The sequence below is a fragment of the Corallococcus sp. AB018 genome, assembly GCF_003986945.1.
In the GTDB taxonomy this organism is placed as follows: Bacteria; Myxococcota; Myxococcia; order Myxococcales; family Myxococcaceae; genus Corallococcus; species Corallococcus exiguus.
Window position 1 is genome coordinate 1 of the sequence record NZ_RAWR01000040.1, and the last position, 51,346, is coordinate 51,346.

Here is a 51,346-nt window from a genome sequence, read left to right on the forward strand (position 1 = left end):
GCCTCGCGCGGGGTGGGGGTGGCCTGCCCGCTGATGGGAGACATCATGGGTGGAGTCGCTCGGAAGTTGGGATGGGTGGCCCTGGCGTTGGTCGGGGCCTTCTGTCTGGGCGTGGTGGCGCTGCACCGGGGAGAGTCCATCAGTGCCATCTGGCTGGTGGTCGCCTCGGTCGCGGTCTTCATGCTGGGATATCGTTTCTACGGCCGTTTCATTGCCGAAAGAGCGCTCCAGGTGGACCCCTCGCGCGCCACCCCCGCCGAGCGCCGCAACGACGGCCTGGACTATGTGCCCACGGACCGGTGGGTCGTGTTCGGCCACCACTTCGCGGCCATCGCGGGCGCGGGTCCGCTGGTGGGCCCGGTGCTCGCGGCGCAGATGGGCTACCTGCCCGGCACGCTCTGGATCCTGGCGGGCGTGGTGGTGGCCGGCGCGGTGCAGGACTTCGTGACGCTGTTCCTGTCCGTGCGCCGCGACGGCAAGTCGCTGGGCGACATGGTGCGCATGGAGCTGGGGCCCGCGGCCGGCGTGACGGCCATGGTGGGCGTGCTGATGATCATGATGATCATCCTCGCGGTGCTGGCGCTGGTCGTGGTGAAGGCGCTGACGCACAGCCCGTGGGGCACCTTCACCGTGGCGATGACCATCCCCATCGCGGTGGCCATGGGCCTGTACCTGCGCTACGTGCGGCCCGGCAAGGTGCTGGAGGTGTCCATCGTCGGCTTCGTGCTGCTGATGCTCAGCATCTGGCTGGGCGGCCAGGTCTCCGAGTCCGCCACCTGGGGCCCCTGGTTCACCTTCGACAGCCGCACGCTGGCGTGGCTGCTCATCGGCTACGGGTTCTGCGCGGCGGTGCTGCCGGTGTGGCTGTTGCTCGCGCCGCGCGACTACCTGTCCACCTTCCTCAAGATTGGCACCGTGCTGCTGCTGGCGGTGGGCATCGTGCTGGCGGCGCCGCACTTGAAGATGCCGGCGGTGACGCGGTTCGTGGACGGCTCCGGACCGGTGTTCTCCGGCAGCCTTTTCCCGTTCCTCTTCATCACCATCGCGTGTGGCGCGGTGTCCGGGTGGCACTCGCTCATCGCGTCCGGAACCACGCCAAAGATGCTCGCCACGGAGGGCGACGCGAAGCTCGTGGGTTACGGCGCCATGTTGATGGAGGCCTTCGTGGCCATCATGGCGCTCATCGCCGCGTCGGTGCTGGAGCCGGGCGTCTACTTCGCCATGAACTCGCCCGCGGCGCTGATTGGCACCGAAGCGGCGCAGGCGGCGGCGACGCTCAGCCAGTGGGGCTTCGTCGTCACCCCTGAGGTGCTGGAGCAGACGGCGCGCGACATCGGTGAGACGACCATCCTCTCCCGCGCGGGTGGCGCGCCTACGCTGGCGGTGGGCATGGCGCAGATCCTCCACGGGCTGGTGTCCGGGAAGGGGATGATGGCCTTCTGGTACCACTACGCCATCCTCTTCGAGGCCCTCTTCATCCTCACCACCGTGGACGCCGGCACGCGCGTGGGGCGCTTCATGATTCAAGAGCTGGCGGGCCTGGTGTACGCGCCGCTCAAGCGCACGGAGTCCTGGGGCGCGAACCTGCTGGCCACCGCGCTGTGCGTGGCCGCCTGGGGCTACTTCCTCTACCAGGGCGTGGTGGATCCGCTGGGCGGCATCAACACGCTGTGGCCGCTGTTCGGCATCGCCAACCAGATGCTCGCCGCGGTGGCGCTCACGCTGGGCTGCGTGGCGCTGGTGAAGATGAAGCGCGAGCGCTACGTCTGGGTGCCCGGCATCCCCGCCGCGTGGCTGGTGCTGTGCACGCTCACCGCCGGCTTCCAGAAGGTGTTCGGCGGTGACGTGCGCGTGAGCTTCGTGGCCCACGCGCGGGCCTTCTCCCAGGCGGTGGCCGAAGGGCGCCTCATCGCCCCGGCGAAGTCCGTGGAGGAGATGGAGGCCATCATCCACAATGACTACCTGGATGCAGGCCTCACCGTGTTCTTCATGGGCGTGGTGGTGGCGACCATCCTCTTCGGCGTGCGCGCGGCGCTCCGGGCCCGGGCCTCGCCGGTGCCCACGTCGCACGAGACGCCCTACGTGGCCGCCGCTGTCCCGGTGAAGCCGTGAGGCGCGCACTCACGCAGGCGCTCCAGCGCGGCTGGCGGCAGGCCGTGCGCACCGCGCGGTCGATGATTGGCGTGCCGGATTACGACACCTACGTCGCCCACATGCGCCGTCACCATCCGGACAAAGCGGTGATGACCTACGCGGAGTTTTTCAACGACCGCCTCCAGGCCCGCTACCGCGGAGGTGGCGGCCGGTGCTGCTGAGCGGATGAGTCGTTGAGTCTTCCGGATGAAACTGCTTAGTGGGTTTTACGGGTCAAGCCCGTTCAACCCCTTCGCAGGAGTCTGCTGTGTCTCGTACCTCGACGCCGTTCCGGACGTGGGCGCTGGGCGCCGTGTTTCTCGCATCGTTGGGAGGCTGCTCGGGCCCGGAGGACGCTCCTGTCGTTGGGGAGCCGGTAGGCAAGGTGGAGGCGGCCGCGCTGTCCACGCGCGTGGTGGGCTACCTGCCGACGTGGGCGGGGGATGTGAATGCGCTGCAGTACTCGAAGCTGTCTCACATCAACTACGCGTTCGCGTTGCCCACGGCGTCCGGTGGGCTCACGGGGGTGAGCAGCTCTGACGCTCGGCTGCGCTCACTGGTGACGCAGGCGCATGCGCAGGGTGTGAAGGTGCTCATCGCCGTAGGCGGCTGGAACGACGGCAACGACAGCGGCTTCGAGCAGATGGCGGCCAACGCGAGCACTCGCACTGCGTTCGTGAACACGGTGGTGAACTTCGTCAACGCGGCCGGGCTGGACGGCGTGGACATCGACTGGGAGTACCCGGACCCCGGCACGTCGGGGAACAACTACGCGGCGCTGATGCGCGAGCTGGGCACGGCCATGCACAGCCGGGGCAAGCTGCTCACGGCGGCGGTGGTGGCCAACGGCTACACGGGCGGCGGCGTGCAGGCGTCCGTGTTCAGCGACGTCGATTTCCTCAACATCATGGCGTACGACGGCGGGCAGCCGCATTCGACGTATGACCTGGCGGTCCAGTCGCTGAACTACTGGAAGGGGCGCGGGCTGCCGGCGTCGAAGGCGGTGCTGGGCGTGCCGTTCTACGGGCGCTCGCCGTCGAGCTACGTGGGCTATTCGGAGCTCGTCGCCCGCGACTCGCAGGCGCCCTACAAGGACAACGTGGGGGACGTCTATTACAACGGCATCTCGACCATCCAGGCGAAGACGCAGCTGGGGAAGCAGAACGGCGGCGTGATGATCTGGGAGCTGTCCCAGGACACGTCCGGGAGCACGTCGCTGCTCAACGCCATCTACTCCGTGGCGCAGGGCACGGGCGGCACGGGGGCGTACCGGCTGGTGAACAAGGCCTCTGGCCGGTGCGTGGACATCAACGGTCCCAGCACCGCGGACGGCGCCATCATCCACCAGTGGGCCTGCCACACGGGCGCGAGCCAGCAGTGGTCCATGGAGGCGACGGACAGCGGCTACTACCGCTTCGTGTCGCGCCACAGCGGCAAGGCGCTGGACGTGAAGGAGGTGAGCACGGCGGACGGCGCGGGGCTCCAGCAGTGGTCCTACGGCGGCGGGAGCAACCAGCAGTTCAAGCCGGTGGCGCTGGGCAACGGCTACCACCGGCTGGAGGCTCGCCACAGCGGCAAGGTGCTGGACGTGACGGGCTGCCAGCAGGGCAGCGGTGACGGCACGCTCATCCAGCAGTGGACCTGGTCCAACAACGACTGCCAGCAGTTCCGGCTGGAAGCGCTGTAGCCCCTTGGAGGGAGGCGGGACCGGCGCCGCGCCGGCCCCGCCGTGCACGGGGATCGGAGCGGATGGTATAGGGGTGCCCTCGATGATTGACTCATTCGCCCGGTGGGGACGCCTGCTCCGTCGTCCCATCCACCTGGGGTGGGAGCGCCTGCGCTCCCCGTATGCGACGGCGCTCGGGATGTGCTTCGCGTTGCTGCTGTTGCGCTCGCACGCCCGGCTCGCGCAGGCGCACGTCTGGGCGGAAGACGGATGGAGGTTCCTGGCGGATGCGCTCGAGCACGGCCTGGGCGCCACGTTCATGCCCTATGCGGGCTATCTGCATGTCGTCCCGCGACTGCTCGCGTGGGGTGTGGCGCTCCTGCCCCTCGAAGCGTTCGCGCTGGGGGTGGCGTTCGTCACCCTGGCCCTCAACGCGGCACTGTTCGCGCTCATCGCGCGGGACGGCTGCCGCTGGCTGGTGCCCCATGATGGCGTGCGGATCTTCACCGCCGTGGCGTTCTGCTTCCTGTCGGGCACCTGGGAGGTGACGGGCAACCTCGCCAACCTCCACTCCGTCCTCTTCTACGGAGCCATGCTGGTGGCGCTCCAGGACCTGGACCGCCCGCTGGGATTCGCCGACGGGCTGGTGCTGCTCGCGGCGGCCACGAGCGCGGGCGAAGGCGTGTTGCTGGCGCCGGTCTTCCTGCTGCGCGGGGTGATGCGGTGGCGCGATGGCCGGCCCCTGCGCGAAGTGGTGGGGGAGGCACTGGCGGCGGTGGTGCTGACCGTGCCGGCCGGGGTGAACGCGGTGCTCCTCCGCCAGGCCGACTTGCCCGCCGCGGACTTCCCCACCTGGCCGCTGTCCCGCATGGCGGAGCACCTCTGGATCACGCTCAACGACCGCTATGTGCTGCACCCGGTGCTGGGCGACAGAGGGGCGATAGCCTATTTCTTCTGGCCGTTCGCGGTGCGGATGGCGGTGGTGTCCGGGTTCGCAGCCGTGCTCGTCCTGGGGCTTCGCCGGTTGCCCGCGCGTCCGCGCGTGTTGCTGCTGGCCGCCTGCGCCTGCGTCTCCGTGTTGATCCCGCTCACCTGGTATGTGCGCGCCGACGCGGCTGAATTTCCCACGTTCGGCGTGCTCCGCGATCCGGACGTGATGGATGCCCGCTACATGCTGTTCGCGCTCCCGGCGGGGCTCACCCTCTGGGTGGCGGCGCTGGGGCGGATCCGGACCGTCTTCGCCGGGGGCCTGTGCGTCTGCGTGGTGGTGCTGGCCCATCCACGCTGGACCTTCGAGCCGTGGGGGCCCGAGCGCGACTGGGCCCAGACCGCCCGACGCATCCGAGAGGTCCGCGAGACGCCAGGGGCGGAGGTGAGCGTGCGCATCAATCCCAAGGGATGGGCGATGCGGATCCGAGGCGCCTCGGCGCCGTGACCGCGGTCAGGACTCCTGGGCCTTCGCGAGCGCGTCGCGCAGCCTGGCGGCCAGCACCTGGAGATGCGGAGGCTTGAGGAAGGAGTAGTGGTCTCCGGGCACCGTGTGCATGTCCAGTCCGCCGGGCGCGTAGGCGGCCCAGCCGTGGTCCCAGCGGGAGGCCTCCGCACCTACGTCGCCCACATGCGCCGTCACCATCCGGACAAAGCGGTGATGACCTACGCGGAGTTTTTCAACGACCGCCTCCAGGCCCGCTACCGCGGAGGTGGCGGCCGGTGCTGCTGAGAGGATGAGTCGTTGAGTCTTCCGGATAAAACTGCTTAGTGGGTTTTACTGGTCAAGCCCGTTCAACCCCTTCGCAGGAGTCTGCTGTGTCTCGTACCTCGACGCCGTTCCGGACGTGGGCGCTGGGCGCCGTGTTTCTCGCATCGTTGGGAGGCTGCTCGGGCCCGGAGGACGCTCCTGTCGTTGGGGAGCCGGTAGGCAAGGTGGAGGCGGCCGCGCTGTCCACGCGCGTGGTGGGCTACCTGCCGACGTGGGCGGGGGATGTGAATGCGCTGCAGTACTCGAAGCTGTCCCAGGACACGTCCGGGAGCACGTCGCTGCTCAACGCCGTCTACTCCGTGGCGCAGGGCACGGGCGGCGGCACGGGGGCGTACCGGCTGGTGAACAAGGCCTCCGGCCGGTGCGTGGACATCAACGGCCCCAGCACGGCGGACGGCGCCATCATCCACCAGTGGGCCTGCCACACGGGCACCAGCCAGCAGTGGTCGATGGAGGCAACGGACAGCGGCTACTACCGCTTCGTGTCGCGCCACAGCGGCAAGGCGCTGGACGTGAAGGACGTGAGCACTGCGGACGGCGCGGGGCTCCAGCAGTGGTCCTACGGCGGCGGGAGCAACCCGCAGTTCAAGCCGGTGGACCTGGGCAATGGCTATGTCCGGCTGGAGGCTCGCCACAGCGGCAAGGTGCTGGACGTGACGGGCTGCCTGCAGGGCAGCGGTGACGGTACGCTGCTCCAGCAGTGGACCTGGTCCAACAACGACTGCCAGCAGTTCAACCTGGAAGCGCTGTAGCCCTTCGCGCGAGGCGGGACCGGCGCCGTGCCGGCCCCGTCGTGCACCGGGGGGCCGTCCAGGAGCGGGGCGGATGGTATAGGGGCGCCAGCGATGACTGACTCATTCTCCCGGTGGGTACACCTGCTCCGTCGTCCCATCGACCTGGGATGGGAGCGCCTGCGCGCCTCGTATGCGACGGCGCTGGGGTTGTGCTTCGCGGTGCTGGTGCTGCGCTCGCACGCGCGGATCCTCCAGGCGCACCTGTGGGCGGAAGATGGCGCGGTGTTCCTGTCGGATGCGCTCGCGCACGGCCTTGGCGCCACGTTCAAGCCCTACGCGGGTTATCTGCACGTCGTTCCCCGGCTGGTGGCCTGGGGCCTGTCGCTCCTGCCCATCGAGGCGTTCGCGCTCGGGCTGGCGTTCGTCACCCTGGCCATCAACGCGGCCGTGTTCGCGCTCATCGCGAGGGAGCGCTACCGCTGGTTGGTGCCCCATGACGGCGTGCGGCTCCTCACCGCCGTGGCGTTCTGCTTCCTGCCGGGAACCTGGGAGGTGACGGGCAACCTCGCCAACCTCCACTCCGTCCTCTTCTATGGAGCCATGCTGGTGGCGATCCAGGACCTGGACCGCCCGCTGGGATTGGCCGACGGGCTGGTGTTGCTCGCGGGGGCCTCGAGCGCGGGCGAGAGCGTGTTGCTCGCGCCGGTCTTCCTCTTGCGTGGCGTGATGCGGTGGCGCGACGGCCGGCCCGCGCGCGAGGTGCTCTGGGAGGGGTTGGCGGTGGCGGTGCTGACCGTGCCGGCGGGGGTGAACATGGTGCTCTTCCGTCAGTCGGGTATGCCTGCTTCGGACTTCGCCCACTGGCCGCTCTCCCGCATGGCCGAGCACCTCTGGCACACGTTCAACGTCCGCTACGTGCTGCACCCGGTGCTGGGCGACGGAGGGACGCTGTCCTACTTCCGCCGGCCGCTCGCGGTGCGGATCGCGGTGGCGTGCGGGTTCATCGCCGTGCTCGTCCTGGGCATTCGCCGGGTGCCCGCGCGTCCTCGCGTGTTGCTGCTGGCCGCCTGCGCGTGCGTCTTCCTGTTGATCCCGCTCACCTGGTACGTGCGCTCCGGATCCGCCGAGTACCCCACGTTCGGCGCGTTCCGGGACCCGGGCGTGGTGGAGGACCGCTACATGCTGTTCGCGCTCCCGGCGGGCGTCGTCCTCTGGGTGGCGGCGCTGGCGAGGTTCCGGTCCCTCTTCGGCGCGGGCCTGTGCGTCGCCGTGATGGTGCTGGCCCTTCCACGGTGGACCTTCGAGCCGTGGGGCCCCGAGCGCGACTGGGCCCCGAGCGCCCGCCTCATCCGCTTGACCCGCGAGACACCGGGCGCGGAAGCTTCCGTGCCCATCAATCCCATCGGGTGGTCATTCCATGTCCGAAGTGCCTCGCGCCCGGAGCCGTGAGCGCTGTCAGGGCTCCTGGGCCTTCGCGAGCGCGTCGCGCAGCCTGGCGGCCAGCACCTGGAGATGGGGAGGCTTGAGGAAGGAGTAGTGGTCTCCGGGCACCGTGTGCACGTCCAGTCCGCCGGGTGCGTAGGCGGCCCAGCCGTGGTCCCAGCGGGAGGCTTCCGCTTCGAAGAGGGTGAAGGGGCCGCTGGCCGGGGGCGGTTCGTAGACCCAGCCCGCGTTCAGGTGGACCTCGAACGCGTGGCGCAGTTGGCGCAGCGACTGCTCCGCGGCGAAGAGCGGCTGGCTGGCCTCTTCCAGCACGTCCATCCACCGGCCAGGTGAGAGCCCTTCATTCGGCGGCAGCGGCTGGCCCGAGGCGCGCAGCAGGTCCTCCAGGAACAGCGCGCTCAGCCGAGCCTTCGCGTTCAGGTCGTCCGGGTTGCCAAAGTGCAGGCTCGCGGACGAGTCGAGCAGCGCGAGCAGCGCCACCGTCTCCCCCTCGCGTCGCAGCTGGTGGGCCATCTCCCACGCGACGGCGCCTCCCATGGACCAGCCGCCCAGAAGGTAGGGGCCGTGCGGTTGGACCTCTCGCACCGCGCGCACGTACAGGGCCGCCATCTCCGGAATGGAGTCGCAAGGAGGGCCCTCGCCATCCAGGCCCCGGGCCTGGAGTCCGTAGAACGGCTGCTCCGGTCCCAGCGCCCGCGCCAGCTCCGCGTAGGGCACGACGCTGCCGCCCACGGCATGAACGCAGAAGAAGGGACGCACGCCCTTCTTGCCCTTCTGCAGCGCGACCCGAGGTGTCCAGGGCGCCGCGTCCCGGAGCAGGCCCGCGAGGTGCTCCACGGTGGCGTTCTGGAAGAGCGCCGCCACCGGCAGCGTCCGGCCCAGGCGGGCGTGGATGGCCGACTGCACGCGCAACGTCAGCAGGGAGTGACCGCCCAGTTCGAAGAAGTTGTCGCGCACGCCGATGGGGTGCACGCCCAGCACCTCCTCCCAGATGCGCACGAGCTGGAGCTCCAGGGGCGTGCGGGGGCCCACCAGGGTTCGCGTGGGCTCGCGGCCTGCCTCCGGCGCGGGCAGCGCCTTGCGGTTCACCTTGCCCGAGGGCGTCAGCGGGAACCGCTCCATCGCGACCCAGCGCGCGGGCACCATGTATTCCGGCAGCCGCTGCCGCAGGAAGCTCCGCAGTGCTCCGGCGTCCAGCGACTTCCCTCCGGCGTCCACCACCCAGCCCACCAGCTGCTTCTGGCCGCTTCCGTCATCCCTCGCGTCGACGACGCAGTCGCGCACCGACGGGTGCTGCGCCAGCGCTGCTTCAATCTCTCCCAGCTCGATGCGGAAGCCGCGCACCTTGAGCTGCGCGTCGCGCCGGCCCAGGTACTCCAGCGTGCCGTCCGGAAGATGCCGTGCCCAGTCGCCCGTGCGGTACAGCCTGCCTCCGGGCGTGGCGCCGAGCGGATCCGGGATGAAGCGGTCGGCGGTGAGGCCGGGCTGGTTCAGGTATCCGCGGCAGACCTGCACGCCGCCCACATACAGCTCGCCCGTGACGCCGCGGGGCACCGGCTGGAGGTTCGCGTCCAGCACGTGCACGGGCACGTTGATCAGGGGCCGGCCGATGGAGGGCAGCGCCGGCCAGGTGTCCGGATCTCCCTTCATCGACAGTGACGTCACCGCGTGGGCTTCGGACGGGCCGTAGTGGTTGTGCAGCACCGCGCCCGTGCGCTTCATGAAGCGGCGGATCGCCGGAGTCATGCGCAGCTGCTCGCCCGCGACCATGATCTCCCGGACGCGCGTGGGGAAGGTGCCCTCACGCTCGGCCACCTCCGCCAGGTTCTGGAGCGCGACGAAGGGCATGAAGAACCGCTCGATGCCCGCGCCCTCCAGCAGGGCCAGCAGCTGGCTGGCATCGCGGCGGACCTCGTCGGTGAGCAGCACCAGCTCACCGCCCGCGGCCCAGGTCGCGAACAGTTCCTGAAAGGACACGTCGAAGCTCAGCGCGGAGAACTGGAGCGTGCGCGCCCCGGGCGCCACCGAGTCCCCCAGCTGCCAGTGCAGCAGGTTCACCAGCGCCGCGTGGTGCATCGCGATGCCCTTGGGCGTGCCGGTGGAGCCGGAGGTGAAGATGACGTAGGCGAGCGCCTGCGCGTTGCCTCGGGATTCTGGCCGCGTGTCGGGTTCCCGGGCCAGGGCTTCCGTCCGCGTGTCGAGCTCCAGCACTCGCGCCGCACTGGCCCCCAGGACCTCGCGCAGCTCGTGCGTGGTGAGCAGCACCGCCGCGCCCGAGGCCTGGAGCATCGCGGTGAGCCGCTCCGGCGGATAGGCCGGATCCAGGGGGACGTAGGCCCCTCCCGCCTTGAGCGTGCCCAGCACCGCCACGGGCAACTCCAGCGAGCGCCGCAGGTGGATGCCCACGCGGACGTCCGCCCCCACGCCCAGGCCGCGCAGGTGGTGCGCGAGCTGGTTCGAGCGCCGCTCCAGCTCTCCGTAGGTGAGCGCCTCATCTCCGAAGCGCACCGCGATGGCTTCAGGCGTCCGCGAGGCAGTGGCCTCGAAGAACGCGTGGATGCCCGGCATGGCGGGATAGTCCGCCGGCTGGAGCGCCCACGCCGCCAGCTGTCTCCGCTCCGCGTCCGCGAGCATGGGCAGCGTGCCCAGGGGCGCGTCCGGCGCCGCGAGCGCGCCTTCGAGCAGCCGCGTGTAGTGATCCGCGAACCGCGCCACCGTGGCCTCGTCGAAGAGGGCGGTGTTGTACTCCCAGAGGATGGACACGCCCTCCGGCGCTTCCCGCACGAAGAGGGTGAGGTCGAACTTCGCCATGCCGGGCTCGAAGGTCAGGGCGCTGACGTGGACGCCGGGCAGCTCCCAGGGCGCGCCCCCGTTCTGGAAGACGAACATGACCTGGAACAGCGGCGAGCGGCCCAGGTCCCGCGTGGGGACCAGCGCGTCCACGAGCTGTTCGAACGGCATGTCCTGGTGGGCATAGGCGCCCAGGCAGGCCTCGCGCACGCGGCCCAGGAGCGCGCGGAAGCTCTCCGCGCCAGTGGCATCCACGCGCAGGGCCAGGGTGTTGGTGAAGAAGCCGATGAGGTTCTCCACCTCGCGCTGGCCGCGCCCCGCGATGGGCGTGCCGATGACGAGGTCGTCCTGTCCGCTGTGCCGAGCGAGCAGCGCGTGGAATCCCGCGAGCAGCAACATGAAGGGCGTGACGCCCGCGTCGCGTGCCAGGGCCTGCACCGCGGCGGGAATCGAGGCGGGCAGGGGGCGCGAAAGCTGGAGGCCCTGGTAGGTCTGCACGGTCGGCCGTGGCCGGTCGGTGGGCAGCTCCAGCGTCGGCGGAGCGCCTTCCAGGTGCTGCTTCCACCACGCGCGCTGGGCCTCCAGCGTCTCGCCCGCCATCACCTGACGCTGCCACGCGGCGAAGTCCGGGTACTGCACGGACAGGGGTGGCAGGGTCAGCGGTTCGCCCTGGTGACGTGCCGTGTAGAGGGCCTTCAGCTCGCGCACCAGGATGTCGATGGACCAGAAGTCACACACGATGTGGTGCATGACCAGCAGCAGCGCGTGCCGCTCTGGCGCCGTACGCACCAGCGTGGCGCGCACCAGCGGGCCGCGCTCCAGGTCGAAGGGCTTCTTCGCCTCCGCCTCCGCGCGAGAGCGCAGCAGCGCGTCCCCATCCAGGGACTCGATGTCGAGCGTGAACGGCCGGTGCTCCACGACGTGTTGGACCGGATGGCCCTCGCCGTCGCTGAAAGTGGTCCTCAAGGCCTCATGCCGTTGGATGAGCGCATCCAGCGCGCCCTCCAGCGCTGGGACGTCCAGCGGGCCGTCGAGGTGGAAGAAGAAGGGCACGTTGTACGCGCTCCCCCGCGGATCCAACCGCGCGAGGAACCACAGGCGCTGCTGCGCGAAGGACAAGGGCCGCGGTTTGTCCCGCGACCCCGCGACGATGGGCGGCACCGGCGGACCGTGGCCTCCCTTCTGGAGCGCCTCCAGCCGCTCCGCGAACCGGGACACCGTCGGGGACTCCAGCAGCAGGCGCAGCGGCACGTCCCGCTGGAGCACGTCCCGCAGCCGCGACACCACCCGCGTGGCGAGCAGCGAGTGTCCGCCCAGCTCGAAGAAGTGGTCGTGCGCTCCCACGCGGGGCACGCCCAGCAGCGGCGCCCACAGCTCCGCCACCAGCGTCTCCCAACCCTCGCGCGGCGCCACGTAGGCGTCCGGGCCCGTCCGCGTTTCCGGCGCGGGCAGGGCCTTGCGGTCCACCTTCCCTGACGGGGTCAGCGGCATCCGCTCCAACTTCACGAACGCGGAGGGCACCATGTGCGCCGGCAGCCGCGCGGCCAGGTGGGCACGCAGGTCGCCCGCGTCCACGCGCGCGCCGGTGACGTAGGCCACGAGCCGCTTGTCGCCGGGAGCGTCCTCTCGCACGACGACGCTCGCGTCCTCCACGCCCGGCGAGGCCTTGAGCGCGGTCTCGATCTCTCCTGGCTCGATGCGGAAGCCGCGCACCTTCACCTGGGAGTCAGTGCGCCCCAGGAAGTCGAGGACGCCGTCTGGCCGCCACCGCACCCGGTCTCCCGTGCGGTACAGCCGCGCGCCCGGCGTCGTGCTGAACGGATGCGGCACGAAGCGCTCCGCGGTCTGCGCGGGCTGTTGCATGTAGCCCCACGCGAGGCCATCGCCGCCCAGGTACAGCTCGCCCGCCACGCCCACCGGCACCGGGGCGCCCAGCGCGTCCAGCACATAGGCCTGCGTATGGGTGATGGGCCGGCCGATGGGCACGGGGCGCCCGTCGTCCACCGTGCCCTCCAGCGGATGAACGGTGGAGAAGGTGGTGTTCTCCGTGGGGCCATAGGCGTTGATGACGTCCCGGCCGGCCTCGCGCACCTGTCGCGCGGCCAGCGGGGACATGGCCTCGCCGCCCGTCATCACCTGCCGCACGCGCGCGAGCGCCTGGGGCTGGAACATCGCCATCTGGTTGAAGAGGGCCGTGGTGATGAACAGCGTGGTGATGCCCTGCTGCTCCAGCATCCCGGCCAGCTCCTCCAGCGAGGGCTGATGCGCGGGGGCGACCACCAGCTTCGCGCCATGCAGGAGCGCGCCCCACAGCTCCAGCGTCGACGCGTCGAATGAGATGGGCGCCAGTTGGAGGAGGACCTCGTCCGGGCCGAAGCGCGCGTACGTCGTCCCCTTCACCAGCCGCACCACGCCCCGGTGCGGGATGCACACGCCCTTGGGCCGGCCAGTGCTGCCGGACGTGTACATGACGTACGCCAGCGCGTTCGCGGGGACGGTGATGCGCGGCGCTCGGGTGGACTCGTTCGCGAAGGCGTCCCACGACGGCTCCAGCGGCACCACGCGCGCCTCCAGCGCCGCGAGCTTCGCCTCCTGGCCGGGCTGGGCCAGCAGCACCGGCAGGCGCGTGTCCCGGGCCATGAAGAGCAGGCGCTCGGTGGGATAGGCCGGATCCAACGGGACGTAGGCGCCGCCCGCCTTGAGGATGGCCAGCGTGGCCACGACCATCTCCAGCGAGCGACCTGTGCACAGGCCCACCGGCGTGCCCACGTCCACGCCCAGCGCGCGCAGGTGGTGCGCGAGCTGGTTCGCGCGCGCGTCCAATTCCGCGTACGTCAGCTGGCGGCCCTCGAACTCCACCGCGATGGCCTGGGGCCTCTCCCGGGCCTGCTCCTCGAAGAGCGAGGTGATCGAAGCCTCGCGCGGAGGGTCAGCGTGGGTGTCGTTCCAGGTGAACAGCAGCCGCTGGCGCTCCTCGTCGGTGAGCAGCGGGAGCCGTGCCACGGGTTCTTCCATCCGGGCGACGGCGGCCGCGAGCAGGCGCGTGTAGTGCTCCGCCATGCGCGCGACGGTCGCTTCCTCGAAGAGGGCGGTGTTGTACTCCCAGACGAAGTCCAGGCCCTCGGCGGACGGCTGGGCGAAGAGGGTGAGGTCGAACTTCGCCATCCCCGTCTCGACATCCATCGGCGCCACGGACACATCCGGGAGGGCGCACGCCGCGGGGCCTCCGGCGTTCTGGAGTACGAACATCACCTGGAACAGCGGCGCGCGGCTGGGGTCGCGTTCGGACTGGAGCGAGCGCACCAGCTGCTCGAAGGGCATGTCCTGGTGGGCGAAGGCCTCCAGCGTGAGGTCGCGGACGCGGCCCACCAGGTCGCGGAAGCTCGCGTCCTGGGGCGCGGTGATACGCAGCGGCACCGTGTTGATGAAGAAGCCGACCAGCCCCTCCAACTCCTGGCGCTCGCGGCCTGCGAGAGGTGCGCCGATGACGACGTCATGCTGGCCGCTGTAGCGGGCAAGCAGGGCGTGGAAGCCCGCCAGCAGCAGCATGAAGGAGGTGGCGCCCTCCTGCTGCGCCAGCGCCTCCAGGGCCCGCGACAGCGCGGGCGACGCCTTCTGGGACAGGTGCGCGCCCTCGAAGGTCTGCACCGCCGGGCGCGGCCGGTCCGTGGGCAGGTCGAGGAAGGCCGGTGCGTCCTGGAGCCGGGCCTTCCACCACCCGAGCCGCGCCTCCACCCCCGCGCTCGCCCACGACTGCCGCTGCCAGCGCGCGAAGTCCGCGGGCTGGAGGGACAGGGGCGGAAGCTTCGCCGCGCCGCCGCCGGTGGCCTCGCGGTAGAGCGCCGTCAGCTCGCGCTCCAACACGCCCAGCGACCAGCCGTCGCAGATGATGTGGTGGAAGGTGACGAGCAGGGCGTGCTCCCCGTCCCGCACGTGCACCAGCGTCGCGCGCACGAGCGGTCCCCGGGCCAGGTCGAAGGGAAGGCGCACCTCCGCCTCCGCGCGCCGTGACAGCTCCGCCTCCGAGGACACGCGCTCGCGCCGCAGCGGCATGTGCAGCGCCGGGGCGATGCGCTGCACCGGCTGGCCCTGGTGCTCCACGAAGGTGGTGCGCAGCGCCTCGTGACGCCGCACGAGCGCCTGGAGGCACTGCTCCAGCGCGCCGTCATCCAGCGGCCCGCTCCAACGCGTGAACCAGGGCAGGTTGTACGAGAAGCCGTCCGGATCCATCCGGGTGAGGAACCACAGGCGCGCCTGGGCCGAGGACAGCGGCGGGACTTCGTCGCGCGGGCTCGGCACGAGCAGCGGCGCTTCCCCGTCCTCCGTCGGCCTCAGCGAGGCCAGGTGGGCGGCCAGCTCCTCCACGGTGGGGTTTTCGAACAGGACCCGCACCGGCAGCTCCACCTGGAGCCGGTCGCGCAGCCGCGCGGTGACCTGGGTCGCCAGGAGGGAGTGGCCGCCCCGTTCGAAGAAGTGGTCGTGCGCGCCCACGCGCGGCAGGCGCAGGAGCGCGGCGAAGACTCCCGCGACCTCCGTCTCCAGGGGCGTGCGCGGGGCCACGAAGGCCTGGGCCGAGTCCGCGTCGTCGGCCGGAGCGGGCAGGGCGCGCCGGTCCAGCTTGCCGCTGGGAGTGAGGGGGAACGCGTCCAGCAACACGAAGGCCGCGGGCACCATGTACTCCGGCAGCCGGTCGCGGAGCACCGCCTTGAGCCCGCCCGCGTCCACGTCCGCTCCGGGCTGCGTCACCACGTAGGCCACCAGGTGCTTGCCCCGTGCCGCGTCCTCCCGCGCGATGACCGCGACGTCCTTCACGCCCGGCAGCTTCGCCACCGCCGCCTCCACCTCCGGCAGCTCGATGCGATAGCCGCGGATCTTCACCTGGGCGTCACGCCGGCCCAGGAACTCCAGCGTGCCGTCCGGCAGGTACCGCGCGAAGTCACCCGCGCGGTACATCCGCGCGCCCGGATGCGGGCTCAGCGGATCCGGCAGGAAGCGCTCCGCCGTGAGGTCCGGCCGATGCAGGTATCCGCGCGCCAGCCCCGCACCGCCGATGTACAGCTCGCCGGCAACGCCCACGGGCACCGGCTCCCACCGGGCATCCAGCAGGTACGTGCGCGCGTTGGTGATGGTACGGCCAATGGGCGGCAGGTCCGGCCACGCGTCCGGGTTGCCCTTCAGCACGTGGGCCGTGGCCGCGTGCGTCTCCGTGGGGCCGTAGTGGTTGTCCAGCACGCACCCGTCCAGCGCGTGGAGCAGCCGCCGCAGCGCGGGCGTCATCCGGAGCTGTTCGCCCGCGGTGTTGATCTCCTTGAGCGACGTGGGCAGCAGGCCATCCGAGTCCGCCACCTCCGCCAGGTGCTGCAAGGCGACGAAGGGCAGGAAGATGCGCTCCACGCCCTGGTCGCGCATCAACGTGAGCAGGGCCCGTCCGTCGCGCCGCGTGTCCTCCGAGACGAGGACCAGCTCCCCGCCCGCGGCGAACGTGGGCAGCATCTCCTGGAAGCACACGTCGAAGCTCAGGGCGGAGAACTGGAGCGTGCGGCCCCGGGGCGCGGTGGAGCGGCGCACCTGCCACTGGATGAGGTTGAAGAGCGGGCGGTGCGGCATCGCCACGCCCTTGGGCACGCCCGTGGAGCCCGACGTGAAGATGACGTAGGCCAGCGTGTCTGGTCCGCCCGCGGGCGTGGGCGCGGTGTCCGGCGTGGAGAGTTCGTCCTCCAGGAACAGCCGCTCCGCGCCGCCCTCCGGCAGCCCCGACGCCAGGGAGCGCCGCGTGACGAGCACCTTCGCGCGCGACGTCTCCAGCATCAGCGCCAGCCGCTCCGGCGGATAGGCCGGATCCAACGGGCAGTAGGCCGCGCCCGACTTGAGGATGCCCAGCACGCCCACCGCCAGCTCCAGCGAGCGGTCCACGCACAGCCCCACCGCCGTGTCCGGCGTCACGCCGTGCTGGCGCAGCGCATGGGCGACGCGGTTGGCCCGCCGGTCCAGCTCCGCGTACGTGAAGCTCGCCTCTCCGAAGCGCACCGCGATGGCGTCCGGAGCGCGGCGCACGCTGGCCTCGAAGAGGGCGTGCACTCCGGGATGCAGCGGCACATCCGCGCCGGTGTCGTTCCAATCCCGCACCGCGCGTTCCCGCTCGCGCGCGGTCAGGAGCGGCAGCAGGGACACGGGGGACTCCGGCTTCGCGACGGCGCCCTCCAGCAGGCGCGCGTAGTGCGCGGCCATGCGCGCCACCGTCGCCTCGTCGAAGAGGTCCGCGTTGTATTCCCAGCGCGCCTCCAGGCCGCTGGGGTCGTCGTAGAGGAAGAGGGTGATGTCGAAGCGCGCGACGCCGGGCTCGAAGTCCAGCTCCGTCACGGTGAGGCCGGGCCACTTGAGCGCGGCCCACGGCGAGTTCACGTGCACGAACATCGCCTGGAACAGCGGTGAGCGGCTGGGGTCGCGCTGCGGCACGAGCAGGTCCACCAACTGCTCGAAGGGCATGTCCGGATGCGCGTATGCGCCCAGGCACACCTCGCGCACGCGGCCGAGCAGCGCGAGGAACGTCGGGTCGCCGGACGTGTCCAGTCGCAGCGCCAGCGTGTTGGCGAAGAAGCCGATGAGCCGCTCCACCTCCCGCCGCCCGCGCCCCGCCACGGGCGTTCCCACCACCAGGTCCTCCTGGCCGCTGTAGCGCGACAGCAGCACCTGGAACGCCGCCAGCAGCGTCATGTACGGCGTGACGGCCGCCTTGCGGCTCAGCTCGCGGATGCCCGTGGCCAGGGCCTGCGGCATGGGCAGGCGGTACACCGCGCCCCGGGACGTCTGACGCGGAGGCCGCGGCCGGTCCGTGGGCAGCTCCAGCGCGGGAGGCGCGCCCGAAAGCCGCTCCTTCCACCACGCGCGCTCGGCCTCCAGGAAGTCACCGGTGAGCGTCTGGCGCTGCCAGTGCGCGAAGTCCGCGTACTGCGCCGGCAGCTCCGGCAGCCGGGGCGGTTCGTTCCGGGTGGCGGCGGCATAGAGCACGCTCAGTTCGTTCGCCATCCACCCCAGCGACACCGCGTCGCAGACGATGTGGTGCGTGACGAAGAGCAGCGCGTGCTCCTCAGGCGACAGCCGCACCAGCGTGGCCCGCACCAACGGCCCGCGCGCCAGGTCGAACGGCGTGCGCGCCTCGGCTTCCGCGTGCTCGCGCAGCGCCCGCTCCCTCGCGGTCCCGTCCGGTCCTCGCGCGGACAGGTCCTCCCGGCGGAGCGTCAGCGTCAGCGCGGGGGCGATGCGCTGCACCGGCTCGCCGTCCACGGCGGCGAAGGTGGTGCGCAGCGCTTCGTGCCGGTCCACGACACCCTGGAGGGCCCTCTCCAGCGCGCCCGCGTCCAGCGCGCCCGTCAGCCGCACGAAGAAGTAGACGTTGTACGTGGCGCTCGTGCCCTCCATCTGCGCCAGGAACCACAGGCGCTGCTGCATGAAGGACAGCGGCAAGGCCTCCGTCCTGGGGACGAGGGGCAGCGGGACACGCTTCTTGCCCGGGGCAACCGGCGAGGAGGTCGTCATGGTGAAGGCCCTGTCAGGTCTCGTAGGCAGCGAAGCCGCGCGAGCGCAGCGTGCGCATGAGGACGGTGAAGAGGAGGAACCCGAACGCCGCGCCCCCCATGACGGGCCGGACGCCCAGCCGGTCCGCGAGCGCGCCCTGCGACCACACGCCCACCGTGAAGCCGACGAAGAGCAGCATGGAGTTGAGGCTGGCGATGCGCGCCTGCAACTCGCCGGACACGCGCGCCTGGCACAGCGTGGCCAGCCCCGTGAGCGTCAGCATGTACAGCGCCCCCAGCGCCAGCACCGCCACCGTCGCCATGCCCAGCGACGGGGACAGCCAGTACGCCGCCGCCGCCGGACCGATGAGCAGCAGGCTCACCTCCAGAAGCCGCCCCCGTCCCATCCAGTCCGCCAGCGTGCCCGCGCTCAGCGCCGCCAGGAACGCCCCCGCGCCCTGCGCCGTCACCAGCATCGACGTGGCGCCCGCGTCCTGGCCGAACACCCGGATGGCCATGACGGGTGCCAGCGCCGTGAACGGGGCGATGCACACGGCGATGGCCAGCGTCCCGCCCATGGCCATGAGCAGCGCCTCGTCCGCCCGCGCCACCTGGAAGCCTCGCGCGATGCCCGCCCACAGCCCTTCGGTCGAAGCAGGCTTCACGGCGGTCGGAGCCCCTCGCACGCCCAGCAGCGACAGCATCACCGCGCCGAAGGAGAACGTGTTGAGCAGCAGCACCCAGCCGATGTCCGTGTGCGCGATGAGCAGCGCCGCCAGCGCCGGGCCGCAGATGCGCCCCAGGTTGGCCTGGGCCGAGTTGAGGCTCAGCGCGCTGTGCAGGTCCTCCTTTGGCACCGAGACGGCGATGAGCGCGGAGAACGCGGGCATGAACAGCGTCACCGCGCAGCCGTTGAGGAACGAGATGACCGCCACCCAGCGCACCGTCAGCCCGCCGGTGAAGGCCAGCGCCGCCAGCGTCCCCGCGAGCACCATCTGCACCAGCGCCCCAATCCCCACCGCGCGGCGCCGGTCGAACCGGTCCCCCAGCGCGCCTCCCAGCGGCGACAAGAGGATGGACGGCAGCCACGTCAGCGCCGCCACTCCGCCCGTCCACTCCGCCCGGCCCGTGACCTTCGTCACGTACACGCCCAGCGCCAGCACCTCCATCCACGTGCCGATGTTGGACAGCGCCGCGCCGCCCCACAGGAAGGCGAAGTCACGGTGCTTCAACGCGCGCAGCGAGGACAGGCGGGACGGAGGAGGCGTGGACACACTCGCTTTCTAATTCACCGAGAGCACCGGGTGTTCGCGGACTTCCAATCTGGTCGGTTTGAATGGAGTTCCGGCGGAAACGTGCAGTCCTGCTTCAGTTCCGCCGGGGCAGGCGCAAGATGAAGGTGGAGCCCTCACCCAGGGTGGAGCGGACGGAGAGCGAGCCGCCGTGCAGCTTCGCGAGGGCCGCGGCGATGAAGAGGCCCAGGCCGTGGCCGCGCCCGCGGTCCTCGTCCGCGCGCTGGAAGCGGTCGAAGACGTGGGGCAGGGCGCCTGCCGGGATGCCCACGCCCCAGTCGCGCACGTGGATGAGGACGAGGCCCGGGTTGAGCGTCACGCCCAGCTCGACGTGGCGCGACGTGCCGCTGTACTTCACCGCGTTGGACACCAGGTTGTTGAGCACCTGGCGCAGCCGCTCCGCGTCCAGCATCAGCGGCTCCACCGGATCCAGGGCGTGCAGGGAGAAGTCCATCTCCGGTTGCAGCTCGCGCCACTCCTGGACGAGCTCCTGGAGGAAGAGCGTCAGGTCCGTGGGTGCCAGCTTCAGCTCCAGCTTCCCGTCCGCCAGCCGGGAGGCGTCCAGGATGGACGTCACCAGCCCGTTCATCCGGTCCAACTGGCGCAGGACGGCCTCCGCGGAGCGGCGCTCGTCGTCGATGCCGCGCTTCAGCACCTTGCGCAGCAGCAGCTGCGTGTTGAGCCGCGCGGAGCTGAGCGGCGTCTTCAGCTCGTGCGCCACCCAGTTGAGCATCTCCTCGCGGGCCAGGCTCACCGAGCTGACCGGCTCGCGCGCGGCCGGGGCGGCGTCCGTGCGGGTCTCCTCGCGGTACTGGAGCGCGTTGCTCACGGCCTGCTCGAAGGTGGTCAGGTCCACCGGCTTCGCGAGGAAGGTCTGGGCGGCTTCGCGCCCCAGCGGGCGCGCCGCGCTCAGGAGCAGGAAGGGCACGTCCGACAGGGTGGGCTCGGAGCGCATGGCGTGCAAGAGCTGCATGCCGGTGCGCCGGGGCATCATGTGGTCGCTGACCACCAGGTCCGGCGTCTCCGTGCGCGCCAGCAGCAGCGCCTCCTCGCCGTTGTGCGCGCGAATCACGCGGTGGCCCAGGTCCTCCACCACCTCGGAGAAGACCTCCAGGAGCGCCTCTTCATCCTCCGCGATGAGGACCAGGCTCATTCACCCAGCCCTCCAATGGAGGTCCCCAGCGGGCGGGCCTGACCCGTCAGCAGTCCCACGGCGGAGCGCATGGGCGCGAGCACCTTCACGCCGGTGTCCTTGATGAGGAACTCGCGCAGGTCGGTGACGTATTCACTGTCCCTCATCTTGAGCACGGACAGGATCCGGTGCATCTGACCGTGCAGCTCCACGTAGCGCAGCAGCAGCAGGTTCTCTCCCAGGATGGCGACTGGCGCGTCGTTGAAGTCCAGCTCGGTGCCGACGATCTTCGGCACCTCCCGGGTGAACAGGGAGGTGATGCCCCGCATGCGCAGCCGCATCGCGAGCGAGGCCATGAACATGCGCCGCCGCCCGGGGTCGAGGATGGCCAGCTCCAGATCCGAGAGTCCGTCCAGCACCAGCCGCTGGACGCCGAGCGCGTCCACCTTGCGCAGGATGTCCCGCACGAGCACGTCCGCCTCGACCTCCATGGGCGGCACGTAGTGGAAGACCAGCCGTGAATCACGCAGCAGGGGGGCCACGTCCAGCCCCACGCGCCGGGCGCGCGCCGCGAGCATGGCCGGCGCGTCGAAGAAGGAGACGAAGAGCGCCTTCTCCCCATGGCGCGCGGCGTCCGCGGCGAAGTGCATGGCGAGGATCGTCTTTCCAATGCCCATGCTACCCGCGAGCATCGTGGTGCTGAGCTCCGGCAGCCCCCCGTGCATCAACCCATCCAGCTCCGGCAACCCGAAGCCCTTGCGCTTCAGCGTGGGGGGGGCGTCCTGGAAGTCCACCGGGGTGGCCTCCAGGCGCGGGATGAACTCCACGCCCTCCTCGTGGATGGCCATGGTGTGCTCACCCGTGAGGTGGGGCCGGCCGCGCAGCTTCACCACCTCCACCCGGCGCACCCGGAGCGCGCCGTGCGTCTGGACGGACAGCGACACGATGCCGTCCACCGTGGTGGCCTCCGGCAGCGCCATCAGCCGCTCCAGCGGATACTCCGTGGTGAACAGGCCAATGCAGTTGCTGGCGGCCAGGCCGATGCCCAGCTCATAGAGGAACTCGCGCAGCCGCGCTTCGTCCTGCCACAGGTCGCGGATGGAGCGCAGCCCGTCGATGAAGAGCATCGCCGCGCCGCGCTCGCGCACCGTCTGCAGCAGCAGCTCCCGGGCCTCCTTCGCACCCCGCTTGAGCGCCGAGTAGGCGCTGATGATGAAGAACCTCTCGCCCAGCAGCTCCGGCTTGAAGAAGGAGAAGCCGGACAGGGCCTCCATCAGCTTGTCGTGGGGCTCCGAGGTGACGGTGGCCACCACCACGGGAACGCCGCGCGCCGCGGCCGCGAAGGCCACCTGGCTGCACAGCACCGTCTTCCCCGAACCGGGCGTGCCGGTGACGATGAAGGACTGGCGAGCGGGGATGCCCCCACCCAGGATGACGTCGAAGCTGGGAATGCCGCTCTGGAAAAGAGGAGTCTTGCTGGGCATGCCGGGTTCCGTCGGAGAGGGTCAATGCGCGAGGCTTCCGTCTTCTGGAAGCACGCGCCGGGACAAGGTGCGCACGGGAGGGGAACCGGGCATGTCCAAAGCCCCCTCTGCTGTCCCCTTCGCATAGCCGACGCGCCCCGGATGGGGTTGGCTTCGTGAACTCGCGCCTCCCATCTGTCGGCTACACGTCAACACCTCCGGCCGCCAGGCGGGCGTCAGCGCGACGGCGCGGGCTGCTCGTCCGGTGCGCTGGCACGGGCGGTGAAACCCCGGAAGAGCAGCAACGACACCACGAGCCCCACCGCGCACACCGCGGAGACGTAGTACGCGGGCGCGAGCGGGCTCTCTTTCAGGGCCAGCGTCACGGCGAGCGGCGTGAGGCCACCGAACAGCGCGTACGCCACGTTGTAGGAGAACGACAGGCCGGAGAAGCGCACCGCCGGGGGGAATGCCTGCACCATCACCGCGGGCACCACGCCGGCCACGCCCACGCAGAACCCCACGCCCGCGTAGAGCGGCACCAGGTGCTCCGGCGCGCTCGCCACGCCCCGGTAGAACAGCTGCGCGGCGACGAGCAGCATCCCCGAGCCGATGGCCATGGCCCGCGTGGGACCCAGCCGGTCCGCGAGCAGCCCGTAACAGATGCACCCCACCGTGAGCGTGAGCGTGGCCACGCTGTTGGCCGCCAGCGCCTTCGCGGGCGGGATGCCGTGCAGTTGCTGCATCAGCGTGGGCGTCATCAGGATGACCACCACGATGCCCGCGGTGAGCACCCAGGTGAACAGCATGGACACCACGACGGCGGGCGCGTGGCCCTTCAGCGCGGCCTTGAGCGGCAGCTCCTTCACCAACGCCTTCTTCTGGCGCATCTCCTCGAAGACGGGCGTCTCCTGGAGCCAGCGGCGCAGGAACACGGCGAAGAAGCCGAACACGCCGCCCACCACGAAGGGCACGCGCCAGCCGTACGCCAGCACCTGCTCCGGCGTGAAGACGGTGTTGACCGCGGTGGCCACCAGCGAGCCCAACAGGATGCCCAGCGTGAGCCCGGAGGTGAGCGTCCCGCACGCCAGGCCCACGCGGCGCTCCGGCACGTGCTCGGAGACGAACACCCACGCGCCCGGCACCTCGCCGCCCACCGCCGCCCCCTGCAACAGCCGCAGCGTGAGCAGCAGCAGCGGCGCCGCGTACCCGGCCGTGGCGAACGTGGGCAACAGGCCCATGCACAGCGTGGGCACCGACATCAGGAAGACGCTCAACGTGAACATCCGCTTGCGCCCGGTCCGGTCCCCGAAGTGCGCCATCACGATGCCGCCCAACGGCCGCGCCAGGTAGCCCGCCGCGAACAGCCCGAACGTCTGCAACTGCCGCAGCCAGTCCGCCGTCTCCGGAGGGAAGAACAGCTTCCCCATCACCGCCGTGAAGAACACGAAGATGATGAAGTCATAGAACTCCAGCGCGCCCCCCAGCGCCGCCAGCCCCAGGGTGCGGATGTCCCGGGCGGACAGCGGACGGGGAGCGGCCAGCGGGGACGAGGCGTCGGAGGAAGAGGTCGCCATGCGCGGAGGACCGGGAGGATATGCCGGGACACCCGCCCGTCGCCCATCCGTCACGTTGTTAAAGTGTATTCACCGCAAAACCTGTTGACACGGTGTGCGAAACTTGTGGGGAGGTCTCGGCATAGGTATCTTCCCGGAATTGCGAGTTCCGTCCTGGGAGTACAATTTGGACAGGGTTGATACCGTGACGCCTTCGCCGGCCGCACCCGGGGTGGACATCCTCTTCGGGAAGTACCGCATGGTGCAGCGGCTCGCCACGGGCGGGATGGCGCACCTGTTCCTGGCGACCATCGACGGGCCGGACGGCTTCTCCAAGGCGTGCGTCATCAAGCGCATCCTGCCGGAGTACGCGAACCTGGAGCCCTTCGCGCGGATGTTCGCGGACGAAGCGAAGGTGGCGGCGCTGCTCACGCACCCGAACATCGTGCAGGTGTTCGACTTCGGGAAGATCGACGGTCAGTACTACCTGGCGATGGAGTGGATCCAGGGCCAGTCGTTGGATCGCATCATGCGGCACGCGGCGGCGGCGAACATCCCGCTGGGGCCCCGGGTGACGGTGGACGTGGGCCTGGCCATGTCGGACGCGCTCACGTACGCGCACGCGAAGACGCTGTCGGACGGGACGCCGCTGAAGCTGGTGCACCGGGACATCACGCCGGGCAACGTGCTGGTGTCTCGCGACGGCATCGTGAAGCTGGCGGACTTCGGCATCGTGAAGAGCTCCGTGAACCTGGAGCGCACGGTGGCCGGGGTGGTGAAGGGCAAGTACGCGTACATGTCCCCGGAGCAGATCACCAACCGGGAGTTGGATCACCGCTCGGACCTGTATTCGCTGGGCATCGTGCTCTACGAGGCGTCCACCGGGCGCCGGCTGTTCAAGCGCGACTCGATGGAGGCCACCATCATGGCCGCGTCGGCGGGAGACGTGCCGCCGCCGTCGCACGTGGCTCCCGGCTTCTCGCCGGACCTGGAGCGCATCCTGCTCAAGTGCCTGGCGAAGGACCCCGCGCAGCGCTACCAGACGGCGCGCGAGCTGCACGACGACCTGGAGCGCTACCGCACGGCGCAGCACTGGACGTCCGGCGGCCGGGAGCTGGCGGCGCTGATGGCCACGCTCTTTCCTCCGGACGCCACGGGTCGCGTGTCCACGGCGCTGGCGGTGCCGGGGTCCATGGCGGGCTCGTCGCCGGGAGTATCCGCGGATGCTTCGGGCATGGGCTCCACGCGCATGCCCAGCGGCATCTCCGGCCCGTCGCCCTTCGCGCCGCTGGAACACGCGGTGGAGCTGCGCGAGCCCAGCGCGCTGGTGCCCACGGGCATGCTGCCCCGGAGCACCGGGACGGGCTCCACCACGGGCGTCATCCCGTCGCCGGACGCGGCCTCGGCCGGGGCGTTCCCCTGGGGGCTGGCCGCGGCGGCGGGTGTCGCGCTGGCGGGCAGCGCGGTGTTCTGGCTGTTCATCGCGTGAAGGGCGGGCGCACCGTGTCGTCGTGGGAAGTGGGACTTTGAACGTGAAGAATCAGAAGACCTGGGTCGCCGTCATCCTGCTGGGCACCGTGGCCGTGAACGCCGGGGCGTACCTGGTGGTCCGCTCGCGCAAGGCCGCGCAGCCCGAGCCCGTCGCCACGCGCCCTCCCGACCCCACGCCTGTCGTGGCGCCACCTCGGACCGTGGCGTCCGTGGCCCCGCCCAAGGAGGACTCGCACGCGGGGCTCGTGCGGGCGCTGCGCGCGTCGGGCCTGGCCGCGCTGGAGGACCGCGACTACGAGCGCGCGGTCGCGCAGTTCACGGAGGCGCTCAAGCTGCGCCCGGATGAGGGGGACAGCGACCTGACGCGGCTGTTGGGCATCGCCACCGACCTGCGCTCGCGCGAGCAGACGCGGACCGCGCCCACGCCGCGTGAGCCGGCGCCCAGCCGCACGCCGCCCCGCACGCGCCTGGGGAAGCGGGGCGCCCGCGAGCAGCCGGTCGCCCAGGCCGCTTCGCAGGAAGAAGCGAAGGGCGGGCTCCTGCTGGTGACGTCCACGCCGCCGGGGCTGGTGGTGATGGTGGATGGCAGGGCGGTGGACATGACGCCGGCGCGGCTGCCGGTGTCCGCGGGCGCGCACCGCGTGGTGCTCGCGCAGGGCGACCGCCGCCTGTACGAGGAGACGGTGGAGGTGGACGCGGACTCGGTGCGCTCGCTCAACCGCGACCTCTCCGCGGAACTGACGCCGTCCACGCCGAAGCCGGCCGTGGCCCAGGTGGCGGCCGTGGCCCCGGCCTCGCCCCCGGCCGCGGGTGGTCCCGTGGCGTCCCCGCGCGACCCGGAGCCCACGAAGCCGCCCGAGCCCTCCGTGGCGAAGGCCGCCGTGGCGCAGCGGGGCGACCTGGAGGTGACGTCGCCGGGGCTCTACGGCGAGGTGTGGATCAACGGCCGGCCGTATGGCTTTCCGCCCATCTCCGCGCAGGCCCTGCCTTCCGGCCCCGCGAAGGTGGAGGTCCGCGTCAACGGCGAGGTGAAGCGGCGCATGACCGTGGAGGTCGAGCCGGGCCGCAGCACCCGCGTGCGCGTGAAGTGAACAAGGCCTACGCCCGCATTCGACGCAGTGCGCGTAATCCCAGAACTTTCGGACCCCGCTGAAGTCGCTACACTCTGTTTCACGTGAAGCCTATCTCCCCCCGGGACAGGCTCGCGTCTCCCAACTTCGAGAAGGTTGTTTCGTATGGGCTTCACCAGGCACGGGCGTCGTGTGTGTGTATGGCTTGCGTTGCTGGGCTCGGGCACGGGCTTCGCGCAGACGGCGCCGGAGCCCACCCTGGACCCCGGGGAGATGCCCTCCGCCCAGGAGCAGCTGGACGAAGAGCCGGAGGTGCACAGCCAGGTGGCGTCGTTCGCCATCACGAAGCTGCATGACTCGCCGGCCGTGGTGACGGCCATCACCGCGGACGAAATCAGGGCCTCCGGCGCGCGCGACCTGATGGACGTGCTGTTGCAGGTGCCCGGCTTCTTCTTCGGCGTGGACGTGTCCGGCACGGTGGGGCCGGGCTTCCGGGGCCTGTGGGGCCAGGAAGGCAAGGTGCTGCTCATCATCGACGGCAAGGAGATGAACGAGCAGCTCTACTCCACGATGCAGCTGGGCCACGAGTTCCCGGTGGAGCTGATTGAGCGCATCGAGGTCGTGCGCGGCCCCGGCTCCGTCATCTACGGCGGCAACGCGGAGCTGGCCGTCATCAACGTCATCACCCGGGGCATCCAGGGCAGCACGGACGCGCTGGTGGTGGGCACCTACGGGCAGCTGGCGCACGGCCTGGGCCGCCGCAGCCTCACGGTGTCCGGCCGCAAGGTGTTCGAAAGCGCGCCGGGCCTGAGCGCGTTCGCGTCCGCGTCGCTGGGGCAGGGGCAGCGCAGCGACGCCGTGTTCGACGACTTCTACGGCGACTCCGCGAGCATGAACGGCGCGTCGGCGATGGACCCCACGGTGGTGCAGGCCGGCGTGGGCTACCGGGACCTCCAGCTGAGCATCCTGTACCAGCGCCAGGACACCACGTCGGTGGTCTCCGTGGACGAGGTGCTGCCCACGCCCGCGAACACCGACTTCGAGTCGTTCCACGCCGAGCTGAGCGACCGCTTCCGGCCCACGGACCGGATTGAAATCATCCCCCGGCTGAACCTCACCCTGGGCGAGTCCTACCGGGACTCGGACGAGTCGTCTGACTTCTTCTACGACAAGCGCTACCGGCGCCTGCGCGGCCGGGCCCTGGCGCGCTGGGCGGCGTTCGACTTCCTCCAGCTCACGGGCGGCGTGGACCTGGCGTTCGACCAGGGGCAGCTGCGAGGCCCGGCGGGCATCGGCCAGCAGGAGCCCTTCAACGGCGACGAGGACGAGGTCTCCTACCGCAACGTGGCGGCCTTCATGGAGGTGTACTCGGACAACCCCATCGCCACGGTGGTGGCGGGCGCGCGCTTCGAGGACCACAGCGCCTTTGGCAGCTCGTTCGTGCCGCGCCTGGTGTTGCTCAAGTCCTTCGGGCCGGTGAGCGGCAAGGCGCTCTACAGCCGCGCCTTCCGAGCGCCGGGCATCGAGAACATCTCCCTGGGCGACGACGTCCGGCCGGAGCGCACCACGGTGTACGAGCTGGAGGCCACCGTGCGCCTGGGCGAGGGCCAGAGCTTCAGCGCCAACGCCTTCGACGTGGGCGTGACGGACCCCATCATCTATTCGTACGACCCGGTCACGGCGTCGGAGGCGTACCGCAACCTGGGCCGCCTGGGCAGCCGGGGCATCGAGCTGGACTACCGGCTGCGCGGGTCCTGGGGCCGCGCGCAGGCGGGCTATTCGTTCTACCGGCCGGGCGGGCGCAACGACGTGGAGGACTACCTGGTGCCCGGCCAGCCCAAGGCCTTCACCGGGCTGCCCACGCACAAGGTGACGCTGACGGGCACGGCGAAGGTGCTGCCGTGGCTGTCCGTCAGCCCCACCGCCGTGCTGGTGGGCCAGCGCTTCGCCGTGGGGGCGCCGGACGAGGAGGGCGTGTCGGAGGTCCAGACGCTGTCGCCCCGGCTGCTGCTCAACCTCTTCGTGCGCGCGGAGAACGTGGGGACGAAGGGCCTGGAGATTGGCGCGGGCGTCTACAACCTGCTGGGCAGCGACTTCCGGGTGGCCCAGCCCTACAACGGCGGACACGCGCCCCTGCCGGTGTTCAGCCGCGAGTTCATGGTGAAGCTGACCTACCTCTTCGAGCCGTCCTACGACGACGAGTAGCCTGGCCGTCGGCCGGGACGCATCCGACGTTGCGCAAGGGCGTGGCGGGGCGTAGGGAATCCGCCTGCCATGTCCGAGAACACCCAGCTCCTCGAAGCCGTCCGGAAAGAAGCCAAGCCGGGACTCTGGTCCAGGGGCGTCAGCCTCGCGCGTGACGGCGCGGTGGCGCTCCAGTCGCGCACGGCCTCGGAGATCGAGCTGCGCGTGAAGGTGGCGGGCCGGGCCGTGGCCTTCACCGTCGTCCTCTACCCGGGCGACGAGGCGTGGGAGTGCGACTGCCCCAGCCCGGTGGACCCGTGCGAGCACGTGGTCGCGGCGGCCATCTCCCTGGACAAAGCGGAGAAGCAGGACGCGCCGCTGGAGGCGGTGTCGGACCGCTGGTCGCGCGTGGTGTACCGCTTCACGCGAGTGGAGGGAGGGCTGCAGCTGCACCGGGTCCTCGCGCACGCGGACGGCACGGAGGAACCGCTGGAGGACCTCACGGGGCGCCTGGCGAAGCCCCAGGCCGGCGTCACGTTGCAGGTGGAGCAGGTGGACCTGGTGATGGAGCGCCTGTTGGAGCGGCGCACCCGGGGCCCGCTGCTGGCGGAGAAGCTGGACGCGCTGCTGAGGGCCCTGGAGCCCGCGCGCAACGTGCTCCTGGATGGCCGGCCGGTGGCGGTGTCCGGCGAGGTGCTGCCCCCGCGCGCGAAGGTGGAGGACAAGGGTCAGCAGTGGGTCATCACCATCACGAGGGATCCGCGCATCACGGAGGTGGTGAGCCCCGGCGTCGCGCTGACGGCGGAGTCCCTGGTGCGCCTGGGCGAGACGGCGATGACGGGCGCGTGGCTCCAGCACCTGCCGCTCGTGCGCACGTATTCGCCGGAGCAACTGGGCGAGTTGTCCGCGAAGATTCTCCCGGAGCTGGCGCGGCGCATGCCGGTGGACATGCGGAGCCGCCGCCTGCCGTCGGTGGACCGCGACCTGAAGCCGCGCATCCTCCTGGAGTTGAACCAGCTCACGCAGGGCCTGTCGGTGCTGCCCACGCTGGTGTACGGCGCGCCGCCGACGGTGCGAATCGACAACGGGCGCATGGTGTACCTGCGCGGCGCGGTGCCGCTGCGCGACGAGGCCGCGGAGCAGAAGCTGCTCCACCAGCTGCGCGACGAGTTGAACCTGGTGCCCGGCCGAAGGCTCACGGTGCAGGGCCCGGAGATGATGCGCTTCGCGGACAAGCTGCGGAAGTTCCGGGGCGACCTGGGCGGCGACGCGGCGGGCATCGTCAGCCCGGACATGCGCCTCAAGCCGTCCCTGCGCGTGGACGGCGGCGCGTCCGGCACGGGCGTGCCGGAGGTGCGCTTCACGCTGGAGTTCGAGGTGGAGGGCGGCAAGGGCGGCGCGCGCACGGTGGACGCGGCGGCGGTGGTGCGGGCGTGGACGGAGGGGCTGGGGCTGGTGCCGCTGGACGGAGGCGGCTGGGCGCCGCTGCCTCGCGCGTGGCTGGACAAGAACGGGCAGCGCGTGGCGGACCTGCTGGCCGCGCGCCAGGAGGACGGCCGCGTCGCGAACCACGCGCTGCCGGAGCTGACCCAGCTGTGCGAGTCATTGGACCAGCCGCCGCCTCCGGGGTTGGACAAGCTGGCCCCGCTGGTGGAGGGCTTCGAGAAGCTGCCGCCGCCGGTGCTGCCCGCGGAGCTCAACGCCACGCTGCGCGCGTATCAGCAGCAGGGCGTGAGCTGGCTGTCGTTCCTCAAGGGCGCGGGGCTGGGCGGCATCCTCGCGGACGACATGGGTCTGGGAAAGACGCTCCAGACCATCTGCATCCTGGGGCCGAAGTCGCTGGTGGTGTGCCCCACGAGCGTGCTGCCCAACTGGGTGGCGGAGCTCCAGCGCTTCCGGCCGTCGTTGAAGGTCTGCGTGTACCACGGCCCCGGCCGCAAGCTGGACCCCACGGCGGACATCACGCTCACCACGTACGCGCTGTTGCGCCTGGACGCGGCGGTGCTGGGAGCGCCCACGTGGGAGGCGGTGGTGCTGGACGAGGCCCAGGCCATCAAGAACCCGGAGAGCCAGGTGTCGCGCGCGGCGTTCGGGCTCAAGGCGAACCTGCGGCTCGCGCTCAGCGGTACGCCGCTGGAGAACCGCCTGGACGAGTTGTGGAGCCTGATGCACTTCACCAACCCGGGTCTGTTGGGAGGCCGCCGCCAGTTCGAGGAGAAGACGGCGCAGCCCATCGCGGACGGCAAGCCCGGAGCGGCGGAAGGCCTGCGTCGCCGCATCCGCCCGTTCATCCTGCGCCGCCTCAAGAAGGACGTGGCGCCGGAGCTGCCGCCGCGCACCGACTCCGTGATGCACGTGCAGCTGGATGAGCGCGAGCGCTCCGTCTACGACGCGGTGATGGCCGCGACGCGCGCGGAGGTGGTGGCGCTGCTCAACGAGGGTGGCAGCGTGCTCAAGGCGCTGGAGGCGTTGCTGCGGTTGCGGCAGGCGGCCTGCCATTCCGCGCTGGTGCCGGGGCAGCACGCGAAGACGTCCTCCAAGGTGCAGACGCTGGTGGACGCGCTGGAGACGGCGGTGGCGGAAGGCCACAAGGCGCTGGTCTTCTCCCAGTGGACGTCGCTGTTGGACCTCATCGAGCCGGGCCTCAAGGGAGCGGGCATCGGCTTCGAGCGGCTGGACGGAGCGACGGCGAACCGAGGCGAGGTGACATCGCGCTTCCAGGGCCAGGACGGCGCGCCGGTGTTGCTCATGTCGCTGAAGGCCGGAGGCACGGGCCTGAACCTCACGGCGGCGGACCACGTGTTCCTGATGGACCCGTGGTGGAACCCGGCGGTGGAGGCACAGGCCGCGGACCGAGCGCACCGCATCGGGCAGGAGCGGCCGGTGATGGTCTACCGGCTGGTGTCCCAGGGCACGGTGGAGGAGAAGATCCTGGGTCTCCAGGAGAAGAAGCGCGCCCTGTTCGAAGCCGCGCTCAGCGAGGCTTCGGGCGCCGCCGCCATCACCCGCGAGGACCTGCTCCAGCTGTTCGCATGAGCCCTGCCTGGGCCAGCAGCTCGCGCACACGTCGCGCCAGTGCGACGTGCTCGGGGTTGGCCACGGTGAAGCGCTCGGGGGTGAGGATGATCAACGAACCCCTGTCCTCCACCGGCTCGATGCGCACGGGGGCGGGCAGGGGGGGCACGGTGCCCCGGTCACGGGCGAGGTACGTCACCCAGCCAAGCCACGGGTCGTCCTTGCCCTGCCTACCATCCATCGCCCGATACGTCTCGGACATGGCCACCGCCCAATCGGGTTCCCACGCCAGTGCCATGCTGCGCGTCACGTTCGTCAGCATGGAGGCTGTGAGCATTCGCTCCGCGCTCGCCCCTTTCGATGGGATTGACAGGACGCACACGTTGGCGGTGCTGTTCTGCTCGTAGCTCCCGCAGGTCATATTGACGATGACCATCTCCTTGGGAGGACCGTCGTTGTATGCGCTGACCCTCAGCCCCAATTGCTCGAAGGCGGGTCCGCCCGGCTCACGGTTGACACCACGCCGGAACGCTTCTGTCAGGGTGGGTAGGTCGGGAGGCATGAGGGGCGTCTTGCGTCCCTTGCCGCGCGGCTTGGGAATCTTGTTCCAGCTCCCCAGCAGGGGATCGCATGCGGCGAGCATGTTGAAAAAGGCCGCCGCACGCTGGGCACACGCCTCGGGAGACTCTCGTCGCGGACCCCAGTAGGCACCTGCATAGTAGGTCTCTGGATAGGTCCCGGAATCAGCGGGGGTCGTCATGAGGTGTATCTCTCAAGGGTTCAACGGGTGCACCGAGGTGGGGATGACGATGATCTCCGTGACGCTGTTGCTCTCTAGCAACTTCCGAATGGAGTCTGCCGCATGCTTCTCCGCGACGTGCCATTCAATCCGAATGCCCATTCCACGGACGATGGCGACCTGGCGCTGTCCTTGGGTCACGAGTTCGTCGGCCTTGCCCGAAAGGCTGAACCAAGCCTTGGGATCGAGGTTGTCCTCGAAGAACGCAGCGTAGCCGGGGCCCTTGGCGTCCAGGAGCACGTCATCCCTGAACCCATCGAACTTGACGCCCCCGGCCTTCGTACTCGTGCCGCCGACCCAGTACACCTCATCCGCCGTGTGCCCGGTGATCTGCTCCTGGTAGCGCCGGGCACGCGGAGACATCGCCTCCTTTGCGGGCGCCCACTGCCCGGGCCCCTTGGACGGAGCCGCGCCACTGCCAGTCGTGTTCGCGCGCTGGAGGATGATGGCCGCCCCGGGCCCACCGCTCAGCACCGCCGCCGCGCGTCCTGCTGGCACTGAGACCCGTTCCAGCGCCAGCGCGCCTTCCACCGACAGCGAGAGCACCGGCATCGTGGCCTCCACGCCCACCGACATTCCCTTCAGCGTCCGCGTCGTGGCCGAGGCCGCGCCCGCGGTGAAGAGCAGTCCTGTCGTCAGCCGCGACACTTCACGGATCTGCTCGCCACGGGTCATGAACTGGAATCGCTCCCAGTACGCGGGCGATGCCGCGATGAGCGCCGCCACGCCCGCTGGCAGGTGGCGCAGGCCCGCGATGCTGTCCACGGGACGCGTGAGCAACTGTCCCAGCGCGTGGTACAGCTCCACGAATGCATCCTCGGCTCCATCCAGGGTGCGGCTGATGACGTCCGCGTCGTCGTACACCTCGGCCAGGGGCCGCCAATCCGAGGACTGGAGCTGCGCGTCCACGTTCCGGAAGACGCCGCCCTTACCGCTGTAGAAGCGGCCCAGCTCGAAGCCATGGGCTCGGAAGGCGCCGTCCTTCCATTCAACCGTTGCCACCTTCTGTTGGGTGCGCCCGGTGAGTGCCCACGCGAGATAGCCGTCAGGTCGCAGAACCGCGATCTGCTCCCGGGAGAAGCGCTCCACCCGCCGCGACAGCTCCTTCCGTTTGACTTCGCCTCCCTCCATCACCTCGCGCAGGATGAAGCCCGCGGCCATGCGAGGCGGGAAGGTGCTCAACGTGACGGGCTTGCCCAGGAGCACTCCCATCAGTCGCGCCGCTTGCGTGGGCGTCAGAGCGTCTCCCAGGGTGCGTTCGTCTCGCGCTTCCAGTCCCGCGTTCGTCAGCAACTGTTCCCACGCGTCCGGTTGCACGTCGTCGGAGCGGGTGACGTCCGCCATGGCCACCGCACGAACGGGGCTCGCTCCCGTCATCTCATCGCGCACGGCCTTGCGGCGGTACAGCCGTGGCGCTTCCTCTCGGGGCGTGACGCTCAGTGCCGGGGACGGCGCCTCGTCGTTCGACGCTCGTACTCCAGGGGAGTCAATCTCCGTGCGGGACGTGTAGCTCAGCGTCCTTCCAGGACTGGGAGGCAACGAGGCGCAGCCGGTGAAGAAGAGGGCCACGCACCCCAGCAGGACGTCAGCGCGCATTGTCCACCCCCAGGCCCGCCGAGGCGAAAGCACCTGGACGCAAGGTCCCGTCATCTTCCGGGAACAGCAGCGTGCCGCCTGTGACCACCGCGTAGAGCTTCCCCGCTGCGATTCGCCAGCGCGCTTCCACCGCGCCCAGGTAGCCAGCCTCGGGTTGGCCCAGGCCCACGCCCAGGCCCTTCACCGCCAGCTCAAGGTTCCGTTCCAAGAGCTGCACCGCCATGCGCCCGTCCGCATCCAGGCGGCCCCAGGAGAAGGGCTCCACGCTCAGCGACGCCATCAGGTGTCGTTGCAGCCCGCGATAGCCCACGGCATCCCATCCCACCCGCGCCTCCGCCTGGAGCGAGTACCCGTCCGGGAAGCGAGAGGAGGCCAGTGGCGCACCCTCAGGGCCCACTGCTTGGAATCGCACCAGTTCGTAGTCCGGACCGAAGAAGCCCTGTCGGAAGCCACCGTGCTGCCTGCGTGCCTCCAGGCGCAGCGACACATCCCACGCGGGTGCCACCGCCATCACCCGCGAGGACCTGCTCCAGCTCTTCGCGTAAGGCGTCGGCGTCACTTCAAGACGCCGCACGTCCGCCAATTTCCGGAAAGCGCTCATAGGTTCGCTTGAGCGCTTCCAGATGAGCAGGGTCGTCCAGGTCGAGCGGCGTATCCGTCAACTGCACTACCCACCCGCCCGACGATGTGTGCCGCGCCCGTGAAAGCAGTTCGGTGTCGCGAGCAGGATCCGGGAACCCGATGGCCTGTGCGGCAGCGGCTGACCAGTAGTTCATCCATCCCAGCCGGTGGGGAATCTCTGGTGATTTCATGGCTCCAGGGGACGTAATCACCGGTAGGCCGCGAGGGGGCACCTCCAGGTCATCTGGCCGATTCCTCGTCTGCCGCGCAATGTCCGCGCTGGCCCTGAACGGCGTGGCATGTCCCCAGTGAGCGCGTGCGCTTTCCGCCACGGCCTCCAGCACATCAACCACCGCCGCGAGCCCTCCCTCGTTCGGAGGCAGCTGCGCATGGACCTCCAATTGTGACTGACCGCCTGGGGAGCTATCCGCTGGTGACTCCCATCCAGAAATCATCACGGGAAGGTTTTCGTTGCCGTTGCACACGAGAGGGAATCCCCCATCTTTGGTCCCCGCTGCGAGCCATGCGTCGCGTTGTGGCAACGCGATGGGGCGTCCGTCGTCGGAAACCTTCCACTCCAGGCGCAGGCCAGGGAATGCACGTTCCATCCCATGAACCACGGCGAGGGGGCGGTGGTCTGCACTCACGAGTGAAGGCGCGTAGACGATGAGGTTGATATTTCGTTTGGCTGTCATCTCAGCACCAGTCCATGACGACGATAAAGCCCTTGAGATCAGGGGCCGCCTCTTCCAGTGCTTCCTTATGCGCTTCGCTGCGCACACCGACTCGGAAGTCAAATCCGCAGGCTCGAGCGAGACCGCGCTCAATCCGCATCTTGGGCACTTGATCCCTGATCACCTGGCCCTGGAGGAAGTCACTGAATGTATCGAAACTGTCGGTCTTGACCTCCCAAAGCACGCGTGTCGCCAGTTGCAGCGCGTCGAAATTCTTCCCATTCACGAACACATCCCACCCGGGGAAGCTGTTGTTCGGAATCTTGTCGGCACACTTGTTGTGCGGGTCATTGCCACCACGGTGATTCACCGGGATGGGCTCGCAGCTGGCTCGGCGCGTCCGGTCCATGGGCACAGGCGGCACTGGGGGCTGCCAGTCCTGTCCCGCTGGCTCCGGCTCCAGCTTGGGCTTCCGCTTCGCTACGGCCTCACGAGATGCCCCTTTCGTTCCTCGTGATGCCGCAGCTTCTTCGGGGTAGAGGTGGCGGAGTTCATACGCATCCAGCTCTTCCTTGATGGCGACGGCGACCACCACCACGCCAAGAACGATCACGGCTCCCACAACAATCTCAGGAGCCACCAGAACGCAGAGCCCGATTCCCATGGCACCAGCGCCAGCGGAGGCGACAGAGCATCGTCCCGTAGTGTCATGGAATTCGATCCGGTCGTGGTCGAGGGCTCGATAGCACTGCTCCATGAGAACGGGCCAAGGCTGGGAAGCCTCTCGGGCAACGCAACGTCCCCCGTCAGTCCAGGGCAGTTTTGCTGCTCGCTGAAGGTTGGCAAGCCTCGGGCTCCGCGTTCCCTGCACACTGGGAGGCGGTGTCGACGAAGCGCAGGCCGAGAGGAGGAGTAGGAGTGCGATGTAAGCGCGGAAACGCATGACTACGAGCCGCCTACCGACACAGAAGTGGAGCGACGCATCGCGATTACACTCGCCGGGCATGCCCCACGTAGCTCTTCGGAGGCGTTTAACTCCGGAGGAAGCATGTCCCGGTCGATGCGGACGAAGCCGAAACGGGGGAAGTAGTCTGAGGCCGTTGTGGTCAGCAGGAACAAAGTTGGGAGCCTGTCCTCATCGGCCTTCGCAAGGACGCGCCGAACCAAGTCGGAATGACCCTTCATTTTCTCCGCGACAACGACATGGAAGTGCGGAAGGTGCTCCGTCACACCCAGGAGGGGCAGTCCCGCCGAAGAAAGAAGGGCCTGGATTGCAACCAGGTCGCCGGGGCGGGCAGCGCGTATCGCGAGGGTCATCGACGCCACTCCTCTCGGGACAGAAGGTCCACCACACGAGAGCGCACGTCGTCCCGGATCTCACGCACGCGCTCCAGGGATTTACCCTTAGGGTCCTCCAGAGGCCAATCTCCCCGCTTCAAGCCAGGCACGAAGGGGCACGCATCCCCGCATCCCATGGTGATGAGCCAGTGTGCGCCCTGGGCAAGATCCTCCGTGAGGAGCTGGGGCTTGGCCTCCGACAGGTTGATGCCCACTTCGGCCATGACGGTCTGAACTTCGGGATGCACACGGTCACCCGGCTGCGTACCGGCGGAAATGGCGTGCGCTCGCGTCGGGTCCGCCATGGCGTTGAAGAACGCAGCCGCCATCTGGGAGCGGCCGGCGTTGTGTACACATGCGAAGATGACCTTCTTCATAGGACAGACTCCTCGGGTGGGCTCCCGAAGAAGCTGTGTGCGTGGCCAGCGGCGCAGCGACGATGGAACCCGGCAGCCAGTCTACTGCCTGTCCGACGTGCTGAGGACCGCGCCGACCGAGAAGCATGGCAAGCGGCGCCCATCGCTGACCCTCGCAGCACCTGGCAATCCTGCTGAGTTCGCTGGCCTTGTGACAGCGGCAGCTACTAGGTGGCGAACCGCACCGCCACCTTCGCTGCGTCCGGATCACTGAAGCGCAGCAGGTCCTCTCCCTCCTGCACCAGTGCGTCGCGGACGGGCTTCTTCAGCGCGTCAAAGGCATTGCAGACCAACGTCGCGGTGCCCTTCGTGCGCTCGGTGGTCCAGACGCCAGCGGTGCGCCCGTCCACCAGGAACACGTTCAGCACGCGCAGGTTCTTCGTGGACAACAGCGCACGGTGCTCCTCCGGCACCACGCGGGTCCGGTCCGCGTGGGAGAGGATGAGGTTGTCGAAGTCCGGCAGGAAGCGCACCGGCGCGGGCGTCTCTTCGGGCGGGCGCGGGGCCTTGGGCAAATCAAAGAGGACGCGCTTCTTCTCGTCGCGGAACTCCACCAGCTTGCCGCGCACCTTCTCGAAGGCGTCCTTCAGCGGCTTGATGCCGGACCAGCTCTGCATGTCCGCCACGGTGGCGGGGCCGAAGGCGGCCAGGTAGCGCAAGACCAGCGGTGACGCGTCGTCGTCCGTGGAGAGCTTCTCGCCCAGCCACGACTCCGCCAGCGTGAAGCCGGAGTTGCCGGGCCAGCCCCACTCCAGCCCTTCCTCGGGCACCTGGACGAGCGGCAGCATCATCCGTGCGGCGAAACCCATGGCCCGCTCGTCGCCGTCCACGTGGTGCTTCATCAGGTGCGCGCGCACCGCCTCGAAGGTGCGGGGCTTCTCCTGGAGGAAGGGCTTCGCGGTGGCCAGCAGCGCGGGCAGGTCCAGCGCAGCAGCGCGCTCCTTCAGCACGGAGCGCATGGCCGCGTTGAGCAGGGGCTGGAACAGGCCGCGGTAGCGCAGGTAGTCCTTCGCGGTCATCAGGTGCAGCGTGCCGCGCATCATCGTGCCGCGCGCCAGCTCCCGCTTGAGCGCCAGCTTCGTGAGGGCGTCGCGCTGGAAGCCCTGGAGGCGCGACCAGAGGGCCAGATACGGCGGGCGCGCGAGCTGCGCCTGGAGCCCCACCAGGTGCTCGATGGCGCGCGGCACGGTCATCTTCTCGCGCGTGAGCAGCAACTGGCGCGCGAGCGTGGCGCGGTTGAGGGCCTGACGGGACAGCACTTCGGTGGGCATGCTCCCGAGCATACCCAGCGGCTTTCAGCGCGTGAGGGCCGGAATCACCTTCTCGCCGAACGCCTCGATGAAGCCGTCCTGCTCGCGGTTGACGTTGTGCAGGTACAGCCGGTCGAAGCCCAGGCGCAGGTCCTCGCCCAGCCAGTCCATGTGCTGCTGGAGGCTGCTGGAGACTCGCAGCGGGCCATCCAGGTCGTGCGGCTGCACCACGTTCGCGGCCTCCTGGAACTGCGCGGGCGTGCGCAGGTCCGTGAGGACGCTGTTGGTGAAGATGTTGGACGCCCACTGGTTGTACGCCCCTTCACGTGCGAGCTCGTCGTCCTTCGCGTAGGACAGCTGCACCTTGAGGAACAGGGGCTTGCCCTCGCCGCCGCCATCTCGGAAGGCATCCACCACCTTGCGCAGCTCCTCCGGGGGCCGCGCGGTCGTGATGAGGCCCTCCGCCCAGCCCGCCACCCATCCCGCCGTCTTCGGCGTCACTGCCGCGCCCACCAGCAGCGGCATGTCCTTGGGGCGCGTGTAGAGCTTCGCCTCCTCCACGGTGACGAGCCCCCGGTGCGTCACCGTCTCGCCTCGGAAGAGGGCGCGCATGATGTCCACGCACTCCTTCAGGCGCGCGTTGCGCAGGTCCTTCGCGGGCCAGCCCGTGCCGGTGATGGCCTCGTTGAGGTACTGGCCACTGCCGAGCGCCATCCACGCACGGCCGGGGTACATCTCGTTCAGCGTGGCCAGCGCCTGCGCGACGATGGCCGGGTGGTAGCGCTGACCCGGCGCCGTGACGGAGCCGAAGGACAGCCCGGTGGTCGCGAGCGCCGCGCCCATGAACGCCCACGCGAAGCCGCTCTGCCCCTGTGCCTCCGTCCACGGGTGGAAGTGGTCGGAATTGAGCGCGGCCTGGAAGCCCGCGCCTTCCGCCTTCTGACAGAGGCGCAGAAGCTCACTGGGCGGGAACTGTTCGTGCGACGCGTGGAAGCCGATGAGGGGCATGGATGCGTCCACCCTGGAGCCGGATCCGCCCGGCCGCGAGGCCCGCCTTCGCGCGAGTGTTGGCTGAACGAAGCCTGCCTGCCCCCGGGTGTGGGGTTCCTCACGGCGCGCGGGAGTCGCCGGATGCCTCCTGGGAACGGAGGGCTAAAGGGAAGGGGATGATTGAAGACCTCTGGTACAAGAACGCGGTCGTCTACTGCCTCGACGTCGAGACGTTCATGGACGGCAACGGCGACGGCGTGGGGGACTTCACGGGCCTGCGCCGCAAGCTGGACTACCTGGCGGGCCTGGGCATCACCTGCCTGTGGCTCTTGCCCTTCCAGCCCACGCCCAACCGCGACAACGGCTACGACATCAGCGACTACTACGGCGTGGATCCGCGCCTGGGGGACCTGGGCGACTTCGTGGCCTTCACCCACGAGGCGAAGCTCCACGGCATCCGCGTCATCATCGACCTGGTGGTGAACCACACGTCGGATCAACACCCGTGGTTCCAGGCCGCTCGCAAGGACCCGGACAGCCGCTACCGCGACTACTACGTCTGGTCGAAGAAGCGGCCCAAGGACGCCAACAAGGGCATGGTCTTCCCGGGCGTGCAGCCCTCCACGTGGACGTACGACAAGGAGGCACGCCTCTGGTACTTCCACCGCTTCTTCGACTTCCAGCCCGACCTCAACGTGGCGAACCCGGAGGTGCGCGAGCAGATCCTCAAGGTGATGGGCTACTGGCTGGAACTGGGCGTGTCCGGCTTCCGGGTGGACGCGGTGCCCTTCCTCGTCGAGCTGAAGGGCGTGAAGAACCCGGACGTGAAGAACCCCTACAAGCTGCTGGAGGAGATGCGCGAATTCCTCTCATGGCGCAGAGGCGACGCCATCCTGCTCGCGGAAGCCAACGTCACCATGAACGAGGTGGTGGAGTTCTTCGGCGACAACGACCGCATGCAGATGGTGTTCAACTTCCTGGCGAACCAGAACTTCTACCTGTCGCTCACGCGAGGGGACGTGACGCCGCTGGTGCAGGCCCTGAAGTCAGCTCCCAGGCTGCCGCACACGGCGCAGTGGGCGAACTTCCTGCGCAACCACGACGAGCTGGATCTGGGGCGCCTGTCGGACGAGGACCGGTTGGAGGTCTTCGAGGCTCTGGGGCCGGACAAGGGCATGCAGCTGTATGACCGGGGCCTGCGCCGCCGGTTCGCGTCGATGCTGGACGGCGACCGCCGTCGCATCGAAGTGGCCTACAGTTTGATGTTCTCACTGCCGGGGACTCCAGTGCTCTGGTACGGCGACGAGCTGGGCATGGGGGAGAACCTGTCACTCGTGGAGCGGCAGTCGGTGCGCACGCCCATGCAGTGGAGCCCGGAGCCGCACGGCGGCTTCACGTTGGCGCAAGAGCCGGTGAAGCCCCTGGTGTCGGAGGGGCCGTTCGGCTTCCGGCAGGTGAACGTGGCGCAGCAGCGCCGCGACCCGGCCTCACAGCTCAACTGGACCGAGCGCATCATCCGCGCGCGCAAGGAGTGCCCGGAGCTGGGGTGGGGTGCGTGGAAGGTGCTGCGCACGGGCAACAAGGGCGTGCTGGCCATCCGGTACGAATGGAAGGGCAACGCGATGGTGGTGCTGCACAACCTGTCCGCCCGGCCTTGCACGGTGAAGCTGGATCCGGGCGGCGAGGAGCCGTGCACGCTGTTCAACGTGCTCAGCGAGGACCACTCGGAGCCCGTGGACGGACAGCGCCACGGGCTCACGCTGGAGGGGTACGGCTACCGGTGGTTCCGCGTGGGGTTGGAGAACCCCGCGCGCAAGCACCGCACGGAGCCGCTGCCCTAGTAGAGCATGTTGGCGATGTCCTTCACCGGCTGCGGGGCGGCCTCGGTGTTGCCCAGCGCGCCCATGACGCCTCCGAAGATCATCCCGGCCGGGTTGGCGCGGCCCTTGGTGATGGAGCCGATGACGCCCTCCGCGGCGCCCTTCAGGGTGTTGACGTAGCCCTTCGCGGCGCCCTCGAGGACGCCCTTGAAGCCGCCCTCCGAGTTGCCCACGCCCGTCAGGACGTTGCTGACTCCCGGCAGGAACCAGAGGGCCTTGCCGGCCTCGCCCGCGGCCCACTGGAAGTTGTCCTTGTTGCTGCCGTCCGCCTTCACGTGGGTGTCCTTGGTGGTCGGCAGCTGGTGCTCGCCCAGGAAGGAGTAGCCCTTCTCGGCGAAGTCCTTGACCATGCCGGCCTCCGTGCCGTGGCGCGCGTCGCCGTCCTTGGTGATGCCCTCGATGTTGCCGTCACCTACGCCGCCCTTGACCTTGCTATCCCGGTCCCCGCCCGTGGAGGCCTTGGCGCTGTCGATGAACTCCAGCACCTTGGCCAGACGGTAGACGCCGTCGGCGTTCTGCTTCGGATCCTTCAGGTCCAGCTTGGGGTCGACACCCGTCTGCTTGCACAGCTGGTCGAACTTGATGTCCTTCTGGCGGCCCAGGTTCTTCAGCGCGGGCGTGTCGTCGACAATCTGCGCGGCGGAGCGGTTGTCCCCGGCCGGGCGCTTGTCATTGGCGCTGGGGACGCCGTTGGAGGCCTGCTGCGGAGCAGGATCCGGCGCCTGGGTCGCGGCCGGAGCCGGAGCCAGGTTCTGGAGCTCCGGGGGGAGACCCCGGGGGGCGAAGGCGGCCGGGGCGCTGAGCATGTCCGACGCACCCTCCATCGCGGACATCCCGCGCGGCTGCCGCCGGTTGATGATCGCGGGCTCGAACGAGTCCACCTGGCTGAAGCCCCGCGCCGGCATGCTCCGGGAGGCGTCCGCGACAGGCCCCGCGGAGAGCTGGGCCTTCGGGCTGACGAGCGCGGACTCCGCGGTGGTGGGGCGCAGCAGGGAGGAGGAGCGGGCCGTGGCCTTGAGGTCGATCATGGTTATCACCTTGGGTCTGAGCAGCGACGTGCCCTGACCTCATTGCAGCGGGCATGCCGACAAGGTGAACCGCGCAACCCCTGGAACTCACAGGAAGAGGACGCTCGCGCCAGGTGCCCGGCCGGTGACTGCAGTCACCAGGAGGATGGCGCGAGTCATCACGTCAGCGGCTTCAGTTCATCTCCACCTTCTGGAAGAGCAGCTCCGGCGGGGCGGCGCCGTCGGCGAAGTCCAGGATGGTGGTGAAGTAGGTGGGGTCGTTCCAGGAGCCATAGAGCACCTGGTCGTGGCCCAGGCCGCGGAAATCGCCCACGAGCATCCGGTTGGCCAACAGCGTGGGGTAGTAGCTCACGCCCTGCGCCTCGCTGTAGCGCACCTCGGCGGGCGCGACGCCGTCGAGGAAGTCCGCGATGAGCATGGCCGTGCCGGTGGTGCCGTTGTTCACCAGCAGGAGCTGATCATAGCCCAGGCCCCGGAAGTCCCCCGCCGCCTGGTTGTCGTCCGCGTCCATCAGCCCGTCGAGCACGGTAAAGGCACCGGACGCCTCCACGTAGCGCACCTGCGCCGGGCCCACGCCCGCGCTGAAGTCGAGGAGCTTCACCCGCGCGCCCGTGCCGGAGCGGTTGAGGCAGAGCACCTGGTCGTAACCCCGGTTCTGGAAGTCGCCCACGTAGAAGCGGTCGTCGGGTTCGGAGCAATCCTCGAAGGAGTTCGGGGCGCTCCACTCCTCGTGGTAGCCGGCCTCCGAGGGGACCACGCCGTCGCTGAAGTCGGTGATCATCACGCGGCCGCCCGTCCCGGAGCGGTTGAAGAACAGCACCTGATCATGGCCCCGGTTGAGGAAGTCGCCCGCGAGCTGCAGGTCCTCCGGGTTGTGCCAACCGTCGAGCAGCACGCTCTGTCCCCAGGACTCGTGGTAGCGCACCTCCGAGGGGGCGGCGCCGTCGCGAAAGTCGGTGATCATCACGCGGCCGCCCCAGCCGTCGGTGTTGATGAAGAGCATCTGGTCGTAGCCCAGGCCCCGGAAGTCACCCTGGAGCTTGATGTCACCGGGGTTGTGCCAGCCATTGAGCAGGACCGACGCGCTCCAGGACTCCTGGTAGTGGAAATTGGGGAAGGCATTGGCGTTGACGTAGCCGGAGACGAGCACGCGCGGGCCATAGCCCGACCCGTCGATGGCGATGAGTTGATCCGCGCTGCCCGTGCCGGCGAAGACGCCCGCCTTGTAGACGGAGGGCATGGCCAGCCGGAACGTCTTGGGCGCGTTGCCGAGCAGCGGGCTGTGGCGGCCCTGCTGATCCAACGCGTAGATGCGCAGCGTGTGGTCCAGGCCGTCCACGTAGTGGTCCGGGATGCGGAAGGAGAAGCCGTTCGCGCCGGACGCCATGGGATAGGCGCTCTTCACGTCCGCGCGGTAGAGGTTCGCCGTCACGTTCGCCACGGACGCCGGGTTGCCGTCGATGGAGTAGTAGACCGCGATGGACGCCGACGGCGAGTCCAGGTCCAGCGCCCAGCCCGTCACCGTGCCGTCGTAGGAGATGTTGTCGAGCGTGCCGAAGGCGCCCGGCAGGTTGAAGGTGCGCGGCGAGCCCGCGAGCAGCGGGTTGTGGAGGCCCTGCGCGTCGATGCCATAGACATACATCGTGTGGTTCTGGCCGTCGCGGTACCAGGCCGGCACCGGGAAGTAGAACCCGTGGTCGCCCAGGATGCCGTCGTACGCGGTGTTGACGTCATTGCGTGAAACGTTCGCGGTCGCGGAGCCGCCGTACGCGCCGGAGCCCGCCGGCCCGTCGATGTAGAAGTGCACGTCCACGGAGACGGACGGCGACGCGGTGTCGAAGGTCCAGCCCTTCACGTAGCCGGTGGAGGTGATCTCCTCGAAGTTGCCCTTCATCTCACCCGGGTACATGGACGCGGCGGAGGCGACGTCACCCGCGCTCAGGGCGGTGCGCTGGCCAATGGCCTGGCCGCCCTTGGTCTGGATGGTCACCCTGCGCACGCCGGTGACGGGGTCGGCGATGCCGAAGTCCCGGGCGCCGTAGTGCATGATGGACCCATAGTCATAGGGCCCGACGTCGTCGCCGTTGCTGATGTGCTGCTCGAAGTTGTGTTCCTTGTTGGGCTCGATGTTGTCCCAGAGGATGTCCACGAAGCTGTCGCGGTCCTCGCGGCTCTGCTCGTGCCAGAAGCCGATGGCATGGCCCAACTCGTGGATGACGTTGCCCAGGCTGCACGCGCCCTCCAGCGTGACGAACTGCCGGCCGCCCTGGCGTCCCACGGACGATGAGCAGCCCTGGCCCTTCACGAAATAGACGTGGTCGACGGAGGAGGGCGTGCTGGCGGAGATGGGCACGAAGCGCAGGCCCGTGCGGCGCTGCCAGTGCCGGATGGCGTCGTTGACGACGAAGTTGTCATCCAGCGAGCCGTAGACGTGGACGTACGGGACGACGCCGTTGGGCCAGCGCTTGCTGCTGCCGCTGACCTGGATGCTCTCCGCGGAGACGCGGTTGCCGGCCTGGGCCTTCACCTTGGGAGACTCGCGCTCCACGTCCTCCACGGTGCCCAGGATGATGTCGCCCTCGAAGAGGGCCAGGCCGTCGATGGCTTCGTACTTCACCTCGCGGGCCTCGGCCTTGGGCCCAATGCGGGCCCACGTGGAGCGCACGCCGGAGATGGCGGGCGACTGGGGCGCGGGCGGAGTGGTGGGTTCGGCGGCGTCTTCCGGGCGGCAGGCGGTGCCAAGGCAGGCCACGGCCGTGAGCGCCCGGATGAACCGGGCGTGATGGGTGATGCGCATGTTGGATTCCCCCTCGTTGGGAGTCGCGGTGACTCGCGGTGCGATACGCAGGGACTCGCGGAAGTTGGCTGTGCGGGGGGGACGTTTCCCGCGCTATGAGGGGGCCTCCTTCATGAGCCCCGCACCTTCCGAGTCATCGTCTCCCCCGCGTGTCGCGCTGCACTGTGCGCTCGCGTTCGTCGTGCTGTACGCCTGCTACGAAGCGCCGGAGGGGATTGGCGGACGGTTGCTGGGGAACGCCGTGGTGGCAGCGGTGATGATGACGCTCTTCCACGCGGTGGCCTGGGGAGTGGGGCGGTGGCTGGGCTACCGCAACGGCTTCCATGCGTATGCGTTGGAGTGGCGGGGCTCCGCGCTCGCGCGGGCGTTGGCGGTGATGCTGGTGCTCAAGCCGCTGTCCGTGCTGGTGGGAGTGGCGGTGGGCGTGATGCGCGTGCAGCCCCTGGAGAAGCCGTTGATGGGCACGGCGCTGCTGGTGGCGGCATTGGGCATCGTGGTGTCCACGTTCGTGCCGTCGGTGGCGGAGGACATCGTGGCGCGAGGCTTCTGGTATCGCGCGTGGCCGGTGGCGGGGCAGGGCGTGGGCTACGTGGCCCTGTCCGCGGGCGTGTTCGTGCTCACGCACGTGTACCGGTTGGGAAACGGGCCGCTGGAGTGGCTGATGTTGTTCTGCACGGGCTTGGCGTACGCGGCGGCGGTGGCCCGCACGGGCTCGCTGTGGGGCGCAGTGGGGCTGCACTGGGGATGGAACCTGGCGAACGGGCTGCTGGATCTGCAACTGGACGTCAACGCGGTGGGGCAGGGCGGCCGTGTCCTGTCCACCGTGACGGGGCTGGTGGCGCTGGGGCTGGTGGTGCTGCTGCCGAAGCGACGTGGCTCCACGGTGTAGGTGGCGGGTTCTGGAGCTTCGGGTTACAGACCCGGGGGAGGAGGATCGCGATGCCCGCTCCCCTGACGCGGCGCCCGGAGACGAAGTCGTTCAGCATCGAGGACCTGCTCGACCGCGTGCGGCGCGGCGAGGTGCGCATCCCCGACTTCCAGCGCCCCCTGCGGTGGACCGCGGAGGACGTGCGCGACCTGCTGGACAGCGTGTACCGGGGCTATCCCATCGGGACCCTGTTGTTCTGGCGACGGGAAGCCCCCGCCGCCAATGTCAGCTTCGGCCCCGTGCGCATCGACGCGCCCTCCACCAGCCAGGGCCTGTGGGCCGTGGACGGACAGCAGCGCGTGACGGCGCTCGCGGGCGTGCTGCTGCATCCGTCGTATGGCGACGAAGCCGGACGCGACGACTTCCACCTCTACTTCGACCTGGAGACGGGGGAACTGCATGCACCCCCGGAGACAGGGGCTCCGCCGCCGCACTGGCTCCCGATGAACGAGGTGCTGGACAGCGAGTCGCTGCTCCACTGGCTCAACCGCTACCCGGGCCGGGAGGCACACCCGGAGCACCTGCGCGCCGCCATCCGCCTGGGCAAGGCCATCCGTGAGTACCAGGTGCCCGCGTACGTCGTGGACACGGCGGACGAGAAGGTCCTCCGGATCATCTTCAAGCGCCTCAACACCGCGGGCCGTCCGCTCACGGATGAAGAGGTGTTCAATGCGCTGTACGTGGGCTCGCGCTCGCTCAGCCTGGAGTCGGTGACCGAAGGGCTGCGGGAGCTGGGCTTCGGGAGCATCCCGGAGTCGCTGCTGCTGCGCGCCGTGCTGGCCGTGCGCGGCCTGGACTTCACGCGGGGCTACCAGGAACAGCTCAACCAGGACGACGAGCTCACGGAGACCGTCCGCCGCACGGACCGGGCGCTCCGGGACGCCATCGTGTTCCTCAAGCGCGATGCGTTCATCCCGCACCTCAAGCTGCTGCCCGCCCCGGAGAACTCGCTGGTCCTGCTGACGCGGTTCTTCCAACTGCACCCTGAGCCGACACCTCGTTCGCGGGAGCTGTTGTCGCGTTGGGTCTGGCGCCACATCGTCTTCGGCGGCTGGGAGCTGAAGCCCCCGGAGGCCCTCCAGGTCTTCGCGGCCATCCGCTCCGACGAGGAGCGCTCCCTCCAGACGCTGCTGGCGCAGGTTCCGCCGCCGCTCATCCGTTGGTGGATGGAGACGGGCATGCCCGTCATTCCCCACTCCATCGCGCGGCCCCCGCTGGTCCTGCGCATCGCGATGCTGTCCCTCCAGCCGCGCCACCTGCTGACGGGCGCGGTGCTGGACCCCGGAGAGCTGTTGGAGCAGCAGGGCGAGGGCTTCCAGCCCATCCTTCCCGCGGGTGACCCCCGGTGGACCACGCAGCGGGTCTTTGACCGGAGGACGGTCCGGCGCCTGATGGAAGGGACCTTCAACTTCCTCTTCCATCCTCCGGTGCCGGGGCACTCCCTCTCCCAGATGCTCGAAGCGCAGCCGCCTCCGAGCGAGGACATCCTCCACAGCCATGGGCTCAGCCCGCAGGCCATGGAGTCCTTGCGGCGCAATGACGGTGCGTTCCTCCACCTGCGCCAGATGGTCCTGGAGCCCGTCCTGCGCCAGTTCATGGAGGCGCGCACGCGCTGGGACGACTCAGACCGGCCTTCGCTCCAGTCGATGATCATCGACGACGATGAGGACTGACATGGACCCCACGCTCCCTGTGTCCACCACGGGCATCCTCGACGTCCTCATTGGCGACGTGCACGTCGGCACGCTCACGCTGCTCGCGGACGAGCGCATCGAATTCAGCCTCTCCGAGGACTACCGCCAGCGCTACCCTCGCCCCGTCCTGGGCCAGTTTTTCGAGGACGACCTGTCACGCCGCCACACCAGCCGCATGCGGCTGCCACCGTTCTTCTCCAACCTCCTGCCCGAAGGCCCGCTGCGCGACCTCATCTCCGAACGCCAGCACATCGCCCGGCAGCGCGAGTTCTTCTTCATCGCCCACCTGGGCGCGGACCTCTCCGGCGCCGTCATCGTCCGCCCCGCGGGCGAGCTCGCTGGCCACGACGCGCCGCTCGCCGAAGCTCCCGCCGAACCCGTTTCGGACGGTGAGCCGCTGCGCTTCTCGCTCGCGGGCGTGCAGCTCAAGTTCTCCATGCTCCGGCGCGACCGGGGCATGACGCTGCCCATGGGCGGCCTGGGCGGAGACTGGATCGTCAAGCTCCCGGATAACCGCTACGACCGCGTGCCGGAGAACGAGCTGTCCGTGATGACGTGGGCGCGCGCCACCGGCATCGACGTGCCGGAGCTCCAGTTGCTCCCGGTCGCTGACCTGCACGGCCTCCCGGAGGGCATCACCCTGCGCGAGGACCTGGCCTACGCCATCCGCCGCTTCGACCGGCCGTCCCCCGGCCGCCGCGTGCACATGGAGGACCTGGCGCAGGTGCTGGGGCTGTACTCCGACGAGAAGTACAAGAAGTACAACTACGAGACCATCGCCAACGTGCTGCTCAAGGTCGCGGGCCTGGACGCGCTCCAGGAGTTCCTGCGGCGGTTGGTGTTCATCATCGCGTGCGGCAACGGCGACGCGCACCACAAGAACTGGTCCCTCTACTATCCGGATGGCACGCGCCCCACGCTGTCTCCCGCGTACGACTTCGTCTCCACCATCCAGTACATGCCGCAGGACCAGCTCGCGCTGAACCTGGCGAAGTCCAAGCGCTTCGAGGACGTGTCGCTCCAGAGCTTCGAACGACTGGCGCGCAAGCTGGGCCTGAGCGACGAGGACGTCCTCCCGGTGGTGAAGGGCGCCGTCGAAGTCGCGCTCGACACATGGACCACGCTGCGCGCGGACCTGCCCATGCCGGAGTTGTTCAAGCAGCGCATCGAGGAGCACTGGAAGCGCGTCCCGCTGCTCCAGGGCAACGTGAAGCGCAGCTCCGGTGAGCTGCGACAGACGGTCAACGCCTTCTTCACCCTCTACAACGAGCTGCCCCGCCTGGGCCCCGGCAGCGACGCCTGCACCCGGGAAGCGCTGCGGCGCCTGTCCCCGCTGCCGCCCTCGCCGCGTGTGCTGGATCTGGGCGCGGGTACCGGACGGCAGTCGCTGGTGCTCGCGCGGGAGCTGGGCACGCGCGTCACCGCCGTGGACCTGCACCGGCCCTATCTTGACCGGCTGGAGCGCGAGGCCCGCGAGCAGGGGCTGTCGGACGCCATCGTCACGCGCCAGGAGGACATGAGCGCGCTGTCGCTGCCGCCCGGCTCCGTCGACCTGCTCTGGTCCGAGGGCGCCATCTACCTGATGGGCTTCGAGCAGGGCCTGCGCCAGTGGCGGCCGTTGCTCGCGCCCGGTGGACAGGTGGCCGTCACCGAGTGCACCTGGCTCACCGACGTCCGTCCTCCGGAGGCGGTGCGCTTCTGGTCCGCGGGGTACCCGTCCATGGGCACCATCGCCCAGAACCGCGCCAGCGCGGAGGCCGCGGGCTTCACGGTGCTGGACACCTTCACGCTGCCCGCGTCCGCGTGGTGGGACGACTACTACACGCCGCTCCTCCAGCGCATCGACCGGCTGCGCCCCACCGCGGACGCGGCGCTGCGCGAGGTCATCGCGGCGGCGGAACAGGAAGTGAACCTGTACCGCCGCCACGGGGACAGCTACGGCTACGTCTTCTACCTGCTGCGTTCGCGCGAGGCCTGACGCCGCTTAGCGGCGGCTGTTCAGGTAGTCCGCGTGCCACGCGGCGGGCAGCACGGCCAGCACATTCGAGGCGACGGGCTGGTGCTTCTCACGCGCCAGGTCCGTCTGCATGCGCGCGTCGCCCACCAGGAAGCCGTTGGCGATGAGCGTGTGCTCCTTCGCGCCCACGTCCAGCAGCTCCGTGTCCGTGCCCAGGGTCAGGTTGTAGACCTGGCCCTTGAAGGGCACGCGCTCCACGGAGGCCAGCGTCGCCTCGCCGTTCTTCGTCAGCAGCACGTCGCCCACCGCGAGCTCGCCCGCCGTCACGACGCCGCGGGTGCGGCTGACCATGGGGTGGGTGTTGGTGACGAGCACGTCCTGGCCCTTGCCCGCCTTCAGGCGGACCATCGGCTGGGACTCGGTGCCCTTCGTCACGGTGGTGACGGTGAGGGCGCGGCCGTCCGCGTTCGACAGCACGCGGTCACCGACCTTCACGGACTCCACGGGGACGGACTTGCCGTCCGCGCGCAGCACGCGCGTGCCCGCCGCGAGGCAGCTGTTCTTGAAGTCCAGCACCGCCAGCCGGCGGAATCCCACGCGCGTCACCGGGCTGAAGCCGCCACCGGAGCGGGGGCACGTCGCGTTCACCGTGGTGAAGGCCTGCATCGCCACGTCCTGCTCGTGGGCCAGGCAGTCCGTGCCCAGGTCCATCAGCCCGTTGAAGGGAATGCTGGAGGCGTCCAGGCCCGTGCCCAGCGGCAGGCTGCCCGTGAGCACCACCGTGCCCGGCGTGGTCGCGGCGACGTTGTTCACCTTGCAGCGACCGCCCGCGCTCAGGAGGACGATGTTCACCTCGCTCTTCACCGTCGTCACGGTGCAGTTGGCCGGCAGGCCCGTCACGTACGTGCCCCGCGCCGGCAGGTACAGCTTGGCCGCGTTGAACGCGCCCGGCGTGGGCCAGTAGGCCGTCGTGTCCGGCACCCACTTCTTCGCGGTCACGGACTGCTGGGCATTCACCGCCGCCACGCCCGTGTAGCCGCCGGCGAAGGCGGTGATATTGCCCGCCGCGTCCTTCTTCGCCAGCGTGTAGTCGCAGTCCAGCGCGCCCGTCGCGGAGCCGCGCTCCAGGCAGGTGCGGATGGCGTTGCCCGGCAGGCCCGTGCCGATGAGCTCGCGCGGGTGGTCGAAGTTCAGACCCGGCGGCAGCAGCAGCACCGTGGTGTCCGCGGTGGAGTAGAAGGTCTCCATCCGGCCGCTGGCCTCGTCATAGGCCATGCCCACCGAGTCGTAATACAGGACCCGGTCCGGACCCGCGTCCAGCACCACGTTCAGCGGATCCGTCTCCAGCGTCTTGGCCAGGTAGTCCTCCGTGGCCGTCGTGGCCAGCAGCTGGAAGTCCTGGCGGTCCGGCGTCGTGGAGTACGCGTTGAAGTCCACGTAGGAGTAGTCCGCCCCGCCCGCGCAGGTGAGGTAGCCCGAGCCCTGGAACGTCGTCTCCCCGTTGCCGTGAGCAATCTCCTCCAGCGGCAGCAGGTGGCCGCACCACTCGGGGGTGGTGGTCAGCGCCTTCACGCCGGAGGCCTTCTGGGCCAGCACGTGTTCGCGCTGCCGCGAGAGGCTGGAGAACAGGCGCGGGGAGTTGGCCGGGGTGTTGCCCGCCGCCTCCAGGCGCTTCATCAGGAAGGCGTACTGATCCGCGTCGCCCAGGTCGAGCGGCATCTGGGTGCCATCCGCGTGTTGCTGCTTCCACTGCGCGTACAGCTTCGACATCTTCAGCGAGTCGTGGGCCCGGTCCTGGCGCACGGCGGCCGACGGCGCTTCGCGCGCGGGCTCGGCCGTGCAGCCGGCCATGAGGGGAGTCGAGAACACCATCGCCGTCAGGGCGAGGCGCTTCCAGCTGGGGGTAACGGGGAGCATCGGGGAACTCCGCGAACCGGACGCCTTCTCACCATGAGTATTGGCTCGGTTCACATTGAGTATGTATCCAATAGTTGCTGATGTCCCACGAAATCAGGTTGGAGCCTGTGACATCCGCGTGCCTGTGATTGTGCGGATGGGGACGACAGGGATTGAGACATCTCGGGTCACAGCTGGGCGGGGATGTAGCGCGGGAGGGTGCGAACGGAGAGGATGGAC

At 69.8% G+C, this 51,346-nt stretch carries 31 protein-coding genes and 1 pseudogene; 15 read left to right on the forward strand and 17 right to left on the reverse strand.

The window, feature by feature from the left end; all coding sequences use genetic code 11:
- The first annotated feature begins 45 nt into the window (after positions 1-45).
- The 4 genes from D7Y11_RS11155 (at position 46) to D7Y11_RS43245 (ending at position 5,234) form a co-directional block, all read left to right on the forward strand.
- Complete coding sequence (locus tag D7Y11_RS11155; protein WP_126933664.1) at positions 46-2,112, forward strand: carbon starvation CstA family protein; 2,067 nt, start codon at positions 46-48, stop codon at positions 2,110-2,112.
- A complete protein-coding gene (locus D7Y11_RS11160) occupies positions 2,109-2,315 on the forward strand; it encodes a YbdD/YjiX family protein (RefSeq protein ID WP_120577622.1) in 207 nt (68 codons plus the stop codon). The genes D7Y11_RS11155 and D7Y11_RS11160 overlap by 4 nt, the downstream gene beginning before the upstream one ends.
- 86 nt (positions 2,316-2,401) lie before the next feature.
- Positions 2,402-3,820: an RICIN domain-containing protein gene (locus D7Y11_RS11165; protein WP_120577623.1), complete on the forward strand. Its 1,419-nt coding sequence runs from the start codon at positions 2,402-2,404 to the stop codon at positions 3,818-3,820.
- A gap of 82 nt (positions 3,821-3,902) precedes the next feature.
- The gene (locus D7Y11_RS43245; protein WP_158641925.1) at positions 3,903-5,234 is read left to right on the forward strand and encodes a hypothetical protein; all 1,332 of its coding nucleotides are present in this window, start codon (positions 3,903-3,905) and stop codon (positions 5,232-5,234) included.
- 6 nt (positions 5,235-5,240) lie between these two features.
- Here D7Y11_RS43245 and D7Y11_RS43785 read toward each other — a convergent pair whose 3' ends face one another.
- Complete coding sequence (locus D7Y11_RS43785) at positions 5,241-5,417, reverse strand: hypothetical protein (RefSeq protein WP_199753715.1); 177 nt, start codon at positions 5,415-5,417, stop codon at positions 5,241-5,243.
- Between D7Y11_RS43785 and D7Y11_RS43790 the strand changes: the two are divergent.
- From D7Y11_RS43790 to D7Y11_RS11185, 3 genes and pseudogenes are all read left to right on the forward strand, one after another.
- Positions 5,406-5,519 (forward strand): annotated as a pseudogene (locus tag D7Y11_RS43790) (YbdD/YjiX family protein); the annotation flags it as partial. The gene D7Y11_RS43785 and the pseudogene D7Y11_RS43790 overlap by 12 nt on opposite strands.
- 86 nt (positions 5,520-5,605) lie before the next feature.
- Positions 5,606-6,310 (forward strand): RICIN domain-containing protein, encoded by a 705-nt coding sequence (locus tag D7Y11_RS11180; protein WP_126933666.1) that lies wholly within the window; start codon positions 5,606-5,608, stop codon positions 6,308-6,310.
- A 93-nt stretch (positions 6,311-6,403) separates the two neighbouring features.
- A complete protein-coding gene (locus D7Y11_RS11185; RefSeq protein WP_126933667.1) occupies positions 6,404-7,741 on the forward strand; it encodes a hypothetical protein in 1,338 nt (445 codons plus the stop codon).
- A 6-nt stretch (positions 7,742-7,747) separates the two neighbouring features.
- Here the strand turns inward: D7Y11_RS11185 and D7Y11_RS11190 are convergent, their stop codons facing one another.
- The 5 genes from D7Y11_RS11190 to D7Y11_RS11210 all read right to left on the reverse strand — a co-directional run bounded on the left by D7Y11_RS11190 (position 7,748) and on the right by D7Y11_RS11210 (position 23,503).
- Complete coding sequence (locus D7Y11_RS11190) at positions 7,748-18,061, reverse strand: non-ribosomal peptide synthetase (RefSeq protein ID WP_126933668.1); 10,314 nt, start codon at positions 18,059-18,061, stop codon at positions 7,748-7,750.
- A gap of 13 nt (positions 18,062-18,074) precedes the next feature.
- The gene (locus tag D7Y11_RS11195) at positions 18,075-19,313 is read right to left on the reverse strand and encodes an MFS transporter (RefSeq protein WP_126933669.1); all 1,239 of its coding nucleotides are present in this window, start codon (positions 19,311-19,313) and stop codon (positions 18,075-18,077) included.
- 94 nt (positions 19,314-19,407) lie between these two features.
- On the reverse strand, positions 19,408-20,484 hold the full coding sequence (locus D7Y11_RS11200) for a hybrid sensor histidine kinase/response regulator (protein ID WP_126933670.1): 1,077 nt from the start codon (positions 20,482-20,484) through the stop codon (positions 19,408-19,410).
- Positions 20,481-21,947, reverse strand: coding sequence for an ATPase domain-containing protein (locus tag D7Y11_RS11205; protein ID WP_126933671.1), 1,467 nt, complete (start codon positions 21,945-21,947; stop codon positions 20,481-20,483). The genes D7Y11_RS11200 and D7Y11_RS11205 overlap by 4 nt, the downstream gene beginning before the upstream one ends.
- A gap of 215 nt (positions 21,948-22,162) precedes the next feature.
- On the reverse strand, positions 22,163-23,503 hold the full coding sequence (locus tag D7Y11_RS11210; protein ID WP_126933672.1) for an MFS transporter: 1,341 nt from the start codon (positions 23,501-23,503) through the stop codon (positions 22,163-22,165).
- 184 nt (positions 23,504-23,687) lie between these two features.
- Here D7Y11_RS11210 and D7Y11_RS11215 point away from each other — a divergent pair, with 184 nt between their 5' ends.
- The 4 genes from D7Y11_RS11215 to D7Y11_RS11230 all read left to right on the forward strand — a co-directional run bounded on the left by D7Y11_RS11215 (position 23,688) and on the right by D7Y11_RS11230 (position 31,263).
- The gene (locus D7Y11_RS11215; RefSeq protein ID WP_233607257.1) at positions 23,688-24,971 is read left to right on the forward strand and encodes a serine/threonine-protein kinase; all 1,284 of its coding nucleotides are present in this window, start codon (positions 23,688-23,690) and stop codon (positions 24,969-24,971) included.
- Positions 24,972-25,014: 43 nt separating this feature from the next.
- Positions 25,015-26,064, forward strand: a complete 1,050-nt coding sequence (locus D7Y11_RS11220) for a PEGA domain-containing protein (protein WP_126933674.1) — start codon at positions 25,015-25,017, stop codon at positions 26,062-26,064.
- Positions 26,065-26,208: 144 nt separating this feature from the next.
- Positions 26,209-28,248 (forward strand): TonB-dependent siderophore receptor, encoded by a 2,040-nt coding sequence (locus D7Y11_RS11225; protein WP_120577633.1) that lies wholly within the window; start codon positions 26,209-26,211, stop codon positions 28,246-28,248.
- A gap of 69 nt (positions 28,249-28,317) precedes the next feature.
- Positions 28,318-31,263: a DEAD/DEAH box helicase gene (locus D7Y11_RS11230; RefSeq protein ID WP_126933675.1), complete on the forward strand. Its 2,946-nt coding sequence runs from the start codon at positions 28,318-28,320 to the stop codon at positions 31,261-31,263.
- On the opposite strand, the gene D7Y11_RS11235 is transcribed toward D7Y11_RS11230, so the two are convergent.
- From D7Y11_RS11235 to D7Y11_RS11275, 8 genes are all read right to left on the reverse strand, one after another.
- On the reverse strand, positions 31,229-32,002 hold the full coding sequence (locus tag D7Y11_RS11235) for an immunity 52 family protein (protein ID WP_346728393.1): 774 nt from the start codon (positions 32,000-32,002) through the stop codon (positions 31,229-31,231). The two genes, D7Y11_RS11230 and D7Y11_RS11235, sit on opposite strands and share 35 nt — an antisense overlap.
- Positions 32,003-32,014: 12 nt before the next feature.
- The gene (locus D7Y11_RS11240) at positions 32,015-33,637 is read right to left on the reverse strand and encodes a Tox-REase-5 domain-containing protein (RefSeq protein ID WP_126933676.1); all 1,623 of its coding nucleotides are present in this window, start codon (positions 33,635-33,637) and stop codon (positions 32,015-32,017) included.
- Positions 33,627-34,196, reverse strand: a complete 570-nt coding sequence (locus tag D7Y11_RS11245) for a hypothetical protein (RefSeq protein ID WP_306770431.1) — start codon at positions 34,194-34,196, stop codon at positions 33,627-33,629. The genes D7Y11_RS11240 and D7Y11_RS11245 overlap by 11 nt, the downstream gene beginning before the upstream one ends.
- 1 nt (position 34,197) lies before the next feature.
- Entirely contained in the window at positions 34,198-34,953 is a 756-nt protein-coding gene (locus D7Y11_RS11250) for a DUF5953 family protein (protein ID WP_121756133.1), read from the reverse strand.
- 1 nt (position 34,954) lies between these two features.
- Positions 34,955-35,875, reverse strand: a complete 921-nt coding sequence (locus D7Y11_RS11255) for a DUF6310 domain-containing protein (protein WP_120581029.1) — start codon at positions 35,873-35,875, stop codon at positions 34,955-34,957.
- A gap of 370 nt (positions 35,876-36,245) precedes the next feature.
- On the reverse strand, positions 36,246-36,647 hold the full coding sequence (locus D7Y11_RS11260; protein WP_120581027.1) for an arsenate reductase ArsC: 402 nt from the start codon (positions 36,645-36,647) through the stop codon (positions 36,246-36,248).
- A gap of 206 nt (positions 36,648-36,853) precedes the next feature.
- Entirely contained in the window at positions 36,854-37,957 is a 1,104-nt protein-coding gene (locus D7Y11_RS11270) for a winged helix DNA-binding domain-containing protein (protein ID WP_126933677.1), read from the reverse strand.
- Between the two features lie 24 nt (positions 37,958-37,981).
- Positions 37,982-38,944: a TIGR03885 family FMN-dependent LLM class oxidoreductase gene (locus D7Y11_RS11275; RefSeq protein WP_126933678.1), complete on the reverse strand. Its 963-nt coding sequence runs from the start codon at positions 38,942-38,944 to the stop codon at positions 37,982-37,984.
- Between the two features lie 158 nt (positions 38,945-39,102).
- On the opposite strand from D7Y11_RS11275, the gene D7Y11_RS11280 reads away from it, so the two are divergent.
- Positions 39,103-40,767, forward strand: a complete 1,665-nt coding sequence (locus D7Y11_RS11280) for an alpha-amylase family protein (protein ID WP_126933679.1) — start codon at positions 39,103-39,105, stop codon at positions 40,765-40,767.
- On the opposite strand, the gene D7Y11_RS11285 is transcribed toward D7Y11_RS11280, so the two are convergent.
- Both D7Y11_RS11285 and D7Y11_RS11290 read right to left on the reverse strand, forming a co-directional pair.
- Complete coding sequence (locus tag D7Y11_RS11285) at positions 40,764-41,834, reverse strand: hypothetical protein (RefSeq protein ID WP_120580919.1); 1,071 nt, start codon at positions 41,832-41,834, stop codon at positions 40,764-40,766. The two genes, D7Y11_RS11280 and D7Y11_RS11285, sit on opposite strands and share 4 nt — an antisense overlap.
- A 172-nt stretch (positions 41,835-42,006) precedes the next feature.
- Complete coding sequence (locus D7Y11_RS11290; protein WP_126933680.1) at positions 42,007-44,631, reverse strand: M12 family metallopeptidase; 2,625 nt, start codon at positions 44,629-44,631, stop codon at positions 42,007-42,009.
- Positions 44,632-44,743: 112 nt separating this feature from the next.
- Here D7Y11_RS11290 and D7Y11_RS45160 point away from each other — a divergent pair, with 112 nt between their 5' ends.
- The 3 genes from D7Y11_RS45160 to D7Y11_RS44230 are packed head-to-tail and all read left to right on the forward strand — an operon-like array spanning position 44,744 to position 49,231.
- Positions 44,744-45,520, forward strand: a complete 777-nt coding sequence (locus D7Y11_RS45160) for a CPBP family intramembrane glutamic endopeptidase (protein ID WP_158624558.1) — start codon at positions 44,744-44,746, stop codon at positions 45,518-45,520.
- A gap of 50 nt (positions 45,521-45,570) precedes the next feature.
- The gene (locus tag D7Y11_RS11300; protein ID WP_121755611.1) at positions 45,571-47,232 is read left to right on the forward strand and encodes a DUF262 domain-containing protein; all 1,662 of its coding nucleotides are present in this window, start codon (positions 45,571-45,573) and stop codon (positions 47,230-47,232) included.
- 1 nt (position 47,233) lies between these two features.
- Positions 47,234-49,231, forward strand: a complete 1,998-nt coding sequence (locus D7Y11_RS44230) for a HipA domain-containing protein (protein ID WP_233607258.1) — start codon at positions 47,234-47,236, stop codon at positions 49,229-49,231.
- A gap of 6 nt (positions 49,232-49,237) precedes the next feature.
- On the opposite strand, the gene D7Y11_RS11310 is transcribed toward D7Y11_RS44230, so the two are convergent.
- The gene (locus D7Y11_RS11310; protein ID WP_126933681.1) at positions 49,238-51,127 is read right to left on the reverse strand and encodes a Hint domain-containing protein; all 1,890 of its coding nucleotides are present in this window, start codon (positions 51,125-51,127) and stop codon (positions 49,238-49,240) included.
- Positions 51,128-51,346 lie beyond the last annotated feature (219 nt).

Coding starts and splice junctions, on each gene's coding strand:
- D7Y11_RS45160 (WP_158624558.1), top strand. CDS start 44,744: ATGAGCCCCGCACCTTCCGAGTCATCGTCTCCCCCGCGTGTCGCGCTG.
- D7Y11_RS43245 (WP_158641925.1), top strand. CDS start 3,903: ATGATTGACTCATTCGCCCGGTGGGGACGCCTGCTCCGTCGTCCCATC.
- D7Y11_RS11290 (WP_126933680.1), bottom strand. CDS start 44,631: ATGCGCATCACCCATCACGCCCGGTTCATCCGGGCGCTCACGGCCGTG.
- D7Y11_RS11205 (WP_126933671.1), bottom strand. CDS start 21,947: ATGCCCAGCAAGACTCCTCTTTTCCAGAGCGGCATTCCCAGCTTCGAC.
- D7Y11_RS11210 (WP_126933672.1), bottom strand. CDS start 23,503: ATGGCGACCTCTTCCTCCGACGCCTCGTCCCCGCTGGCCGCTCCCCGT.
- D7Y11_RS11225 (WP_120577633.1), top strand. CDS start 26,209: ATGGGCTTCACCAGGCACGGGCGTCGTGTGTGTGTATGGCTTGCGTTG.
- D7Y11_RS11185 (WP_126933667.1), top strand. CDS start 6,404: ATGACTGACTCATTCTCCCGGTGGGTACACCTGCTCCGTCGTCCCATC.
- D7Y11_RS11275 (WP_126933678.1), bottom strand. CDS start 38,944: ATGCCCCTCATCGGCTTCCACGCGTCGCACGAACAGTTCCCGCCCAGT.
- D7Y11_RS11280 (WP_126933679.1), top strand. CDS start 39,103: ATGATTGAAGACCTCTGGTACAAGAACGCGGTCGTCTACTGCCTCGAC.
- D7Y11_RS11155 (WP_126933664.1), top strand. CDS start 46: ATGGGTGGAGTCGCTCGGAAGTTGGGATGGGTGGCCCTGGCGTTGGTC.
- D7Y11_RS11200 (WP_126933670.1), bottom strand. CDS start 20,484: ATGAGCCTGGTCCTCATCGCGGAGGATGAAGAGGCGCTCCTGGAGGTC.
- D7Y11_RS11250 (WP_121756133.1), bottom strand. CDS start 34,953: ATGACAGCCAAACGAAATATCAACCTCATCGTCTACGCGCCTTCACTC.
- D7Y11_RS11285 (WP_120580919.1), bottom strand. CDS start 41,834: ATGATCGACCTCAAGGCCACGGCCCGCTCCTCCTCCCTGCTGCGCCCC.
- D7Y11_RS11300 (WP_121755611.1), top strand. CDS start 45,571: ATGCCCGCTCCCCTGACGCGGCGCCCGGAGACGAAGTCGTTCAGCATC.
- D7Y11_RS11230 (WP_126933675.1), top strand. CDS start 28,318: ATGTCCGAGAACACCCAGCTCCTCGAAGCCGTCCGGAAAGAAGCCAAG.
- D7Y11_RS11240 (WP_126933676.1), bottom strand. CDS start 33,637: ATGCGCGCTGACGTCCTGCTGGGGTGCGTGGCCCTCTTCTTCACCGGC.
- D7Y11_RS11270 (WP_126933677.1), bottom strand. CDS start 37,957: ATGCCCACCGAAGTGCTGTCCCGTCAGGCCCTCAACCGCGCCACGCTC.
- D7Y11_RS44230 (WP_233607258.1), top strand. CDS start 47,234: ATGGACCCCACGCTCCCTGTGTCCACCACGGGCATCCTCGACGTCCTC.
- D7Y11_RS11190 (WP_126933668.1), bottom strand. CDS start 18,061: ATGACGACCTCCTCGCCGGTTGCCCCGGGCAAGAAGCGTGTCCCGCTG.
- D7Y11_RS11255 (WP_120581029.1), bottom strand. CDS start 35,875: ATGCGTTTCCGCGCTTACATCGCACTCCTACTCCTCCTCTCGGCCTGC.
- D7Y11_RS11235 (WP_346728393.1), bottom strand. CDS start 32,002: ATGACGACCCCCGCTGATTCCGGGACCTATCCAGAGACCTACTATGCA.
- D7Y11_RS11260 (WP_120581027.1), bottom strand. CDS start 36,647: ATGAAGAAGGTCATCTTCGCATGTGTACACAACGCCGGCCGCTCCCAG.
- D7Y11_RS11310 (WP_126933681.1), bottom strand. CDS start 51,127: ATGCTCCCCGTTACCCCCAGCTGGAAGCGCCTCGCCCTGACGGCGATG.